General features: G+C 55.9%; 46 protein-coding genes and 4 tRNA genes (2 of these 50 cut by a window edge). 27 read left to right on the top strand and 23 right to left on the bottom strand.

The annotated features are described in order from the left end of the window. The 3 genes from PSES9_RS0103425 to PSES9_RS0103415 all read right to left on the bottom strand — a co-directional run. A protein-coding gene (locus tag PSES9_RS0103425) for a UDP-glucose dehydrogenase family protein (RefSeq protein WP_010678611.1) crosses the window boundary here: on the bottom strand, nucleotides 1-193 show its 5' end (the start). 1,169 nt of this gene lie to the left of the window's left edge; 193 of the gene's 1,362 nt are visible here — the first part of the coding sequence; the start codon lies at nucleotides 191-193; its stop codon lies off the left edge, out of view. A gap of 337 nt (nucleotides 194-530) precedes the next feature. Further along, nucleotides 531-1,268 carry an LrgB family protein gene (locus PSES9_RS0103420; protein ID WP_010678610.1) on the bottom strand — a complete coding sequence of 246 codons (738 nt, stop codon included), beginning with the start codon at nucleotides 1,266-1,268 and terminating at the stop codon, nucleotides 531-533. Beyond that, nucleotides 1,265-1,630 carry a CidA/LrgA family protein gene (locus tag PSES9_RS0103415; protein WP_010678609.1) on the bottom strand — a complete coding sequence of 122 codons (366 nt, stop codon included), beginning with the start codon at nucleotides 1,628-1,630 and terminating at the stop codon, nucleotides 1,265-1,267. Before PSES9_RS0103415 ends, PSES9_RS0103420 begins: the two co-directional genes overlap by 4 nt. A 312-nt stretch (nucleotides 1,631-1,942) precedes the next feature. Here PSES9_RS0103415 and ccoG point away from each other — a divergent pair, with 312 nt between their 5' ends. Both ccoG and mapR read left to right on the top strand, forming a co-directional pair. Then, nucleotides 1,943-3,358, top strand: coding sequence for a cytochrome c oxidase accessory protein CcoG (ccoG, locus tag PSES9_RS0103405; RefSeq protein ID WP_010678608.1), 1,416 nt, complete (start codon nucleotides 1,943-1,945; stop codon nucleotides 3,356-3,358). 65 nt (nucleotides 3,359-3,423) lie between these two features. Continuing rightward, a complete protein-coding gene (gene mapR / locus PSES9_RS0103400) occupies nucleotides 3,424-4,833 on the top strand; it encodes a GntR family transcriptional regulator MpaR (protein WP_010678607.1) in 1,410 nt (469 codons plus the stop codon). A 65-nt stretch (nucleotides 4,834-4,898) separates the two neighbouring features. Here the strand turns inward: mapR and PSES9_RS0103395 are convergent. The 7 genes from PSES9_RS0103395 to PSES9_RS0103365 all read right to left on the bottom strand — a co-directional run bounded on the left by PSES9_RS0103395 (nucleotide 4,899) and on the right by PSES9_RS0103365 (nucleotide 8,656). Next, nucleotides 4,899-4,985: transfer RNA gene (locus PSES9_RS0103395), tRNA-Leu, on the bottom strand. A 112-nt stretch (nucleotides 4,986-5,097) separates the two neighbouring features. Then, a tRNA-Cys gene (locus PSES9_RS0103390) sits at nucleotides 5,098-5,171 on the bottom strand. 41 nt (nucleotides 5,172-5,212) lie between these two features. Beyond that, a tRNA-Gly gene (locus PSES9_RS0103385) sits at nucleotides 5,213-5,288 on the bottom strand. A gap of 67 nt (nucleotides 5,289-5,355) precedes the next feature. Then, nucleotides 5,356-5,916 (bottom strand): CDP-diacylglycerol--glycerol-3-phosphate 3-phosphatidyltransferase, encoded by a 561-nt coding sequence (pgsA, locus tag PSES9_RS0103380; RefSeq protein WP_010678606.1) that lies wholly within the window; start codon nucleotides 5,914-5,916, stop codon nucleotides 5,356-5,358. Between the two features lie 30 nt (nucleotides 5,917-5,946). Beyond that, nucleotides 5,947-7,785, bottom strand: coding sequence for an excinuclease ABC subunit UvrC (gene uvrC, locus PSES9_RS0103375; protein WP_029529346.1), 1,839 nt, complete (start codon nucleotides 7,783-7,785; stop codon nucleotides 5,947-5,949). Next, the gene (gene gacA, locus PSES9_RS0103370) at nucleotides 7,772-8,416 is read right to left on the bottom strand and encodes a response regulator transcription factor GacA (RefSeq protein WP_010678604.1); all 645 of its coding nucleotides are present in this window, start codon (nucleotides 8,414-8,416) and stop codon (nucleotides 7,772-7,774) included. Before gacA ends, uvrC begins: the two co-directional genes overlap by 14 nt. Nucleotides 8,417-8,568: 152 nt before the next feature. Then, nucleotides 8,569-8,656: transfer RNA gene (locus PSES9_RS0103365), tRNA-Ser, on the bottom strand. A 194-nt stretch (nucleotides 8,657-8,850) separates the two neighbouring features. Between PSES9_RS0103365 and PSES9_RS0103360 the strand changes: the two genes are divergently transcribed. The 7 genes from PSES9_RS0103360 (at nucleotide 8,851) to PSES9_RS0103330 (ending at nucleotide 13,115) form a co-directional block, all read left to right on the top strand. Continuing rightward, nucleotides 8,851-9,519, top strand: coding sequence for a Bax inhibitor-1/YccA family protein (locus PSES9_RS0103360; protein WP_010678603.1), 669 nt, complete (start codon nucleotides 8,851-8,853; stop codon nucleotides 9,517-9,519). A gap of 112 nt (nucleotides 9,520-9,631) precedes the next feature. Then, nucleotides 9,632-10,024 (top strand): sulfurtransferase complex subunit TusD, encoded by a 393-nt coding sequence (gene tusD / locus PSES9_RS0103355; protein WP_010678602.1) that lies wholly within the window; start codon nucleotides 9,632-9,634, stop codon nucleotides 10,022-10,024. Nucleotide 10,025: 1 nt separating this feature from the next. Then, nucleotides 10,026-10,382, top strand: a complete 357-nt coding sequence (tusC, locus tag PSES9_RS0103350) for a sulfurtransferase complex subunit TusC (RefSeq protein WP_010678601.1) — start codon at nucleotides 10,026-10,028, stop codon at nucleotides 10,380-10,382. Next, entirely contained in the window at nucleotides 10,382-10,681 is a 300-nt protein-coding gene (gene tusB, locus PSES9_RS0103345; RefSeq protein ID WP_010678600.1) for a sulfurtransferase complex subunit TusB, read from the top strand. Before tusC ends, tusB begins: the two co-directional genes overlap by 1 nt. After that, nucleotides 10,678-11,013: a TusE/DsrC/DsvC family sulfur relay protein gene (locus PSES9_RS0103340; RefSeq protein ID WP_010678599.1), complete on the top strand. Its 336-nt coding sequence runs from the start codon at nucleotides 10,678-10,680 to the stop codon at nucleotides 11,011-11,013. The genes tusB and PSES9_RS0103340 overlap by 4 nt, the downstream gene beginning before the upstream one ends. Further along, on the top strand, nucleotides 11,010-11,993 hold the full coding sequence (locus PSES9_RS0103335; RefSeq protein WP_010678598.1) for a glycosyl transferase family protein: 984 nt from the start codon (nucleotides 11,010-11,012) through the stop codon (nucleotides 11,991-11,993). The genes PSES9_RS0103340 and PSES9_RS0103335 overlap by 4 nt, the downstream gene beginning before the upstream one ends. A 120-nt stretch (nucleotides 11,994-12,113) precedes the next feature. After that, complete coding sequence (locus tag PSES9_RS0103330; protein WP_010678597.1) at nucleotides 12,114-13,115, top strand: glutathione S-transferase family protein; 1,002 nt, start codon at nucleotides 12,114-12,116, stop codon at nucleotides 13,113-13,115. A gap of 22 nt (nucleotides 13,116-13,137) precedes the next feature. Here the strand turns inward: PSES9_RS0103330 and cysG are convergent, their stop codons facing one another. The 6 genes from cysG to ftsK all read right to left on the bottom strand — a co-directional run bounded on the left by cysG (nucleotide 13,138) and on the right by ftsK (nucleotide 20,788). Further along, a complete protein-coding gene (cysG, locus tag PSES9_RS0103325; RefSeq protein ID WP_010678596.1) occupies nucleotides 13,138-14,532 on the bottom strand; it encodes a siroheme synthase CysG in 1,395 nt (464 codons plus the stop codon). 64 nt (nucleotides 14,533-14,596) lie between these two features. Then, a complete protein-coding gene (gene serS, locus PSES9_RS0103320) occupies nucleotides 14,597-15,877 on the bottom strand; it encodes a serine--tRNA ligase (protein ID WP_010678595.1) in 1,281 nt (426 codons plus the stop codon). Nucleotides 15,878-16,043: 166 nt separating this feature from the next. Beyond that, the gene (gene crcB / locus PSES9_RS0103315; RefSeq protein WP_010484279.1) at nucleotides 16,044-16,418 is read right to left on the bottom strand and encodes a fluoride efflux transporter CrcB; all 375 of its coding nucleotides are present in this window, start codon (nucleotides 16,416-16,418) and stop codon (nucleotides 16,044-16,046) included. Beyond that, the gene (locus tag PSES9_RS0103310; protein ID WP_010483961.1) at nucleotides 16,415-17,740 is read right to left on the bottom strand and encodes a replication-associated recombination protein A; all 1,326 of its coding nucleotides are present in this window, start codon (nucleotides 17,738-17,740) and stop codon (nucleotides 16,415-16,417) included. Before PSES9_RS0103310 ends, crcB begins: the two co-directional genes overlap by 4 nt. Nucleotides 17,741-17,759: 19 nt before the next feature. Further along, nucleotides 17,760-18,386 carry an outer membrane lipoprotein chaperone LolA gene (gene lolA / locus PSES9_RS0103305; protein ID WP_010483959.1) on the bottom strand — a complete coding sequence of 209 codons (627 nt, stop codon included), beginning with the start codon at nucleotides 18,384-18,386 and terminating at the stop codon, nucleotides 17,760-17,762. A 29-nt stretch (nucleotides 18,387-18,415) separates the two neighbouring features. Continuing rightward, entirely contained in the window at nucleotides 18,416-20,788 is a 2,373-nt protein-coding gene (gene ftsK / locus PSES9_RS0103300; protein WP_010483957.1) for a DNA translocase FtsK, read from the bottom strand. A 274-nt stretch (nucleotides 20,789-21,062) separates the two neighbouring features. On the opposite strand from ftsK, the gene trxB reads away from it, so the two are divergent. From trxB to infA, 4 genes are all read left to right on the top strand, one after another. Then, on the top strand, nucleotides 21,063-22,013 hold the full coding sequence (trxB, locus tag PSES9_RS0103295) for a thioredoxin-disulfide reductase (protein WP_010483955.1): 951 nt from the start codon (nucleotides 21,063-21,065) through the stop codon (nucleotides 22,011-22,013). A 99-nt stretch (nucleotides 22,014-22,112) separates the two neighbouring features. Further along, nucleotides 22,113-22,802, top strand: coding sequence for a leucyl/phenylalanyl-tRNA--protein transferase (gene aat / locus PSES9_RS0103290; RefSeq protein ID WP_010483953.1), 690 nt, complete (start codon nucleotides 22,113-22,115; stop codon nucleotides 22,800-22,802). A 54-nt stretch (nucleotides 22,803-22,856) separates the two neighbouring features. Beyond that, on the top strand, nucleotides 22,857-23,564 hold the full coding sequence (locus tag PSES9_RS0103285; RefSeq protein ID WP_010483952.1) for an arginyltransferase: 708 nt from the start codon (nucleotides 22,857-22,859) through the stop codon (nucleotides 23,562-23,564). Between the two features lie 216 nt (nucleotides 23,565-23,780). After that, nucleotides 23,781-23,999 (top strand): translation initiation factor IF-1, encoded by a 219-nt coding sequence (gene infA, locus PSES9_RS0103280; protein WP_002553999.1) that lies wholly within the window; start codon nucleotides 23,781-23,783, stop codon nucleotides 23,997-23,999. 196 nt (nucleotides 24,000-24,195) lie between these two features. Here the strand turns inward: infA and clpA are convergent, their stop codons facing one another. Both clpA and clpS read right to left on the bottom strand, forming a co-directional pair. Further along, complete coding sequence (gene clpA, locus PSES9_RS0103275; RefSeq protein ID WP_010483950.1) at nucleotides 24,196-26,466, bottom strand: ATP-dependent Clp protease ATP-binding subunit ClpA; 2,271 nt, start codon at nucleotides 26,464-26,466, stop codon at nucleotides 24,196-24,198. Nucleotides 26,467-26,495: 29 nt separating this feature from the next. Continuing rightward, entirely contained in the window at nucleotides 26,496-26,858 is a 363-nt protein-coding gene (gene clpS / locus PSES9_RS0103270; RefSeq protein ID WP_010483948.1) for an ATP-dependent Clp protease adapter ClpS, read from the bottom strand. A gap of 232 nt (nucleotides 26,859-27,090) precedes the next feature. Between clpS and cspD the strand changes: the two genes are divergently transcribed. Next, complete coding sequence (gene cspD, locus PSES9_RS0103265; protein ID WP_010483946.1) at nucleotides 27,091-27,354, top strand: cold shock domain-containing protein CspD; 264 nt, start codon at nucleotides 27,091-27,093, stop codon at nucleotides 27,352-27,354. Between the two features lie 44 nt (nucleotides 27,355-27,398). On the opposite strand, the gene icd is transcribed toward cspD, so the two are convergent. From icd to PSES9_RS0103240, 5 genes are all read right to left on the bottom strand, one after another. Then, nucleotides 27,399-28,655: an NADP-dependent isocitrate dehydrogenase gene (icd, locus tag PSES9_RS0103260; RefSeq protein ID WP_010483944.1), complete on the bottom strand. Its 1,257-nt coding sequence runs from the start codon at nucleotides 28,653-28,655 to the stop codon at nucleotides 27,399-27,401. 170 nt (nucleotides 28,656-28,825) lie between these two features. After that, entirely contained in the window at nucleotides 28,826-29,977 is a 1,152-nt protein-coding gene (locus tag PSES9_RS0103255; protein WP_010483941.1) for an HlyD family efflux transporter periplasmic adaptor subunit, read from the bottom strand. Between the two features lie 61 nt (nucleotides 29,978-30,038). Next, nucleotides 30,039-32,153, bottom strand: a complete 2,115-nt coding sequence (locus PSES9_RS22930) for a type I secretion system permease/ATPase (RefSeq protein ID WP_051120896.1) — start codon at nucleotides 32,151-32,153, stop codon at nucleotides 30,039-30,041. 117 nt (nucleotides 32,154-32,270) lie between these two features. Next, nucleotides 32,271-41,033, bottom strand: a complete 8,763-nt coding sequence (locus PSES9_RS0103245; RefSeq protein ID WP_010483937.1) for an Ig-like domain-containing protein — start codon at nucleotides 41,031-41,033, stop codon at nucleotides 32,271-32,273. 39 nt (nucleotides 41,034-41,072) lie between these two features. Then, nucleotides 41,073-42,425 carry a TolC family outer membrane protein gene (locus PSES9_RS0103240; RefSeq protein WP_083840234.1) on the bottom strand — a complete coding sequence of 451 codons (1,353 nt, stop codon included), beginning with the start codon at nucleotides 42,423-42,425 and terminating at the stop codon, nucleotides 41,073-41,075. 879 nt (nucleotides 42,426-43,304) lie between these two features. Between PSES9_RS0103240 and PSES9_RS0103235 the strand changes: the two genes are divergently transcribed. From PSES9_RS0103235 to nuoC, 13 genes are all read left to right on the top strand, one after another. Then, on the top strand, nucleotides 43,305-45,530 hold the full coding sequence (locus PSES9_RS0103235) for an NADP-dependent isocitrate dehydrogenase (protein WP_010483933.1): 2,226 nt from the start codon (nucleotides 43,305-43,307) through the stop codon (nucleotides 45,528-45,530). An 81-nt stretch (nucleotides 45,531-45,611) separates the two neighbouring features. Continuing rightward, complete coding sequence (locus PSES9_RS0103230) at nucleotides 45,612-46,052, top strand: NUDIX hydrolase (protein ID WP_010483931.1); 441 nt, start codon at nucleotides 45,612-45,614, stop codon at nucleotides 46,050-46,052. A gap of 77 nt (nucleotides 46,053-46,129) precedes the next feature. After that, nucleotides 46,130-47,263: a tRNA 2-thiouridine(34) synthase MnmA gene (gene mnmA / locus PSES9_RS0103225; RefSeq protein ID WP_010483929.1), complete on the top strand. Its 1,134-nt coding sequence runs from the start codon at nucleotides 46,130-46,132 to the stop codon at nucleotides 47,261-47,263. After that, nucleotides 47,260-47,934 carry a high frequency lysogenization protein HflD gene (hflD, locus tag PSES9_RS0103220; RefSeq protein WP_010483927.1) on the top strand — a complete coding sequence of 225 codons (675 nt, stop codon included), beginning with the start codon at nucleotides 47,260-47,262 and terminating at the stop codon, nucleotides 47,932-47,934. The genes mnmA and hflD overlap by 4 nt, the downstream gene beginning before the upstream one ends. A 184-nt stretch (nucleotides 47,935-48,118) precedes the next feature. Continuing rightward, entirely contained in the window at nucleotides 48,119-49,489 is a 1,371-nt protein-coding gene (gene purB / locus PSES9_RS0103215) for an adenylosuccinate lyase (RefSeq protein ID WP_010483925.1), read from the top strand. Nucleotides 49,490-49,566: 77 nt separating this feature from the next. Then, complete coding sequence (locus PSES9_RS0103210; RefSeq protein ID WP_010483923.1) at nucleotides 49,567-50,733, top strand: ribosomal protein uL16 3-hydroxylase; 1,167 nt, start codon at nucleotides 49,567-49,569, stop codon at nucleotides 50,731-50,733. Beyond that, the gene (locus PSES9_RS0103205) at nucleotides 50,726-51,151 is read left to right on the top strand and encodes a GNAT family N-acetyltransferase (protein ID WP_010483921.1); all 426 of its coding nucleotides are present in this window, start codon (nucleotides 50,726-50,728) and stop codon (nucleotides 51,149-51,151) included. The genes PSES9_RS0103210 and PSES9_RS0103205 overlap by 8 nt, the downstream gene beginning before the upstream one ends. Nucleotides 51,152-51,213: 62 nt before the next feature. Continuing rightward, on the top strand, nucleotides 51,214-51,855 hold the full coding sequence (locus PSES9_RS0103200) for a DUF7931 domain-containing protein (protein WP_010483919.1): 642 nt from the start codon (nucleotides 51,214-51,216) through the stop codon (nucleotides 51,853-51,855). After that, complete coding sequence (locus PSES9_RS0103195; protein WP_010483917.1) at nucleotides 51,852-52,661, top strand: secretin N-terminal domain-containing protein; 810 nt, start codon at nucleotides 51,852-51,854, stop codon at nucleotides 52,659-52,661. Before PSES9_RS0103200 ends, PSES9_RS0103195 begins: the two co-directional genes overlap by 4 nt. A gap of 499 nt (nucleotides 52,662-53,160) precedes the next feature. Then, nucleotides 53,161-54,756: an isocitrate lyase gene (locus tag PSES9_RS0103190; protein WP_010483916.1), complete on the top strand. Its 1,596-nt coding sequence runs from the start codon at nucleotides 53,161-53,163 to the stop codon at nucleotides 54,754-54,756. 292 nt (nucleotides 54,757-55,048) lie between these two features. Continuing rightward, the gene (locus tag PSES9_RS0103185; protein WP_010483914.1) at nucleotides 55,049-55,462 is read left to right on the top strand and encodes an NADH-quinone oxidoreductase subunit A; all 414 of its coding nucleotides are present in this window, start codon (nucleotides 55,049-55,051) and stop codon (nucleotides 55,460-55,462) included. A gap of 10 nt (nucleotides 55,463-55,472) precedes the next feature. Next, nucleotides 55,473-56,150 (top strand): NuoB/complex I 20 kDa subunit family protein, encoded by a 678-nt coding sequence (locus PSES9_RS0103180; protein WP_010483912.1) that lies wholly within the window; start codon nucleotides 55,473-55,475, stop codon nucleotides 56,148-56,150. A 58-nt stretch (nucleotides 56,151-56,208) separates the two neighbouring features. Continuing rightward, nucleotides 56,209-57,671, top strand: the 5' portion of a protein-coding gene (nuoC, locus tag PSES9_RS0103175; protein WP_010483911.1) for an NADH-quinone oxidoreductase subunit C/D. It continues 319 nt past the right edge of the window; 1,463 of the gene's 1,782 nt are visible here — the first part of the coding sequence; it begins with the start codon at nucleotides 56,209-56,211; its stop codon lies off the right edge, out of view.

The raw sequence follows: 57,671 nt of genomic DNA, 5'->3' as shown, positions 1-57,671 counted from the left end.
GCAACTGGCCATTGTTCAAGTGCGCTGCAATCAATGACTCCAGGCCCGGCTCATATATAGGCACCCGCCCCTGACTAAGCAGCTGGAAGCGCTTGCTGTCCCGCTCTATGCAAGTAACTTGATTGCCCATTTCAGCAAAACATGCTGCTGAAACCAGGCCCACATAACCAGCTCCGATCACGCAAATCCGCATCGTCATCTCTCCTTGGCAGTCACGACGATTTGAGCGAACTTCAATGGCAAGTCCGTGACCGGCATATGTCGCTGCGATGACAAGGTGTTTGAATGGTTGTTGCCGAGCGCTCCGATAAAAAATGTCTATAAATTGATCAATTTGGACTCTGATGGCGTATTAATGGCAAAAAGTTCCCTTTAGATTCGTTTTTTTGCCAAGTTTTTCACGAAATTTTCATAAATAAATCGTATGATCGGTATAGCTGAAGGATCAGCCCCATCAGCAAAAAGCCCGCTTCGGCGGGCTTTTTGCTAACTATTTGCTCAGTCACACAGTGGCTGTCGAGTTTTCTGCACTATTGGCTGCTATACAACCAGACCAACAGTGTTGCGGACAACGGCAAAAACACCGCCGTCAATGCGCCGAGCAAACTCATGGACAGGGCGGCAAACGCCCCACACTCCTCACCTTCCTCAAGCGCCCTGGCCGTTCCAATCGCGTGTGCATTCATGCCGTATGTCATGCCCCGTGCAGCTGGATGATCAACCCCCACCCAACGCAGCATAGTGGGGCCAATTGCGGTGCCAACAACGCCCGTGATCATGACAAAAACCGCCGATAACGCAGCAATGCCGCCAATCTGATCTGCCGCCAACATGGCAATAGGCATGGTGACCGACTTGGTAGCCAAGGTCAGCAGTATTTGCAGGTCAGCGCCCAGCAAATGGGCAATGGTCAGGGTCAGCAGCAAGGTAAAGACGCCACCGACAACAATTGTCAGGATTATTGGCCAGAACAGCAGCTGAATGCGCCTGAGGTTACGATACAAGGGCACGGCAAGCGCAACTGTCGCCGGCCCAAGCAACAATGCAATCGGCGCCGCGCCCTCGCGGTAAGTGTTGTAGTCGATACCGAGCAACAACAAGGTTGTCACCACGATGAACATGGACACCAATACCGGTTGCAGTACCAGCCAACCGGTACGCCGATAGAGCGCCAGGGCCAGCTGAAAAGCAATCAATGTCAGGCCGATTGAAAACAGTGGATGCTGCTGAACTACCAACCAAGTGCTATCAATGGATTTATTGATCATGAGCGGCCATCCAGGCGACGCTCAATCCTGCGCGCAAGGGCTTGCATCAACCAGCCACACAGCGGAACGGTTATGAACAACGACAGAACCAATGCCCCGGCAATGGGCAGCAAGTTATCAAGCAACGCCTGACTGCTGGTGATAATGCCGGTGGCAGGCACGACCAACAGCAGTGGCAAATATTGTAGAAGCGTATTGGCGGCTGTATTGAGCGACTCATCGACCTTGCCGCGAACAAGGAGAAATACCAGCAGAAGCAGAAAGCCAATAATCGCGCCTGGCAGCGCTGGCAGTAATGCGTGGTTGATGGCAACCCCCAGGATCTGGAACATCACCAACCAGGTCAGACCTCTCAATAACACAGCGCTCTCCTTATTGTTCATGTGCTTTGCCGGTCGGCATGAAGCAGTGAAACGCCCACTATGGCCTAGCCCCGCCCAGCTAGCCAGACTCAGAAGCAATAAAAACCAGCAGATCAGTTTTCCAGGCGGATATTGATCTGTACCAACTTCTGTTTGCGCTGGAGCAAGTACGACTCAAAGCCCTTGCGCCGCATTCAACGTCAATAACGACCCATCTGATATGTATTTTATTTAAAAAACTGAGTCTGTTATCAGTACAGAAGTATCTTGATCATAGCCCTCGCCTGAAATACAGCCTGTGAGGCGCTAGCCATGACCGACCGCATCCCCGTCACGATAATCGACAGCATCGATTCATCTTCGCCGCTGCGCATTACCCCTGCGCAAGCCGGCGGCCCCATCCATACCCGAAGCTTTACTGGGCTTTACCGAAACTTGCGTCTCTATGGCGCCGGTTTTTTGTGCCTGCTCTACTTCGGCACAGCCTGGTTGAACTGGGGAGATCGTCAAGCGGTGTTGTGGGATCTTGCCGGTCGAAAATTCTATATTTTCGGCGCTACGTTCTGGCCACAGGATTTTATTCTGCTCTGCGCCATCTTGATCATCGCCGCTTTCGGGCTGTTCTTTATTACAGTTTTTGCCGGACGCGTCTGGTGTGGCTACAGCTGCCCGCAGAGTGTATTTACCTGGATATTCATGCGGATTGAGCAATTTGCCGAGGGCGAACGTCATCAGCGCCTGAAGCTTGATGCCGCACCAGTCTCGCTCAACAAGTTACTGCGACGCACGATCAAGCACGTCCTGTGGTTAGCGGTGGGCCTGGCAACAGCTCTGACCTTTGTTGGCTATTTCACCCCTATACGGCAATTGATAATCGACAGCCTGCAATTGAATATCAACGGCTCCACCGCGTTCTGGTTGCTGTTCTTTACCGCAGCGACCTATATCAATGCGGGCTGGTTGCGTGAAAAAGTCTGCCTGGACATGTGCCCCTATTCGCGCTTTCAAAGTGTCATGTTCGATGACAATACACTGGTGGTCTCATATGACAGCGCACGCGGCGAGTCGCGTGGCCCAAGACGCAAGGGCACTGACTCCAAAGCCCAGGGACTTGGCGACTGCATTGATTGCACAATCTGCGTCCAGGTTTGCCCCACCGGCATCGATATTCGTGATGGTCTGCAACTCAATTGCCTGAGTTGCGGTGCCTGTATCGATGCCTGCGACACAGTCATGGACAAGATGGGCTATGCGCGCGGACTGGTACGCTACAGCTCCGAGCGCGCACTAAATGGCGCAAAAACCCGACTGCTACGCCCTCGCCTTGTTGCCTATGCGGTTGTGTTACTGCTGATGATTGTCGGCTTCGCCTGGGCCCTGCAGGCGCGTGCGCTGATCTCGCTGGACGTCAGCAAGGATCGCGCTATGTTCCGTGAAAACAGACAAGGGCAGATCGAAAATATCTACAGCCTGAAAATCATCAACAAAACCCAGCAGCCTCAACGTTACGCCATCGCACTCGGCGACAACCCCTCATTTGCCCTGCAGGGCCCACAACAGATCAAGCTCGCCCCCGGAGAGATTGTTGATATGCCAATCAGTGTTGTCTTGCTCAAGCCCGAGGCAGTGAAAAGCGCCGAACACCTGAGCTTTGTGGTAACCAATATTGAGATGCCCAGGCAGCAAGTCAGCACTGAAAGCACCTTTATATCGCCCGTAGTTCGCTGAGCAATCGCATGCACAGTGCGCTGCCAGTAAAGTATGAGGCCTTAACCACCGGCATTCAGAACACTATGAAACGCTACGAAAAAGTCGCGGACGAAATTGCAGAGCTGATACGTAGCTCGGTGTTGATACCGGGTGAGCGCATACCTTCGGTGCGCCACGCCAGCAGGACATTCGGCGTCAGTCCTTCCACGGTATTTCAAGCCTATTACCTGCTTGAAGACCGAGGCCTGATCCAGGCCCGTGCCCGCTCTGGCTACTTTGTCCGGGAACAGGCCCAGCAGCCGCTTGCTGAACCGGAAGCCATTCATCAAAAGGCCAACCCCACAGATGTTGATGTCAGCGACCTGGTCTTTTCGGTGCTGGGCTCACTCAAGGACCCGGACACTGTTCCCTTTGGCTCGGCATTTCCATCGCCCGATCTTTTCCCACTCGAGCGCCTGGCACGTTCCATGGCTCAAACCCTGCGCACCATGCCTGCCAGCGCAATCATTGCCGACATGACCGAAGGCAATCCCAACTTGCGCAGGCAGATTGCCCTTCGCTATATGCTCAGTGGCGTGATGTTGCCGGTCGAGGAGCTGGTTATTACCAACGGCGCGATGGAGGCACTGAATCTATGCCTGCAATGCGTCACCCAGCCCGGCGACCTGGTTGCCATTGAGGCCCCGGCGTTCTATGCCACATTGCAGGTACTGGAGCGACTCAAGCTCAAGGCGGTTGAAATCCCGGTCCACCCCCGTGACGGCATCGATCTCGACTGCTTGGCGCAAAGCCTGGCGAACCTGCCGGTCAAAGCCTGCTGGTTTATGAGCAGCCTGCAAAACCCGGTGGGTGCAACGATGAGCGATGCTAAAAAACAAGCGCTCTATTCGCTGCTAAAACAGCACCAGGTGCCCATGATTGAAGATGATGTCTACGCCGAACTGAGTTTCAATGCACGACCGCCTCGCCCGGTCAAAAGCTATGATGAAGATGGCCTGGTCATGCATTGTGGGTCCTTTTCCAAGTGCCTGGCACCTGGCTATCGCATTGGTTGGGTTGCGGCTGGACGCTTCGCCCAGCAAGTCAGTCGCCTGCGGCTGATGACCACAATATCGCCCTCGGTGCCCGCCCAGGCGGCGCTTGCAGATTATTTGCAGCACGGAGGCTATGACCGACACTTGCGTAAACTCAGGCACAGCCTGGAAACCCAACAGGACGCAATGCTTGCTGCGGCTGCACGGCACTTTCCCGCTACAACCCGCGTCAGTCGCCCGTCTGGCGGTTATTTTCTGTGGTTTGAATTTCCCAAGCAGGTTGACTCGCTGCGCCTGTTCAAGCTGGCTTTGGCCCAAGGTATCAGCTTGGCCCCCGGGCCTATCTTTTCCGCCAACCGCCAGTTCGGCAACTGCGCACGCTTGAACTGCGGTCATCCCTGGACCTCACGCAGCGAAGACGCAATGGCCACGCTCGGCAGGATAATTGCCTCGTTTTAAAGATTGCGCGGCACAACAAAAGCCCCGCTGAGCAGTTGGCTCAACGGGGCTTTTTGTATCAAAGATGGTGCCCCGAGCCGGAATCGAACCGGCAAGACCTTTCGGTCGGCAGATTTTAAGTCTGCTGTGTTTACCAATTTCACCATCGGGGCGGTGTTGGTATCTTGCGTGGTTGAGGACTATATACAGCAGAGGCAGGCCTCGCAAGCCCCTATTTCACAATAAAAAAGCCTCGTAAATCATTGATCTACGAGGCTTTCTATTTGGAGGCTGAGGTCGGAATCGAACCGGCGTTCACGGATTTGCAATCCGGTGCATAACCACTCTGCTACTCAGCCTTGAAACTAAACGGGCCGCTATAAACGGCCCGTTGAAAAACTGGAGCGGGAAACGAGACTCGAACTCGCGACCCCGACCTTGGCAAGGTCGTGCTCTACCAACTGAGCTATTCCCGCTTGTCTTGTCGACGGGCGCCATTCTATATGTTCCGCGCCCGACGTCAACCCCTTGATTCAAAAAAGTTTATTTCTTTTCCACTGAAGGGCTCAGATGGGGCCAGGCCGCCAATAAGTAGTGCACCATCGACCACAAAGTTAGAACCGCCGCAACGATCAACAACCCGTAGCCGAAAGCAACCCAGGCGGTAATCAACGGTGGATTGGCCAGCAGTATGACTAATGCAACCATTTGCGCAGCTGTTTTCCACTTGCCCAGGTTCGATACCGCCACATGGGCCCTTGCCCCCATCTCGGCCATCCACTCGCGCAGTGCCGAAACAACGATTTCACGGCAGATAATCACTGCCGCCGGCAGGGTAAGCCATAGATTGCTGTGCTCGGCAACCAGCAGCACCAAGGCCACGGCTACAATCAGCTTATCGGCCACAGGGTCCAGAAATGCCCCGAAAGGTGTGCTTTGCTGCCACAGGCGCGCGAGGTAACCGTCCAGCCAGTCGGTGATGGCAGCGATGGAAAAGACAATGCTCGCCGCCCAATAGCTCCATGAAAACGGGAGATAGAACAGCAGCACAAAAATAGGGATCAGCAGTACGCGAAGTACTGTAAGCAGATTGGGGATATTCATCAGCACGACTGTTCAGGGTGAGCCGGCATTCTACTCGCTGTGCAATGCTGCATAAATGAGCTCTGCAAGCTTTTTGCTAATGCCGGGGGATTTAGCAATTTCTTCGATACTCGCACGCGACAACTCTTGCAGGCCACCAAAATGATTGAGCAATTCACGCCGACGCTTTGGCCCAACGCCAGCAACCCCCTCCAACGTTGAGGTACGCCGGGTTTTGCCGCGACGGGCGCGGTGGCCGGTAATTGCAAAGCGGTGAGACTCGTCACGAATTTGTTGAATCAGGTGCAGCGCGGGCGAATTACCGGGCAAGGTAAATTCATGGGCAGCATCATTGAGGTAGAGGGTTTCCAGGCCTGGCTTACGGGTCGTACCTTTTGCCACGCCCAGGAGAATCAACTCCGGCACCGCCAACTCCTCAAGCACCTCACGAGCCATGGCCAACTGGCCCTTGCCGCCATCGACCAGCAGGATATCCGGCAGCTTGCCCTCGCCGTCCTTTACCTTGCTAAAACGCCGCGTAAGCGCTTGGTGCATGGCGGCATAATCATCGCCGCCGGTAATGCCTTCAATGTTGTAGCGCCGATAATCCGACTTAAGCGGGCCTTCAGGGCCGAACACCACACATGACGCGACCGTCGCCTCGCCGCTTGAATGGCTGATATCAAAACACTCGAGGCGCTGGGGGATCTCATCAAGCTTGAGCGCCTCGGCCAATGCCTCGAAGCGCGCCGCGACATGCTGGCGGTTGGCCAATCTCGCACTCAACGCCTGCTCAGCATTGGTTACCGCCAACTGTTGCCAACGCGCGCGCGTTGCTCTCACCCGATAGCTAATGGCAAGTTCACGGCCGCGCGACGCCTCAATGGCAGCTATCAGCGTTGGATAATCTTCATTCTGCACATTGACGATCAGCTCGGTTGGCAAATCGCGTTCGTGACTGCTCAGGTAATACTGCGAGAGAAACGCCAGCATTACGGCGCTGCTGTCTTCTTCGATGGCGACCTGTGGAAAGAAGTTTTTGCTGCCCAGCACCCGCCCGCCCCGCACAGTAATCAGATGCACACAGGCACCGCCCGGGGTCACGATGCTGGCGACCACGTCGACATCGCCTGTACCGCCTTCCATGCTTTGCTGGTCTTGCACACGGCGCAGCAGTGATATCTGGTCGCGAAGCTCGGCTGCCCGTTCGAAATTGAGCTCTTCGGATGCTTTTTGCATGGCCGTGGACAGCTCGCCGGTGAGCGCATTGCTGCGCCCTTCGAGAAACATTACTGAGTGACGAACGTCCTCGGCGTACTCTTCAGGCTCGACCAGACCGACACAGGGCCCCTTGCAGCGCTTGATCTGGTATTGCAGGCATGGCCGGGTACGATTCTTGAAATAACTGTCTTCGCACTGGCGAACCAGAAACGTCTTCTGCAACAAGCCCAGGCTTTCACGAATGGCCCCGGCACTTGGATAGGGGCCGAAGTAGCGACCTTTAAACCTTTTGGCTCCGCGATGAATACTGAGCCGCGGAAACTGGCCATCCGAGAGAAACACATAAGGATAGGACTTATCGTCTCGCAGAAGAATGTTATACGGCGGTCGCCACTCCTTGATGAGTGTCTGCTCAAGCAGCAGCGCTTCGGTTTCATTGGCGGTAATGGTGGTTTCAACTTGCGCAATCCTGGCCACCAACGCCGCTGTCTTAGGCGCCAGGCCGGTTTTGCGAAAGTAGCTGGACAGCCGACTTTTCAGGTTCTTGGCTTTGCCAACGTAAAGCAGCTTGCCCTCGGCATCGGACATCCGGTAAACCCCGGGACGCCCGCTGCAGGTAGCTAGGAAAGCGCTGGAATCAAAAGCGCCATGCTCATTACTGGGATGCATCGACCATGCCGTGGCGAACGGCCAGCAAAGCCAGTTCGACGTCACTGGTAATGGCTAGCTTTTCGAAAATGCGATATCGATAGGTATTGACTGTTTTGGGCGACAAGCAAAGCTTGTCGGAAATGCTCTGCACTTTTTGGCAGCCAGCAATCATCAAGGCGATCTGGATTTCGCGCTCTGAAAGCAAATCGAATGGAGAGTTGCTGCTTTGCGGCTGAAATGACTTCAGCGCCAGCTGCTGGGCAATTTGCGGGCTGATGTAACGCTGCCCTGCGGACACCATGCGGATTGCCTGCACCATCTCGTCCAGCGCTGCGCCCTTGGTCAGGTAGCCTGAAGCGCCAGCTTGCAGTAAGCGCGTGGGGAACGGGTCTTCCTCGCAGGCCGTCACGGCGACAACCTTGACGTCTGGATTACTGCGAATCAGTTTGCGCGTGGCTTCAAGACCACCAATGCCCGGCATCTTGACGTCCATGAGAATGACATCAGGTTTAAGCTCACGGGTCTTGAGTATTGCTTCTTCACCACTTTCAGCTTGACCGACTACGGCAAGACCTTCGATATCAGCCAGCATTCTGGTGATTCCGGTACGAACCAGGTCATGATCATCAACCACTAGCACTCGAATCAATGGGACACCTCGCTATACTTGCCGCATGATACAGCGGTCCATTTCATCTGTCTGGCAGCCCTGCCTATAAAGCGCGTGCGCTATCTCTAGCGTGGTGAATCGCAGCTCAAAGAGCAAGCGCTTGTTTGGCACTTGCTCTTTGAGCCAAAAGATGGCGGAAGCGTAGAGATTCGAACTCTAGGACAGTTTCCCATCGACGGTTTTCAAGACCGTTGCCTTAAACCACTCGGCCACGCTTCCAATATTGCATACGCAGTTCCGTTTAAGATCAACACATTAACTCTGGTTAATGTACTTCTCCCTGACTGCGGGCGGCAATCTTACCCGAACGAAACACGCTGTCAAACTCTCTGAAGCGTTTTTTTTCAACACAGTGCTAATATCGGTGTCAGTATCGCTTACGGAACCAATGGTTTTTTATTAGGAGTGAGGCCATGCAACAACAAAATTACGCAATCGACCACACGCAGGTCGAGCAACAGGAAGTAAGCCGCGTATTACGCAATACCTACGGCTTGCTGGCAATCACCCTGGCTTTCAGTGGCCTGGTCGCTTTCTTGGCACAGCGCGCCAACGTTGCCTACCCCAACTTCATTGTTGTGCTGGTCGGCTTCTATGGCCTGTTTTTCCTCACGGCAAAACTACGTAACTCGCCTTGGGGCCTGGTTTCGACCTTGGCCTTGACCGGCTTCATGGGTTACACCCTTGGGCCAATCCTCAACCGCTACCTGGGCATGGCTAACGGCGCGGAAGTCGTCAGCTCGGCGTTTGCCATGACCGCCCTGGTGTTTTTTGGCTTGTCCGCCTACGTACTGACCACGCGCAAGGACATGAGCTTCCTCAGTGGCTTCATCACTGCAGGTTTCTTTGTCCTGATCGGCGCCATGGTTGCTAGCTTCTTCTTCCAGATTAGCGGCTTGCAACTGGCGATCAGCGCTGGCTTCGTACTGTTCTCGTCGGTCTGCATCCTGTTCCAGACCAGCGCCATCATCCATGGTGGCGAGCGCAACTACATCATGGCCACCATCAGCCTGTATGTCTCGATCTACAACCTGTTCATCAGCTTGCTGCAGATCTTTGGCATCATGGGTAGCGACGACTAACAGTCACTACGCTTGCAAAAAGCCCGCTTTGTGCGGGCTTTTTCGTTGCTATGGCGAGCATCTTGGCGCGCCAGGCTTTATTATTCACAAAGTAATAACTGACTGGCCCACCATGAAATTCGCCATAGCATTGTTTGCAGCACCCCATCAGCCCTCCTCTCGCCGAGCCCTGCGCTTTGCCCAAGCGGCAATTGCACAAGGCCATGAGATAGTTCGGCTGTTTTTCTATCAGGACGGTGTATACAACGCATCTAGCGCAGCGGTCAGTGGCCAGGATGAAATTGATCTGCCCAGCCAGTGGCGTGAGTTCGTTGACCAGCATCAACTCGATGGCGTGGTCTGCATCGCCGCCGCATTGCGGCGCGGTGCGCTGAATGATGAGGAAGCTGCACGCTATTCGCGTACGGCTGCAAGTGTTCAGGCCCCGTGGCAGCTTTCCGGGCTGGGCCAATTGCATGAAGCCAATCAAATCGCAGACCGTCTAATCTGTTTTGGAGGCGCCTGAGGTGAAGTCCTTGTTGATCATCAATCGTCAGGCGCCCTGGTCTGGCCCCAGCGCACGCGAAGCGCTGGATATCGCCCTGGCCGGAGGTGCATTCGATTTACCCATTGCTATGCTGTTTCTTGACGATGGCGCATTGCAGCTGATGCCCGGGCAACACCCACAAAAACTGCAGCAGAAAGATTTGGGCGCAAACCTGCAGGCGCTGCCAATGTTCGGTGTCGACTCACTCTACGTCTCTGCGCGCAGCCTGGCTGAACGCGGCATGCCGCAAACTTCACTCACACTTCCCGCCGAAGTCCTGGATGACACGGCGTTACGCGCACTTATAGAGCGTTACGATCAAGTGGTGACAATCTGATGCCTACCTTGCACGTACTCTCCGACTCCCCGTTCACTGACGCCAGCCTCAGTAGCTGCCTGCGCCTGCTCAGCGAAGATGACGGCTTGCTGCTCTGCGGTGATGCCGTTTATGCGCTGCTTGCCGATACTCCGCAACTGCAGGCCCTTGAGCTGATTCCTGACAGTATTCAGCTCTATGCGCTCGAAGAAGATGTCCAGGCACGCTCTATTGATGCCCCTGCCTGCGCGCAAGTGATCGATTACCCTGAGTTTGTCCGCCTAAGCCTGAAGTTCGCCAAGGTCAACAGCTGGTTATGAGCGAACTGACAGTTGCAGGGCAGATCATTGCCCTGGATAAAGACGGGTATCTATGCAAGCTTGATGACTGGTCTGAAGCCGTTGCCGCCGCGCTGGCCCAACGCGAGGCGCTGATCTTGACCGAAGAACACTGGCAAGTGCTCAAACTACTGCGTGAGTTCTATGCCGAATTTCAACTCTCGCCCGCCAATCGCCCGCTAATCAAGTATGTAGCCCTCAAGCTCGGCCCTGAACAGGGCAACAGCCTGCACCTCAACCGATTATTCAATGGCACCCCCGCCAAACTTGCCGCCAAGCTGGCGGGCCTGCCCAAGCCGACCAATTGTCTATGAAGCTTCAGACACCTGCAGAACACCCTTTCGCCCAGTTCGTTCGTATTTTGGGCAAAGGCAAGCGCGGCGCGCGCAACCTCACCCGCGACGAAGCCTATTCAGCCATGGGCATGCTGCTCGATGACGAGGTTGAAGACACCCAACTCGGCGCCTTCCTGATGCTGCTCAGGCACAAGGAAGAAAGCGCTGAAGAAATGGCTGGCTTTGCCCAGGCGGTGCGCGAGCGCCTGAATGCGCCGGCAATAGAGGTTGATATCGACTGGCCCAGCTATGCCGGTAAAAAACGCCACCTGCCTTGGTTCCTGCTTGCAGCCAAAGCCCTTGCAGCCAACGGCGTGCGGATCCTCATGCACGGTGGCGGCGCCCACACAGCTGGCCGACTCTACAGCGAGCAACTGCTGACCCAGCTCGAGATCCCGCTGTGTCGGTCGTGGACGCAGGTTGATCAAGCGCTCAAGCAGCACTCGCTGGGCTTTATTCCTCTGGGAGACTGGTCGGCGCCACTGCAAAAAATGATCGATCTGCGCAATACCCTTGGCTTGCGTTCGCCTATCCACTCGCTCACCCGGATCATCAACCCCTTGAGTGCACGCTGCTGCCTGCAGAGTATCTTTCATCCCGGCTATCAGGCCGTACACCGCGAAGCCAGCCAGTTGCTTGGCGATTGCGCCATTGTGATCAAGGGCGAAGGCGGTGAAATTGAAATCAATCCTGATGCAACCAGCCATCTCTACGGCACCGCCAATGGCCAGAACTGGGATGAGGACTGGCCTGCCTTGTCTGCGCAACGCCATGTCAAACCAGAAAGTCTTGAGCCTGAGCAACTACTGCGCTTTTGGCGCGGCGAGAGCGATGACAGCTACGCGAAGATGGCGGTAATCAGCACCATGGCGCTGGCCTTGCGCGGGCTTGAAACAAGCCGCGAGCTGGCTTTCGAACGCGCCGAGCGCTACTGGACAGCACGATTAACATCGAAATAATCGATCAAAACCTTGGGTAATTTGAGACTTTAAATCAATTTACCCACGTTAGACTGTGCCCATCAATCACTAGCAGGCCCGGCACTCATGCTGCCCGGCTTGCCTGAAAGGACACAGATCATGGGTTTATTAGTCGATGGCAAGTGGCAAGACCAGTGGTACGACACCAAAGCAGATGGCCGTTTCAAACGCGAAAACGCCCAGCGGCGTAACTGGGTAACTGCAGATGGCCGTGCCGGCCCCAGCGGCGACAACGGATTCAAGGCCGAGGCCGGGCGCTATCATCTCTATGTGTCACTGGCGTGCCCCTGGGCCCATAGAACCCTGATTTTTCGCCAACTCAAAGGCCTTGAGTCGTTGATTGATGTATCCGTCGTCAGCTGGCTGATGCGCGAAAATGGCTGGACCTTTGATAAGACCAAAGGCTCCAGTGGCGACAAGCTCGACGACTTCGAGTTGCTGCATCAGCGCTATACCCGCGATGACCCGCAATACACTGGCCGAGTGACCGTGCCTGTGCTTTGGGACAAGCAACAGCAACGGATTGTCAGCAATGAATCCGCGGAGATCATCCGCATGTTCAATACAGCCTTCAACCACCTGACCGAAAATAACCTCGACCTCTACCCCGAAGCGCTGCGCGGCGAGATCGATCAGCTCAACGAGCGGATCTATCCGGCGGTGAATAACGGTGTGTACCGGGCAGGTTTTGCCACCACACAAGAGGCCTATGAAGAAGCCTTTGATCAACTGTTTGCAGAACTGGATGCGATCGACGCGCTGCTTGAGCATCGACGCTACCTGGCGGGGGAATACCTGACCGAAGCTGACTGGCGCCTGTTCACCACCATAGTTCGCTTTGACGCCGTGTATCACGGCCATTTCAAGTGCAACCTCAAGCGCATTGAGGATTATCCGAACTTGTCGAACTGGCTGCGCGAACTCTACCAATGGCAAAACATTGCGCCTACGGTCAATTTCGAACACATCAAGCATCACTACTACGCCAGCCATGCCACCATCAACCCAACAGGCATAGTGCCAAAGGGGCCGGGGCTGGATCTTTTGCGCGCGCATGACCGCTTGCGCCTGCCAGGCAAAGGCATCTTCAAAGCGGGCTGACACCCGCCGGATGGAGCAGCGCTCAGACCTTGGCCTGAGCGCCTTCAAACCATGCCAACTGCTCACGCAACTGCACCACTTCCCCGACAATCACCAGGGTCGGTGCGCGAACCTCATTCTCTGCAACCAATGCTGGTAAATCCGCCAGGGTTCCGGTGTAGACCCGTTGATTCTGCGTGGTGCCTTGCTCAATCAGGGCTGCCGGTGTGTTCGCGGCGCGGCCATGGGCAATTAATTGCTGGCAGATCACTGGCAAACCAACCAGGCCCATGTAGAACACCAGTGTCTGGCTCGAAGCGGTTAGCTCGCTCCATGGCAGGTCGCTGCTCCCGTCCTTGAGGTGCCCGGTAACGAAGCGCACGGATTGGGCATGATCCCGATGGGTCAAGGGGATTCCAGCGTAGGCCGCGCAACCACTGGCAGCAGTAATACCCGGCACAACCTGGAATGGAATGCCATGGGCAGCCAGTTGTTCGATCTCCTCGCCACCGCGCCCGAAGATAAAGGGATCACCGCCTTTCAGGCGCAGCACACGCTTGCCTTGCTTGGCCAGATCGACAAGACGCTGGTTGATCTGCTCCTGGGGCAATGCGTGATCCGAACGCTGCTTGCCCACATAAACCCGCTCAGCATCGCGCCGGCACAGCTCAATAATGGCGGGGGCAACCAAACGATCATAGAGCACCACATCCGCTTGCTGCATCAAGCGCAAAGCGCGGAACGTCAGTAAGTCAGGATCACCAGGACCCGCACCTACCAGGTACACCTCCCCCAGCATTTGCGGCGCGGCACCCTTGACCTTCTCGCTCAGCAAACGCTCACCTTCGTGCAACTTGCCCGCGAATACACTTTCGGCAACCTGCCCCTGAAAAACATCTTCCCAGAACACCCGACGCTGCTGGACATTTGGAAATAGGGTTTTGACCTGAGCGCGAAATTTTTTAGCCAGACCGGCCAATTGACCGTAAGTCGATGGAATCCAGGTTTCGATCTTGGCGCGGATCAAGCGCGCCAACACAGGGGCATCGCCGCCGCTGGTGATGGCCACGATCAATGGCGAGCGATCGACAATCGCCGGAAATATCACGCTGCACAATGCCGGCGCATCTACCACGTTTACCGGAATACCCAGCGCTTGAGCCTGGGTCGATATTTGCGCGTTGAGCGGCTCATCATCCGTAGCTGCAATGATCAGGGCTACGCCTTCGAGATCTTGTGCCTGATAGCCGCGCAGCAACAACTCACCGCCGCCCGCCTCGACCATATCGCTGAGTTCCGTACGGATATGGGGAGCGACTACACGCAAGCGCGCACCGGCATCCGCCAGCAAACGTGCCTTACGCACGGCGACTTCACCACCCCCAACGACCAACACCAAGCGGTCCTTGAGTTTGTGGAACAAGGGCAGAAAATCCATGGCAGCCTCAACAGACAGCGAATCAAAGAGGCCAGGACGTTGGCACGCCTGGCCAAACCCAGTCTCAGCCTATGACTTCGATACCACCCATGTAGGGCTTGAGCACTTCTGGCACCTTGATGCTACCGTCAGCCTGTTGGTAGTTTTCCAGCACGGCAACCAGTGTGCGACCGACCGCCAAGCCAGAGCCATTAAGCGTATGCACCAGCTCAGGCTTGCCGGTTTCCGGGTTACGGTAGCGGGCCTGCATGCGTCGCGCCTGGAAGTCCCCACAATTGGAGCAAGAAGAAATCTCGCGGTACTTATCCTGGCTTGGCACCCAGACTTCAAGGTCGTAGGTTTTGATTGCGCTGAAGCCCATATCACCCGTGCACAAAGAAAGCACGCGATATGGAAGCTCAAGCAGTTGCAATACTTTTTCAGCATTGGCAGTGAGATCTTCGAGCGCCTGTTCGGAAGTGCCTGGCTCAACCACCTGGACCATTTCAACCTTGTCGAACTGGTGCTGGCGGATCATGCCGCGGGTATCACGCCCCGAAGCCCCTGCTTCACTGCGGAAGCAGGGCGTGTGCGCCACAAACTTGAGCGGCAGTTGTTTGAAATCAAGGATTTCACCGGCAACGATGTTGGTCAGCGACACTTCAGCTGTTGGGATCAGGTAGAAATCGGCTTCACCCTCGCGGCTGATCTTGAACAGGTCTTCTTCAAACTTGGGCAGCTGGCCCGTGCCCTGCAGCGCAGGCGCCTGAACCAGATAAGGTGTGTAGGCCTCTTCGTAGCCGTGTTCGGCAGTGTGCAGGTTGATCATGAACTGCGCGAGCGCGCGGTGCAGGCGAGCAATCGGGCCACGCAGCAAGGCAAAACGGGCGCCGGACAACTTTGCAGCGGTTTCGAAATCCAGCCAACCATGCTGCTCACCCAGGGCAACGTGATCCTGCACCGAGAAATCGAACTCTTTTGGCGTGCCCCAGCGGCGGACTTCAAGGTTGTCGTCCTCGTCGGCGCCCACTGGCACGGACTCATGGGGCAGGTTTGGCAGGTTAAGCAAAATGCTATCGAGCTCGACCTGAATGGCATCCAGATCACGCTTGCCCTGGTCCAGTTCGCTGCCCATGCGATCAACTTCCGCCAGCAAAGGCGCAATATCTTCGCCGCGCTGCTTGGCCTGGCCAATGGACTTGGAGCGTGCGTTACGCTCGGCTTGCAGTTGCTCGGTACGGGTTTGCAGGGTTTTGCGCTGCGCTTCAAGGTCTTCGAAACGCGCTACGTCGAGCTGAAAACCACGAGTGGCAAGGCGCTGAGCGACTGCTTGAAGTTCGGTGCGCACCAGTTTGGCGTCGAGCATGCTGATATCTCAATACAAAGGGTGTGAATTGCATGGCCGGGGCCATGAGACAGAATGGAGACAAGTTTAAGGGTTCGCGGCGCCGAGTGCTAAGCATGAGCCGAAAAAAATGCGAATCGCCGCCATTAGCCAGGCAAAAGACCTAAAACGGATGACACCGACCGAGTCATAAGCGGGTCAAGGACAACCCGCCCCACGCAGCCAGCAGCCCGCCAATCAAACTTGCCGCCAGGTAGCCAAAGGCAATCGCAGCCTGGCCGCCCTCAATCAACCTTATGGTTTCCAGGCTGAATGATGAAAAAGTCGTCAAGCCACCGAGTACGCCCACGGTAATGCCGGTCCGCAATTCGAGCGGAATATCGGTGCGCAACAAAAACAGCCCGCTTAACAGGCCAATCAAAAAACACCCGATAATATTGACGCTGAAGGTGGCCATGTAAAAATGCTGCGGCCAGTGGCGCTGCACCCAATAGCTGGTTAAAAAGCGCAAGGTACTGCCCAACGCCCCACCGGCAGCGACCGCAGCAACCACTTTGATCATGACTCTCTCCTTTTACGCGGGCTAGCGGCATCCTGCGCGGATAAATGCTTGAGCTTATCGCCAATTTTCAACTCAAGGCCGCGGGGCACAGGCTGGTAATACTGGCGCGGCTCAAGCTGCTCGGGAAAGTAGTCTTCGCCAGCCGCATAGGCATCAGGCTCGTCATGGGCGTAACGATACTCATCGCCATAACCCAATTGCTTCATCAATTTTGTCGGTGCATTACGCAAATGCAGCGGCACTTCCATGGAGCCGTTTTCGGCCACGTCACGCATGGCGGCCTTGAACGCGCTGTATACCGCATTGCTTTTAGGTGCACAGGCCAGATAGACAATCGCCTGGGCGACCGCCAGTTCACCCTCGGGGCTGCCAAGGCGCTCCTGAACATCCCAGGCGGACAAACACAGGCTCAGGGCTCGCGGGTCAGCGTTGCCGATGTCTTCGCTGGCCATGCGCACCACTCGACGAGCGATGTACAGCGGATCGCAGCCGCCATCGATCATCCTTGCATACCAGTACAGCGCACCGTCAGGACTGGAGCCGCGCACCGACTTATGCAACGCGGAAATCTGGTCATAAAACGCCTCGCCGCCTTTATCGAAGCGTCGACGACTGTCGCCCAGCAGGTCCCGTAACAACTCAGCGGTGATTTCCCCGCCGTCATCTGCCAGATCTGCTGCATTTTCCAGGAAGTTAAGCAGGCGCCGGCCATCGCCGTCCGCTGCCGCCATCAGGATGGCAAAGCTTTCTTCTGGCAAGCTCAGCTGACGATCACCCAAGCCCTTGGGGTCATGCAGGGCGCGGTCAACCAGCTTGCGCAGCGCTGCTTCATCCAGGCTTTTGAGCACATAGACCCGTGCCCGGGAAAGCAATGCGTTGTTCAGTTCAAAGGACGGGTTTTCTGTGGTTGCGCCGATAAAAATCAGGGTACCGTCTTCAACATAAGGCAAGAACGCATCCTGCTGTGACTTGTTGAAGCGGTGGACCTCATCGACGAACAGTATGGTTTGGCGCCCGTATTGCGCCGCATGCTGCTGCGCGACCTCGACCGCCTGGCGAATCTCCTTGACGCCGGAAAGCACCGCCGAGATGGTTTCAAAGTGCGCATCGGATACCTGGGCCAGCAGTCGTGCCAGGGTGGTTTTACCCACACCAGGCGGCCCCCAGAAGATCATCGAATGCAGCGTGCCCTGCTCAAGTGCTTCGCGCAGCGGCTTGCCACGGGCGAGCAAGTGCTCCTGACCGACATACTCATCCAGCGTAGTGGCCCGCAAACGCGCGGCCAGGGGTTGAGCAACAGGAGCCTTGCGAAACAAATCCATAAAGGCGAGCTACGACCTCTTACTCTTGAATGACATCCGCGCCCTTGGGCACTTCGAAAGTGAATTCACTGTCCTGGATCGGCTGATTCATCTTCACATTGAGAAACAGGATGTTGGTACGCTGACCGATACTGTCAATCAACTGCATGTCATTGACAACGCCACTGCGAAACGACAGGCGCAGGTTATCGAACAAGGTGTCCTTGGACTTGGGCTTCAAGGTGAAATCGACCACGTTACCCGCCTCCTTGTAGCTGATATCAAAGCTTTCGCTGATCTTCGACACATCGCCAGACAACAAAAGTGCCGGGGTGTGGGTCAGGCGCTGATCCATTTTCTGGATGGTCACCTGCTCAAGATCCGGATCGTATAGCCAGACCTGCTTACCATTGGACACCAGCAACTGCTCTTGCGGCGCATCAGTGTGCCAGCGGAACAGGCCCGGGCGCTTGAGAGAAAGCTCACCGGCGGTTTCCTGCAACTGGCTGCCACTGCCATCGAGGGTCAACTGCGAGAAGCGCGCAGTAATGGTTTGCGCCTGGCTGAGCAGTTCAGTCAAGCGCTTGACCGCGGCACTGTCATCAGCCATGGCATTGAGGCAAGTCAGGCTCAGCACACTCAGTAACAACATGCGGAAAAGGCGCATGGGACTCCTTAGGATCAGATTGAAAACAATTAATCGCGAACAGGGCTTGGCGCAATAACTTCACGTGAGCCATTGGTACCCATTGAGGTTACGACACCGGCGTTTTCCATTGATTCGATCATCCGCGCGGCACGGTTGTAACCAATCTTGAGCTTACGTTGCACGGCTGAAATCGATGCGCGACGGCTTTCAGTCACAAAGCGTACCGCCTCGTCGTAAAGCGGGTCATCTTCGCTGTCATCACCGCCTTCGCTGCTGCCCTCAAAGCCGCTGCCCGACTCTTCAACGCCAGCCAGGATTTCTTCGATATAGTCAGGTGTGCCACGCAGTTTCCACGCTTCGACCACGCGGTGTACCTCGTCATCCGAAACAAATGCGCCATGCACGCGAATCGGCAGACCGGTGCCAGGCGGCAAATAGAGCATGTCGCCATGACCCAGCAACTGTTCGGCGCCACCCTGGTCGAGAATGGTCCGCGAGTCGATCTTGCTCGACACCTGGAACGCCATTCGCGTTGGGATGTTGGCCTTGATCAAGCCGGTGATCACGTCAACCGATGGGCGCTGCGTCGCAAGGATCAGGTGAATACCCGCGGCCCGGGCTTTCTGGGCGATACGGGCAATCAACTCCTCGACCTTCTTGCCGACGATCATCATCATGTCGGCAAATTCGTCGACTATCACCACGATTGTTGGCAACGGCTTGAGCAATGGTGCTTCGTCTTCCATGCTTTCACGGCGATACAGCGGGTCAGGAATCGGCGTGCCCGCTTCTATTGCATCTTTGACCTTGCGGTTGAAACCGGCCAGGTTACGTACGCCCATCTTCGACATCAGCTTATAACGGCGCTCCATCTCGGCAACGCTCCAGCGCAGCGAGTTGGCGGCCTCCTTCATGTCGGTTACCACCGGGCACAGCAGGTGCGGAATGCCTTCGTAGATCGACAGTTCAAGCATTTTCGGGTCGATCATGATCAAGCGCGCCTCTTCTGGCGTCGACTTGAACAAAATAGACAGGATCATGGCGTTAACACCAACCGACTTACCGGAGCCCGTGGTACCGGCAACCAGCAAGTGTGGCATCTTCGCCAAATCGGTAATGACCGGCTTGCCGCCAATGTCGTGCCCCAGGGCCAGGGTCACTGGCGACTTGGCCTCATCGTATTCGGGGGAAGACAGGACTTCGGAGAAACGCACCATCTGCCGGTCTTCGTTGGGGATTTCGATACCAACGGTGGTCTTGCCAGGAATGACCTCGACCACGCGCACACTGATCACCGCCATCGAGCGCGCAAGGTCTTTTGCAAGATTGGAAATACGGCTGACCTTGACCCCGGCGGCTGGCTGGATCTCGAAACGCGTGATCACCGGGCCTGGATGGACCGACTCGACAACAACCTCGACACCAAACTCCTTGAGCTTGATTTCAACCAGTCGCGACATGGCCTCAAGCGACTCTGGCGAAAATTGCTTTTGGACTTTCTCGGCCGCATCAAGCAATGAGATGGGCGGCAAGGTGCCTTCGATCGCACTGTCGACAAACAACGGCACCTGCTTCTCTTTCTGCACGCGCTTGCTTTGCTCAGGCACTGCTGGCGCCGAAGGTGGCGTGATAATGGGCGCAGGACGCCCTTCACGGGCACTCATGTGCTTGCTCAGCGAATCCTCACGCTCGATAATGCGCTCCTCGGCCTTGACCTGGTCGCGCCGATCGCGAGCCACCGGAGCCGCCACTTGCGCCACTCGCTCATCAACCTCGCGCAACTGAATACGCAACTGCTTACGCTCGGTCCGGGCGCTCCACCAGCGATTGGCCAGGCTCTGGATCAGCTCAATCAAATCCAGGGTAATCTTGCCAGTCAGGTCCATGACCTTGAACCAGGACAAGTCGGTAAAGATGGTCAAGCCAAACAGGAACAAAGCAATCAGCAACAGTGTGCTGCCTTGAACATTCAAGGCATTTTCAGCCAATTGACCGATACTTTCGCCCAGCGCGCCACCTGATGAGGCGGGCATGCTGTTACCCGCCGGAAAGTGTATGTAGGCCAGCGCTGCTCCCGAGAGCACGAGGAACACCAGGCCAATCAAACGCCAGGAGAATAGCCAGCCACTCCATTGCCAAGGCTCATGCCGGGCACGAAACACCTGCAGGGTCTTGACCCCGAGCAACAGGGGAAACAGATAAGCAAAATAGCCCAGCGCCATGAACAGGATGTCTGCCGACCAGGCCCCGGCGCGACCGGCCGCGTTCTGCACCTGGGCGACATTGCTGGTGTGGGTCCAGCCCGGGTCATTAGGGTCGTAGGTCAGCAAGGCCATCCAGACGTACAGGCACAGTGCACCGAGGGCAATAAGCGCCCCTTCCTTGAGTCGATACGGTAATTGCTGACGCCACATGGGCATTTGAGCTGTAGGGCTAGTTTTCTTCAAAACGCATCTGTTCCTGTGCCATGGCCTGCAACCAAGCCAATGGCGAGTTATGACTTATCCACCTATTGTACGGGTTTAGCGGCGCGACGCCATGCTCCATGCAGGCTTGCGCGTGGTTTTGCCGCAGACAATAGTCCTTGATTCCCGCTCAAGCCTGCTTCGGTGTAGCATAGCCGCCAAGCTATTTCCGCGCAGTTCAATTTGAGCATGCATTCTCTTTGGTGACAAAGGCTTATGAGGTGTTTCTATGAGCGAAGTCAAGCATTCACGTCTGATCATTCTAGGTTCCGGCCCTGCCGGCTACAGCGCAGCGGTCTACGCGGCACGGGCCAATCTCAAGCCTGTGATCATCACCGGCATCCAGCCCGGCGGCCAGCTAACCACCACGACCGAGGTCGACAACTGGCCGGGTGATGTCGAAGGCCTGACCGGGCCGGCGCTGATGGAGCGCATGCAAAAGCACGCCGAGCGCTTTGACACCGAGCTAGTCTACGACCACATCCACACCGCCGAGTTGCAGCAGCGCCCGTTCATCCTCAAGGGCGACAGCGGCACCTACAGCTGTGACGCCCTGATTATTGCCACTGGCGCCAGCGCCCAATACCTCGGCCTGCCATCGGAAGAAGCTTTCTCCGGCCGGGGTGTTTCCGCCTGTGCCACTTGCGACGGTTTCTTCTATCGCAACCAGGTCGTTGCGGTGATCGGCGGCGGTAATACTGCAGTCGAGGAAGCGCTGTACCTGTCCAATATTGCCAAGGAAGTCCACCTGGTACACCGCCGCGACAAGCTGCGCTCCGAGAAAATCCTGCAAGACAAGCTGTTTGACAAGGTTGCCAATGGCAATATGCGCATGCACTGGAACACTACCCTCGAAGAAGTCCTGGGCGATGCCAGTGGCGTCACCGGCGCTCGCCTGAAAAGCACCGAAACCGGTGAGACCCAGGACCTGCCGCTCGCTGGCGTGTTCATCGCCATTGGCCACAAGCCAAACACCGACCTCTTTCAGGGCCAGCTCGACATGCATGACGGCTACCTGAGAATCAAAGGTGGCAGCGAAGGTAACGCCACGGCCACCAGCATCGAGGGTGTGTTTGCCGCCGGCGACGTGGCTGATCACGTTTATCGCCAGGCCATTACCTCTGCAGGCGCCGGCTGCATGGCCGCACTGGATGTCGAAAAGTTTCTCGACGACAACTGATAACAGCCCAGCAGGCACGTCCTGCTGGCTTGTCAGGCACGGCTTACAGATGAACCGGGCGGCTGCGCATGCACCGCCCTACCCTTTCGGGCCAATTCAATGCTGACCTGGTTACAACGCGATTCACTGCACTTCCCAGCACTCGACAAAGCCCTTCAAGAACCCAATGGCCTGCTCGCAGCGGGTGGCGATTTGAGTGCAGAGCGCCTGATCATGGCTTATCGTCATGGATGCTTCCCCTGGTTTAGCGACGGCCAGCCGATTCTCTGGTGGTCGCCTGATCCTCGCACTGTCCTATTCCCGAACGAACTGCATATTTCGCGCAGCCTGGGCAAAGTAATGCGCCAAGGGCGCTACCGTGCCACCTTCGACCAGGATTTCGCCGCGGTCATTACTGCGTGCTCTGAGCCGCGTGCCTACGCTAATGAAACCTGGATCACCAGCAGCATGCGCGAGGCCTATCTGGAGCTGCACAAGCGCGGACTGGCGCATTCGGTCGAGGTTTGGCAAGACCAGCAACTGGTTGGTGGCCTGTATGGCCTTGCGATGGGAAGGCTGTTTTTTGGTGAGTCGATGTTCAGTCGCGCCGACAATGCCTCGAAAGTCGGCTTTGTAACCCTGGTCGAACATCTCAAGGCCGCCGGCTTCGTGATGATCGATTGCCAAATGCCAACCCAGCACCTGCACAGTTTCGGCGCCAGAGCTATCAGCCGCGAACTGTTTGCCAGCACCTTGCGCCAACACCTTGATCAGCCCTGCACAATTGATTGGCAATCCTGTATCGGCTAGTCGAGTTAGCTTGTCTGGCTTACACTGATTAAAGGCATTCCACGAGAGCCAAATATGACCGAGCTGGCCCGTCTGAAGTTTTATGCGACCCAGCCTCACCCTTGCAGCTATCTGCCCGACGAACAGGCCACAACACTGTTCCTCGACCCTAGCCAGCCCATGGATGGCCAGGTGTATGCAGAGCTATCGGAAATGGGTTTTCGGCGCAGCGGCGACCACCTGTACCGCCCACACTGCCAAGGCTGTACGGCGTGCGTGCCTGCGCGTATTCCTGCGGCTGATTTCAGCCCCAATCGCCAGCAGCGACGGATTATCAAGCGCAACGCTGACATCCAGGTCACAAGCGTACGCCCAAGCTTTACCGAAGAGTATTACGCGCTGTACTCGCGCTATATCGAGCAGCGCCATGCAGACGGTGACATGTACCCGCCCAGCCGCGAGCAGTTTTCGACCTTTCTGGTGCGCGACCTGCCTTTTTGTCGATTCTTCGAGTTCCGCCTTGACGGCCAACTCCTTGCACTCGCCGTAACCGATGTCTTGCCCAATGGCCTGTCTGCGGTCTACACCTTCTACGAACCTGGTGAAGAACGCCGCAGCCTCGGTCGCTTCGCAATTCTTTGGCAAATAGCCGAGACAGTCCGACTTGGACTGCACGCGGTGTACCTGGGCTACTGGATAAAAAACTGCAGGAAGATGAATTACAAGACTCAATACCGTCCGATTGAGCTCTTCATCAACCAACGCTGGCTGAGCCTTGTGTAACGCCAGGAATACTTTGCTGGAGTCATCGCACGGCTGATGGCGAATAACTAGCACTTAAATGCTGTTTTACCCGTTTTTGACCTTGATTGCCGACAGCTTGTTACCTTTTTCTGAGGATCACTTGGCGTAAGCACCTGTTTTCGGGCACAATGCACGCCGCTTTTGCCTGGCGCCAGTTGCACCGGGCCATTCATTGGATACCGAGGGCTTTACTGCATGTCGAAAGAAGACAGCTTCGAAATGGAAGGCACTGTCGTCGACACCCTGCCCAACACCATGTTTCGCGTGGAGTTGGAAAATGGGCACGTCGTAACTGCGCACATCTCCGGAAAGATGCGCAAAAACTACATCCGTATCTTGACCGGCGATAAGGTGCGCGTTGAGCTAACGCCTTACGACCTCAGCAAAGGTCGCATCACCTACCGCGCTCGTTAATACCTGCGAACCGCCTTGCGCCAACTGGGCCGGATCTATCAGGACGGCTTTTGCTTCGTCCTTGGCTTTTGCCTAGAACCTGAAGCGCAATGCACCTAGCACGTTTGCTCAAGCAGCAGATACAAAAAATGCCCGGTTATCAGCCGGGCATTTTTGTTGTTGCATCGACCAGGCGAACCTGGCCGAGCAATACCGATCAAGCCATCTCGGCCGTGGTTTCAAACTCGAAGGTCAGCTCACCGCCCTCAAGGTCGACATGCACCACGCCACCATGATCTGACAACTCGCCAAACAGAATCTCTTCTGCCAGCGGACGCTTGATCTTATCCTGGATCAAACGTGCCATCGGACGAGCGCCCATGGTTGCGTCATAACCCGAATCCGCAAGCCATGTCCGTGCCGCCTCACTGACCTCAAGCATGACGCGCTTGTCCTCAAGCTGCGCCTGCAACTCGGTGAGGAACTTATCAACGATGCTCTTGATCACCTCGGTGCTCAAGCGACCGAACTGGATAATGGTATCCAGGCGATTGCGGAACTCGGGGGTGAAGCTCTTCTTGATGACTTCCATGGCATCACTGGAGTGATCCTGGTGGGTGAAGCCAATCGACGCACGGGCTGCTGTTTCTGCGCCAGCGTTGGTCGTCATGATCAGAATCACATTACGGAAATCAGCTTTACGGCCGTTGTTATCGGTCAATGTGCCGTGATCCATCACCTGCAGCAGCAAATTGAACACCTCGGGGTGAGCCTTCTCGATTTCATCGAGCAGCAGCACGCAATGCGGTGTCTTGGTGATGGCTTCTGTCAGCAACCCGCCCTGATCGAAACCGACATAGCCCGGCGGCGCACCAATCAAACGCGAAACGGTATGGCGCTCCATGTACTCGGACATATCGAAACGAATCAGCTCGATACCCAGCGACTTGGACAACTGACGCGCGGCTTCTGTCTTGCCAACCCCGGTCGGGCCCGCAAACAGGAACGAACCGACAGGCTTGTCTGGCGCCTTGAGTCCGGCACGGGAGAGCTTGATGGCAGTGGACAGCGAATCGATTGCCGCCTCCTGGCCAAATACGGTCAGTTTCAAGTCACGCTCAAGGTTGCGTAGCAACTCCTTATCAGAGCTGCTGACGTGCTTGGGCGGAATTCGCGCTATTTTAGCGACGATGTCCTCGACTTCAGCCACATCAATACGCTTGACCCGCGTTTCGATTGGCTGCAGACGCTGGTAGGCGCCTGCCTCGTCGATCACATCAATGGCTTTATCCGGCATATGCCGGTCGTTGATGTAGCGCGAAGCCAGCTCGGCGGCGGCACGCAGGGCCTCGTCGCTGTACTCGATATTGTGATGCTGCTCGAAACGCGCACGCAGGCCACGCAGAATACTGATGGTGTCATCTACCGACGGCTCGACTACATCGACCTTCTGGAAGCGCCTTGCCAGCGCCCGGTCTTTCTCGAAGATCCCCCGGAACTCCTGGAAGGTGGTCGAGCCAATACAGCGGATTTCACCTGACGACAGCATTGGCTTGAGCAGGTTGGAGGCATCCATGACGCCGCCAGAGGCCGCACCGGCGCCAATGATGGTATGGATCTCATCGATAAATAAAATCGCGTGAGGGCGCTTACGCAGCTCGTTGAGCAACGCCTTGAGACGCTTCTCGAAGTCGCCCCGGTATTTGGTGCCGGCCAGCAGCGCCCCGAGATCCAGCGAATAGACGATGCTGTCAGCCAGCAGATCCGGAACCTGGTTGTCGACAATACGCTTGGCCAGGCCTTCGGCGATTGCGGTTTTACCGACACCCGCCTCGCCCACCAACAGCGGGTTGTTCTTGCGCCGCCGCGCAAGGATCTGCGCAACACGCTCAACTTCGGTTTCGCGACCAACCAGCGGATCAATACGCCCCTGGCGGGCTAGCTCGTTGAGGTTGCTGGCAAAGGAGTCCAGGGGATTGCCGGAAATCGAAGATTCACCGCCTTCTTCATCGCCCATATCCTGTTCACCGTCAGGCTGACCACCGTGCCCAGGCACCTTGGAAATGCCATGGGCAATGAAATTGACCACATCGATGCGCGCAACACTTTGCTGCTTGAGCAAAAACACTGCCTGGCTTTCTTGCTCGCTGAAAATGGCCACAAGCACATTGGCGCCAGTGACTTCGCGCTTGCCGGAACTCTGTACATGGAACACCGCGCGCTGCAATACACGCTGAAAACCCAGGGTTGGCTGGGTTTCACGCTCTTCGTCGTGCAACGGGATCAGTGGCGTGGTTGAGTCAATGAACTCCAGCAAATCGTGCCGTAGCTTATCGAGGTTTGCACCACAGGCACGTAGCACGCTGGCTGCCGCCTCATTGTCCAATAGGGCCAGTAGCAAGTGCTCTACTGTCATGAATTCATGACGTTTTGTACGAGCCTCCTTGAATGCCAAGTTGAGGGTAACTTCGAGCTCTCGATTTAACATAGCTTCACCTCATGCCCAAGCGAACGGCACTAGCCGTCCTTCTCGATCTCACAGAGTAGTGGATGCTGGCTTTCTTTAGCGTATTGGTTTACCAGCATTGCCTTGGTTTCGGCAACATCGCGGGTAAACACACCGCATACGGCCCGCCCTTCTGTATGGACGGTCAGCATAATTTTGGTTGCCAGCTCGCGATTAAGGCTGAAAAACATCTCCAGCACCTCCACCACAAAATCCATTGGCGTGTAGTCATCATTAAACAAGACGACTTTGTACATTGGCGGCGCCTGCAGTGCGGGCTTTGACTCCTGCACAACCGTGCCTGTGGAGTCGTCCTCATGTTGTGCAGGTTGATCCTGATTGAATGTTAGTCGAATCTGGCTACTTGCATGCATGGTTGTAAAAGTTCGTTGTAGGGCGAATGGATGACCCAATCCAAAGTATGGTGCAGCTCACTGTTTATGCACTCAATCACCTTGACTATCGGCAAATCGGTGTTACAAACAATAAATACCCGGACTGGGTGTAAGGGGTTCCGCGCTTTACCCCACATATGGACTAAGGGATGGCGCGCAATCAAAGTGGATGATACCCCAGAGACGGGGTCCTTTGCAGAGGGATATCAGCATGCTAAGCGGTAAGGTCAAGTGGTTCAACAACGCTAAAGGTTATGGTTTTATCGTGGCTGATGGCGGCGATGAGGACCTGTTCGCCCATTATTCGGCGATCCAGATGGACGGCTACAAAACGCTGAAAGCCGGACAGCCTGTGAGCTTCGACATTATTCAGGGCCCCAAAGGACTTCATGCTGTCAATATCAGCAATGTCACAACCAGCACCGAGGCGCCAGCTACCGTCACTCAAACCCAAGATACGACAGCAGAAGCCTAGCCATGGATGAAAAAGCCGGTTAATAACCGGCTTTTTCTTGCCTGCTACATGTGCGAAATCATCTGGTCTCCAAACTCAGAGCAAGACATCAGCTTCGAGCCCTCCATCAGTCGCTCGAAATCATAGGTCACGGTCTTGGCCTCGATCGCGCCCTCGGTCCCCTTGATCAACAAATCAGCCGCTTCGACCCAGCCCATATGCCGCAACATCATTTCGGCCGAAAGAATCAGGGAGCCCGGGTTGACCTTGTCCTGGCCTGCATACTTGGGTGCAGTACCGTGCGTCGCCTCGAACATGGCAATGGTGTCGGAAAGGTTCGCACCTGGCGCAATACCAATACCTCCCACCTCGGCAGCCAGAGCATCCGACAGGTAGTCACCATTGAGGTTGAGCGTGGCGATCACATCGTATTCGGCAGGACGCAATAAAATCTGCTGCAGCATCGCATCAGCAATCACGTCCTTGACCACGATGTTCTTGCCGGTTTTCGCGTTCTTGAATTGCATCCATGGGCCGCCATCGAGCAATTGGGCGCCAAACTCATCACGCGCGACTTCGTAGCCCCATTCCTTGAACGCACCTTCGGTAAATTTCATGATATTGCCCTTGTGCACCAAGGTCACCGAGCTGCGATCGTTATCGACCGCATACTGCAGCGCCTTGCGAACCAAGCGCTTGGTACCCTCAAGTGAAACAGGCTTGACACCGATACCGCAGTTTTCAGTGAAGCGAATCTTTTTGACACCCATTTCCTCCGTGAGGAACTTGATGACCTTTTCGGCTTCAGGTGAGCCGGCCTTCCACTCGACCCCGGCGTAGATATCTTCAGAGTTCTCGCGAAAAATCACCATATCGACATCGCCTGGCTTCTTGACCGGGCTGGGTACACCGGTAAACCAGCGCACCGGGCGCTGACAGACATACAGATCAAGCTCCTGGCGCAGCGCAACGTTCAGCGAGCGAATACCGCCGCCTACGGGGGTGGTCAACGGCCCCTTGATCGATACGACATAGTCTCGCACCGCTTCCAGGGTTTCCTTGGGCAGCCAAGTGTCCTGATCGTAGACCTGGGTGGCCTTCTCGCCCGCAAAGACCTCCATCCAGGAAATCTTGCGCTTGCCGTCGTAAGCCTTGGCAACAGCTGCATCGACAACCTTGATCATGACCGGGCTGATATCGGCGCCGATGCCATCCCCTTCGATATAGGGAATAACCGGATTATTCGGGACGTTGAGCGACATATCTGCATTAACGGTAATTTTGTCACCGACTGCCGGTACCTGGATCTTTTGATATCCCATGCTGAACTCCTTTGCTTGAGTGAAACCTCTGGTTGCCTTTGAGCTTAGCCCAGTAAATCCGGGCAACCACTAACACTAGGACCCAGCCTACAGGTTTTGGTGCCTTTTGACGGCCCGCGGAGTGTTACTGAAACCTGCAAGGCCTCAAGCAACACAGCCCTGGCATGAACCTAGCGCTCGCGTAATGCCTCCCTGGCCTTGTTGAAGGGTTTGATCAAGTAGGTCAGGACTGTCTTTTTCCCCGTGGCGATATCGACAGTCGCAATCATCCCCGGGAAAATCGGGAATTTTTGATGCGCCTGGTTTTCCAGTTCAGCGGAATCCGTCTGGATATAGACCCGGTAATAGAACTCATCGCGCCGGACTTCATCCCGGATAGTATCCGGGGAGATGATCGCCACTTCCCCGGTCAAAGCGCCATAGATCGAATAGTCATAGGCCGTGATCTTGACCAATGCTCTTTGCCTGGGATGAATAAAGGCGATGTCTCGTGGCGATATTCGGGCCTCGACCAGAATACTGTCATCCAAGGGCACAATGGTCAGCAACTTGCCATTGGGCGGAATGACGCCTCCCGTTGTAGTGACCTCGACATCCTTGACGATGCCTCGTACAGGGGCCGCCAGAGTCGAACGACTCAGGGAATCCTGACGGCCACGAATAACCGAACGCAGGGATTCGACATCTGCACTTGACCTGGCCAGCTCCTCCCGCGCCTTAACCAGGTATTGACTGCTGGTATCGGTCACCTTGTTTTGCAATTCGCTGATCTGCCGGCGCAAACGCAGTACATCCACAGCACTGGCCGCTCCTCTGGACACATAGGGCGCGGTCATGCGTAATTCTTCCCTGACCAGCTCAAGCTCGCGATTGAGCCCGGCCAGCGTGGTCTCCAGGCTATTACGCCGCGACCTGTAGAGCTGGGTTTCCGACTTGATCAACTGCGGCTGGGCATCAAGCTCCGCAGGAAATGCAAGCGGCGTACCATCGACCTCAGCACGCAATCGCGAGGCGGTTGCCAGGGCAGCGGCATATCGGGAGCGACTCTCCTGCACGGCAGACTCAGACTTGATGATATCAAGCTGGGCCAGGGTCTGGCCCTTCTCCACGATGTCGCCCGTCTTTACATAAAGCTTTTTGAGTATGCCACCCTCAAGCGATTGAATGGTTTGCTCGTGGGCGGAGGGAACAATCTTGCCGATGCCTGTAGTGACCTCTTCAAGCTCAAAGTACCAGGCCCAGGCCAGAAAGCTGCCCAGCAACAGCAAGATGACGAGAATCGTGATGCTCGACCCTGGCAAGTGCTGCTCCCGATGGCGCATGGTTACCGAAGGCCTGGCTGATTGGGATTCGATATTCACAGCGCACCTGCTTGATAGATACTCAATGTCCCGCGACCCTTTTCAGGATTTCGTTCTTTTCACCGTCCATCAGGATTTTCCCGTTATCCAGGATGATGACCCGCTCGACCAACTCAAGAAGCGCGGGCCTGTGCGTTGCAAGAATCATGGTACGCGCCCCTAGCCAGTCCTTGAGTTGAGCAATGACTTCGCGCTCGGTCACGTCATCCATTGCCGCAGTCGGCTCGTCAAGCAGCAGGATATTGGGCTGGGTGAGCAGCATGCGGGCCAGGATCAATGCCTGGCGTTGCCCGCCCGAGAGACCGTAGCCACCTTCAAGAATCATGTAGTCGAGCGCCTTGGTCTGCTTCTGCACGAACCGCAGTGCACCGCTCATCAGCAAGGCCCGATAGATTTCATCATCCGTGGCAAGTGGTCGACCCATGGTCAGGTTTTCGCGAATCGAACCGAAGAACAACCTTGAGTTTTGATGCAAGAAACCCATGTCCCGGCGCAGATCGGCGGTATCCAGCGAGGTGATGGCAATATCATCCAGCAACAGCTGGCCATGGGTAGGGAAACGCATACCGGACAGCAGTTGCAAAACCGTGGACTTACCTGCGCCATTGCGGCCCAGAATGGCAATTTTCTCCCCTGCCCTGATTGTCAGTGCCGAAATACACATGTCCGAGGTTTTGCCATCGGGGTCGTAACGGAACTCCACCTCGCTGAGCTGATAAGTACCGCGCAAGCACGCCTTGTGTACCGCCTTGCCCCGCTCAGGTTGATCAATGGGCCGACTCATCAGCTCGTCCAGCCCCTTGCGTGCCACCTTGGCTTGCTGCCAGCGTGACAACACACCCGTGACCTGCGACAGCGGCGCAATGCTGCGTGACGACAACAAGGTCATGGCAACCAGTGAGCCTGTGGTCAGATCGCCTTGTATGACCCTATAGCAGCCGATCAACAACACGGCACCGTAGACCAGGGTCGACACTTGCTGGGTCCAGGTCATCAGCAAGGAGGTCCAGAATCGTTGGCCCATGCTGATTTTCGCCGCAACCTCGTTGTTATGGTTCCATTGATTCTGGAAGCGCTGTTCCGCGCGCTGCAACTTGATATCCTCGATGCCTTCCACCGTCTCGACCAAGGTGGCATTACGTATGGCGGACTCGCGCATCCCGTCATTGCACAATCTTGCCAAGGGCCGCTGCACCAGCAAGCCAGGAATCACCAGCATTGGCACCGCTGCCAGCACCACAAACACCAGCGGGCCACCAATCATCCAGAGGACAAATATAAACAAGAGGAAAAACGGCAGGTCCGCGACTGCGCCGATCGTTGTCGAGGTAATCAACTCCCGAACCTGCTCCAACTCACGTATCTGCGAAATAAAGGAGCCCGTTGACTTTGACCTCGCGCAGTTCCGGACCCTAAGCGCATGGCCGAGCACTCGATCGGAAATTCTAAGATCCGCCCGTCTGCCAATTGAGTCTGAAATGTGGGTGCGCACCATGCGCAGGATGAACTCGAAGACAACCGCCAACAGCAGGCCACCAAACAAGACCCACAAGGTTGGATATGACTGTGCCGGAATAACCCGGTCATAGACCTGCAGGGAAAATACGATACTGGCGAGTGCCAGGACATTCACGGCCAACGAAGCAGCAATAATCTCGCCGTAGCGTCGCCAGTCACTCAGTGCAATGTCCCAGAACCAGCTTTTCTTGTAGGGCTTGATGTATTCATCAACCCGAATGTCCGTGACAGTCGTCAGGGGCCGCAATATCAACAGGCGTTCAACCTGTTCGGACAGCTCACTGACACTCATGCTCAGCGCCAGGCCAGCTTCATTGCTGAACTGCACTGAAACCTGCCCGGCATTGTCCATGCCATTGAGCACAGCGACATCACCATTGCGTAGCAGCACAATATACGGCAAGCGCCAGGGGTCCAGAAACTGCTCGGAGAATTCGGTGATATACAGGTCGAGCCCAAGCTGGCGCGCCATGTCTTCAAGCAGCAGGTCCAAGGAAGTTCCTTGCTCCCAGCTTAGTGCAACCCGCACATTTTCCTCTGAAAAATCCAGGCGATAATGTTTGGCCACCATCAGCATCGCTGACAGCCATGATTCATGACTTGATGTTAAGCGACTCATTAAAGACATCCTGTCCAGCAATAGCCACGGTCCTGTGCTCGCGATTGCGAACGCCTGCGATTGAAAGCCTGTGCGTGTCAAAAGGGGCATATAGCGCCCCTTTTGACCTGGTCGCTATCAAACCAGCAATTGATGATTGGCCAGCAGCGTTGCCAAATCGACTTGCACGCCGCTTAATGAAACCACCGTGGTCGGCAGGGACGCGCTGCCAAGTCCGTCGTGATCGAACTGAATCTCAGTATTGGCACCGTTTTGCAGCACATTGAGGTAGTCCTCGATGTTTCCTGTCGAAGCATCCAGCGTTGCCACTCCATCGACATAAGTGGCGCTGCCTGTGCCGGTGTAACCTGCGCTGTTGAGCAACTCGCTGATATCGATGCGATCCGTGTCGTCGGTGCCCTCCCAGGTACCGATGGTAAAACCATGGACGCTATCGCTTCCGTTGCCCAGGGTTGGATCGAAGGTATTGAGCAGCTTGTATATCAGCGTGTCGTGCCCGCCGTTGCTGATATTGATGATGTCGTTAACACCACGGCCGTTGAACAGGTTGTCCCCGGTGCTGCCAGTGAAGGTGTCGTCAAAGTCGCTACCGGAAACACCTTCAATATCCACAAGTTGGGACAGATTGAACCCAGTGTCCTGCACTGCGCTGGAGCTCAGGTCGACAGTGACACCACTGTTTGCGAGGCCGTAGTCGACAATATCCATCCCGCCACTGGCCGCAACCCAAGTGCCGTGCCCAGAGCTGTAGTTCCAGCCACCTGCGCCGTTATAGGCGTCGGAGCCGGCTGTTGCCATGAATGTGTCGTTGTATCCGGTACCAATAAAGGCGCCATCATTGTTAGCATCACCCGCCTCGGCCGATAAAACGTAGTTATGCGCGGCATCGCCTGTGGTCAAGCTCCCCCAGCCAGCATTGAGGCTCTCGCCCACATCGGCACGCACACCATCGGCGATGCGGACCAGCTTCACAGAATAGGTTTCGCTCGCGCTAAGGCCATAGAAGTTCAGCAGTGCCGAACTGTCATTCACACCGACTCCGGATTGTGGGTTAAGTATCTGGCTCGAGACTAATGCACCACCGCTGTCAAACAGCTGCACAGTGTTGCCATAAAAAGCGTTGATGCCGTTCTGATCGAGTATCCGCAGGTGTAATGATGTCCCTTCGGCAACAGTGTTGCTGTTCTCCACCACAAACGCGTTGCCATTGCTGGTAAAGCCAATGAGGTCGACAGCACCATCCCAGTCATAATCCAGTGCAGCCGCACCGGTCAGCCGCGAACCGTAGCTGTAGTCAAGGTTGACATCGGTCCAACTCAAGCCATTGCCATTGTTGAGGATTATCTGGATGCTGTCGCCGTTGTTGTAGCCACCCATCTTGGCAATGTCGATGGTGCCGTTATGATCCCAGTCGACAGCCAGGGCAATGCGTGAACGGATATCCGGCCCTGCGCTGATTTCAACGAAGTTGTCCAAGGTCCCGTTGTTGTTGATTATGACCGCGGCCTTATTCGAGCTAGCAAAGTGCTGGTTAAGGTAGAGATCGAGGTTGCCATCGCCGTTGAAGTCGGCCCAGGTCATGCTCGTGCCGACATTGTCGACACCACCGCCATCATTGAACACATTGTTCACCACCTGGCCAATGCTCATGCTGCCATCGCCATTATTGGTGATGACACCAAGCGCGTAACCGTTACTGGCGCCTCCCCCATTGATCTGGGCCGTGATATCAATGGTGCCATCATTATTGATATCTACGCCGGACACGCTGGCACCAAAGGTATAGGACGGGGCTAAGCCACGAGTCGTGATGTCTTGCGTGAAGGTGCCGTCTTGATTGTTGTTGAACCAGCCGGCCGAATAGCTATCCAGGTTGCTGTCACCCAGTACCAGGTCGAGATAGCCGTTACCCGTGCGGTCATATGCGACAGTGCCGCCATAGAAGGTATCCAGACCACCGTATGCGATTGTTTTGCTGGTATAGCTGCCACTGTCGTTCTGCCAGTATTGAAATGGCCGCGTGTAGTTACTTTGAGTCGCAAAGATATCCATATCGCCATCTCGATCCAGGTCGAAATAGCTGTAGTTGACCGTGTTGCCAGTCAAGCTTTCCTTGACCAGAACATCGGTGCTGTAGGCGTTCAAGTCGCTACTGCGGTAAACAGCTGTGTTGGATACGATGTTCCACAGACCATTTTCGCCAATGCTGTAGCCCAGCCCTTCCTGGTTGGTTGTCCTGGTTGGAGGTGCAGCGCCAGCCCATTGCGTATCGATAGCCGGCTCAGCCACTACAACCTGCGCCCCGCTGAAGGTTTGGCTTGTCAGGTTGCCATTACTGCCCTCATTGACCACCTGAGCGATCACGTCATAGGTGTTCAGGCCAAGGGGGTGACTGCCAGGGATTTGCAGATACCAAGTGCGATTTTCCGGATCGATCACAACCCGGCCGTCACCATAGCTGGCACTGGACGAGTAGGTGATGCCATCAACCTCCACATACAGCACTTGCCCGGCACTCAGCTCCTCCATCAAGGTGCCGCGCAGCACAGGCGTTGTGTCCGAGGTCACTTGTGAATCAAGGGTGACCGTCCCCGGGGCGCTGGTATCCACATTCAAGGTGTAACCGGTCGATGTGGTCGTATTGCCTGCCGCGTCAGTAACCACCGCCAGGTAGTCGTATGAATTTGCATTTTGCAAGCCGCTGAGCGCATAGGTCCAGGTGGTCCCGCTCACAGCTGCGGTGCCCAGATAAATACCATTCTGGAAAATCCTGAGTACTTCACCGCCTTGCAACTCAGCCGTAAGCCCACCCCGCAGGACCGGCGCGGTGTCGTCAGTAATGTTCTCGGTGCTCTGAATGCCCTGGCGCCCGCCCTGGTCGTCGTAGTAGCCGGTAATTGTTGCCTGCTCCAGCGGTGCAGTAGTGTCCACTACAACCTCTTGGCTTGTCATGGGGCCCATGTTTCCAGCCTGATCAATAACCCGGAGCTGGTAGCTATGGTTTCCATCGTTTAGTAAGCGCGAGTCGGCGTAGCTCCACTGGATACCATGTACATCAGTCAGGGTGGTCCAAGTAGCTCCCCCGTCAATGCTGATTTGTGCATATTCATCGCTTTCCAGCGCTTTGCCCAAGGTGCCAGACAACGTCAGGCTTGTATCTCGGGTGACAAAATCCGTTGCTGACAGTCCTGTGTCGTCGCTGATGCTGTCGACACCGACCAATGTGGTGGGCGCCGTCTGGTCGACCCTGACGATCTGCTGCTCGACCGGCCCCGAGTTACCGGCAAGATCAACAACTCGAACTTGATAGCTGTAAAAACCATCGGATAGCGAGCGGCCGTCGGTATAGCTCCAGGTCAAGCCACTGGGCACCAGATTGATCCAGGTGACGCCCGCGTCAAGGCTAATCTGTGCAACTTCATCCAGATGCAGGGCCGCACTGAGTGTACCGTTCACCATCAGGCTGTTGTCGCGGGTGATGTAGTCGGTTGCAGAGCCCCCGGTATCATCCGTGACGCTGTCAATGCTAATTGTGGTCAGCGGCGCGGCGGTGTCGACAACCACGGTTTGCGTATAGGTTGAGCCGATGTTGCCGGCCGCATCGATCATGCGCACCGTGTATTGGTATGAGCCATCAACCAAGGCCCGGCTGTCGACATAATTCCAGCTCGTACCCGCAACGCTCAAGTCAGTCCAGCTCACCCCGCTGTCCAGGGTGATTTGCGCCCGTTCGTCGACCGCCAGCGGGCTGGATAAGCTGCCATTGACCCTCAGGCTGGTGTCCTGCGTGATGTAATCGGCGAATAACCCAGTGTCATCAGTGATGCTGGTGATGGCTATGGTTGATGCAGGCGCACTGGTATCAATCGTTACCAACTGGCTGGCGGTTGAGCCCAGGTTTCCCAGGGAGTCGATCACGCGAACTGCATAGTCATGGTTGCCATCAACCAGCACTCGGTTGTCTATATAGGTCCATGCCGTACCGGACACATGGTGGTCTATCCAGCTGGCTCCGCCGTCGAGGCTGACCTGCATCAGCTCGCCTGCCCCCAACGCAGCGCCCAGCGTCCCGTTGATCGCCAAGGCGGTATCATGGGTGATGAAGTCATTGCTGGATGAACCCGTGTCCTGGCTGATGCTGTCGATCGTCAGCGTCATCGATGGGCCACTGAGATCAACACTAAAAGAGCGATCGCTAAAACCGGTATTGCCCACGCTGTCTGTTGCCGCCGCGTGGATAGTGTATACGCCGGAATCGACCAAGGCAGCCAGGTCAGTCGTGCCTATCACCAGGCTCCAGCCATGGTCAGCTTGTACCGTGGCGCTGTAATCCTTGCCGTTTAGTGTCAGGGTGACGGTGCGCCCGACATCAACCGATGACGTACCCGAAATGACCTGGACGGAACCTTGCTCAAGCTTGCTGAGAATGTCGTCAACGGTGAAGCTGTCGATGGTTACACTGGGCGCATCCCCCTGCAGAGATACAGAAGCGTCTCTAGCCCCGCTGTTGCCGGCCTGATCAGTCACTGCTGCGCTGATTGTGTAGTTACCATCTGGCGTATCCAGGAAATCACGCGCATCAACATTCACACGCCAGGCGCCATCATCGGCCACCACCGAGTGATAAGTACGACCGTTGAAAGCGACCTCTACAACCTGGCCCGGCTCGGCGTCAGTCGTGCCACTGATAACCTGCCCGGCTTTCTGTTCGGTACCATCAATGACATTGTCACTGGCGACCGTATCAATGCTGACCGCAGGCGCATTGACATCCAGCGTCACAGTGCTCAGTTCAGTGACTCCACCGACAGTTGCCGTTATCGGCACAGTGCCGCTTGCAATGCTGTTCCAGATGCTACCCGGTAGATCCAGCGACCAGTTCAGGTTGCCGTCAATACTGGTGCTGTAGTGCTGGCCATCAATCTCGATGTTTAGGGTCTGGCCAGCAGCAACGCCCGTGACATTACCGGTCAAGATCTGGGTTGCAGCTGCTTCGGCACTATTGATTGTGTTGTCGGCTGTTAGCGGGTCAATAGTAATCGTGGGCACAGCCCCATCAACGGTGATGGTTCGCATGCTGGTACCAAGGTTACCAATGGCATCGCTGCCCTGCGCGGTAATGGCCAGGTCACCCTTGCCGAACGAGGCGACATCAGTGTCAGGCAGGCTAACACTCCATGCACCATTACCATCTACGCTGGCACTGTAGTTGCGCCCATTGAGGCTCACTTCTATGCCTGTACCTGCAGCCAGACCACTGGAAGTACCGCTGATATCAAGCGACTGCATCTTCTCGGCGGCACTGATCACATCATCGCCAGAGACCACACCGATAGTCACAATGGGGGGCTCCAGGACCACATTGACCCCATGGCTAGCGCTGCCGAGATTACCCGCAGCGTCTGCGACGCTGGCATCAATGCTGACTGTGCCGACCGGCAGTACCGCTACATCGCCCCTGGGAATGGTTAGCCCCCAACTACCGTCAGCATTGACAGTGGTGGCATAGCTCCGGCCATCGAGACTGACCCTGATGACTTCACCACCCGCCAAGCCGCTGGTTCCACCTGTGATTTCAAGCGCCTGGTTGTGCTCGCTTGCATTGATGACATCATCACCGGCAACACTATCGATGGTCACAACCGGCGCCGTGAAATCCACGACAACATCGCGACTGGCGTAGGCATTGTTGCCTTCGACACTGGACACACTGGCGTCGATAGTCAGACTGCCCTCGGCGGCGGCCGACCATGCCGAACTGGGCAGACTTACCGCCCAGGACAGGTCATCATTGACCGTTGCGGTATAGTCCGAGCCGTCCATGGACAAGTTAACGGCCTGCCCTGGCTCAACATTGAGCACGCTGCCGCTGACCATGACACTGGCCCCAGCCTCAGCCGCGTTTATACGATCGTCACCGGCAATGGTATCGATGCTGATAACTGCGTTGAGCGTACCTATCACCACAGTGGTGTAGGTGATTGCCTGATTGCCAATGTCATCCACGGCTGATGCCGACAGCTTATGCTGGCCATCGCGCGCAGCGTCAAAATCACCAGGCTGGATCTCGGTACTCCAACTGCCATCAGCCGCTACAGTCGCCTGATAATCCTTGCCGTTAAGCACTACAGAGACAATTGCACCTGAGTCCAGGCCGGTGGAAGAACCGCTGATTTCGACAGGAGCACTCTTTTCGACGCTATTGATAACGTTGTCACCGGCAACAGTGTCGATCCTGATGGTTGGCAACTGGGTAACGAGTTCAACGTCGTGACGCGTCGAAGCACCATTGCCAGCTGCGTCTGCAACCTGGGCAACGATGCTGTACTGTCCATCGGCCAGAGCTGCAATATCGGCAGCAGCAACGGAAAGCCCCCAGTCACCATCAGCCCCGACAGCTGTGGTGTAATCCTTGCCATTGAGGCTGACTGTCAGGACTTCCCCGCCATTCAGTCCACTTGCATGCCCGCTGACCTGAACTGCATCGGCTTTCTCGTTCGCATTGATGATGTCGTCGCCAGCAAGGCTATTGATGCTGATCACCGGAGCCGCCGTATCGACGGTCAACTCGCGCGACTGCTGCACACGATTTCCCGCTTTATCGGTGGTCGTTGCCGTGATCGATAAAGGGCCATCGGGAGCAGACGAAAAAATCGCGGAGGGAATGCTCAAGCTCCATGCTCCAGCCTCGCCAACCACGGCCTGGTAATCCTGACCATTTAGACTAATCGTCAGGGGCTGTCCTGCCTGTGCAGAAGTCACGCCACTGACCAGAAGATCCTGATTGACCTCCGAGCTATTGAGCAGATCGTCCTGCGCCAAGCTTGATCCATTGCCACTGGTGGTCGGGTCGATAACCAGTATCGGCGAGGTCAGGTCAACCTCAACGATCTGCCCACTGCGCGCAACGCTGCCTTGGATATTGGTGACCTGAACCTCCAGGTTGCGATAGCCATCAGAGATCCCCGCAAGGTCAGCAGCAGGCACGGCAACCGCCCATTCCCCGTCACCCGCTACTGTTGCTTGATATTGATGGCCCGCAAAATTGATGACCACGACCTGGCCAGCTTCGACATTGGCTGTTGCACCCGAAAGCAGCAAGCCAGAACCTTGCTCGTCACTGTTGATGATGCTGTCCTGCGCCACGGCATTGATACTGACCGCAGTGTCAGCCAGATCAACCATGAGCTGATGATTGATCGCCACAGGGTCGCCTGAAGCATCGGCACTGCTGACATGTATGTCCAGCGGGCCTTGCGCATAGGTTGAAACGTCACTGGCCTGCAAACCAATCTGCCAACTGCCGTCGGCATTGATTGCGGTCAGGTAGCTTTCACCCGCGATAGTGACTGTTACTGTCTGACCGGGTGCAAGTCCGCTGCTTGTACCAAAGACAGCCAGGTCCTGGGCGTGTTCTATTGCGTTGATAACATCGTCGCCAGACAGGGTCGAGACGCGTAAGCCAGGCAGCCCCGCAGCAATCGAGATACCACGGCTAGCCTCGCCCGTATTTCCGGCAGCATCGGTAATGCTGGCGGTGATTGTCACTGCGCCATCCCCCATTGCAGTCCACATGGCGCTTGGAATATCCACAGCCCATCTGTGGTCAGCGCCCAACAAGACCTCATGCAGGGTGCCCCCAACATCTACCCTGACAGTCTGGCCTGCCTCAGCTCCCATCACTGAGCCACTGATGGTCTGGGCGGTCGTCACCTCCGAAGCATTCAGTACGTCATCCAGCGCGACGGCATTGATGTTCACAACCGGGGCCGAAGTGTCCACAAAAAAACCTTGTGAAGCCGCGTACGAGTTCCCGGCAGGATCGGTAGCGCTCGCCTGGGCGGTGTAAAACCCATCATGCAGGCCAGCAACCACCTCGACTGGCAATTCGATACGCCACCCGCCGGCCTCGTCAACCTGGGTTGTATAGCGCTCGCCTGCGATTGAAACTATGACTTGCGTACCTGATTCAAGGCCGGTTGCACTGCCGCTCAGGCTAAGGGGGGCACCCGCCTCGCTTTCACCAAGCTGGTTGTCGCCGCTTATGGGATCAATCGCCAGCTCGATGTTATTACCAAGAATTTCGAGGCTGATCCTGCCTGCACTCAGAATGCTGTCACCACTGTGCTGGATTACTTCATAGCTATGCTGACCCAGGGCCTGATCGGCAAGCGTGACGGTCCAGGTACCATCAGCACCTACCTCGGCACTGGCAACAACCACAGCCTGCTGGTTTATGATCTGGATGTTTGCACCGGCCTCACCGCTACCGCTGAATGTCGGACTCAGGTCATCGGTCCTGCTCCCTGAGGTCAACAAGGTCTGCAACTGGCCCTGGTTGTCAGTCGCGATAAATGAAGGCTGGGCAACTTCAGCCGGCAAGCTGTTATCGACGTATTGAATCCGGTCATGTCCGCCACCGTCATCATCCAGCCCCGCCCCCACCAAGGCGCCACCCAAACCGGCACCAATCAGGCCCAACAGCCCATATCCAGCGAAGTCGTCGCTGCCATAGAGCAAGGGATCAATGCTGTTAAGCACTTCGACCTGGGGGGTTAGCGGCATCAACTGCCCCGGGGCAAGCCCGGGCATCTCGGCAAAGCTGACATGAATCAGCGCAGCGTTTTGATCTTGAAATACAAGCTCGCTGTGCTGCTGGGTTTCATCGACTTTGAAATAGTCATCACAACGAATGACGCTGCCATCCTTCATGTGTATCAACAGATCATTCCCGACTCGCTCATAACCACGAACATCGGAAATGGAGGCCTGCACTAATACAACACTGGGTTCATTCAATGTCAGGGTTAGACTGCCGTTGGCTAGCAGGTTGACTTTATTGCTGGCAGCGCGATCAATTACTTCAATAGACCTTTTCATATCAACTCTCCACCTCTGCAGTTAACCATTACACCGGGATTAAATATCTGGAAGCCCCTCCGGTGCTTCAGGCGTGTATATGCCTAGCACATCGATAAGCCGATCAACGGCCGACGCGTAGTCAACCGCGGCATCCCAGCTATCAAACTCAGCGTTGAGCAAGGCCAGGTGTGATTGATATAAATCCTGCTCGACACTAATAAGGTCGTTGACGCTGCGCCGACTAAGCTTGTATTCATCCAAGTAAACACCGCGTGCGCGCTTGGCCATTTCAAACTGGCGGGCACTGACTGCATAGTTGCTACGCGACCCTGTATAATTTGAATGCGCCACCGAGGCATTGCTCATGGCATCAAACTTTGCCTTATTGATGTTCTGTTCAGCCGCAGCTTTGGCACCCTCTGCCTGGGCAATACGCGCGGACACGGCACCGCCGGTATAAAGCGGAACATCAAGATTCAAATAGAGTTGATTATCCCAATAAGGATCGTTTTTATTTTGGTAGCGCGTACGTCCCGCTTCGAGCTTGAGAGTCGGCAAGTACCCTGCTTTGTTTTTTGCAATAACCTTGACAGCCGCTTCGTATTCAGCCATCGCTCTTTTAACAGCAGCAATACCTGAATAATCTATGGCTGCCACCTGCATTATTTGCTCGTTGAGCGCCACTGGCGGAGTGGCATAACTTACAGCTCGAACCCCGGTTAATACTTCGAGTTGTGCAATAGCTGTTTCTCTTTGGGTTGAAAACTGCTCGACCTGGGACTGCATGCTGGCAATTCTGGACTGAGCCTGCAGGTGATCCGAGCTGGAGCTGAGCCCGCTGGAGGAACGGACCCTGGCAATGCGGTCGACAGCCCGCAGCGACTGAACACCTTGTTCAGCAGCACGTTTCAACGCGCCAAAACGCTTGATCAACAAATAGGTTCTGGCCGTTTTTCCTGCCACCTCTCCCATGCTTTGCTGGAGCGCATGGATATAGCCCTGCTTGATACTTCTTTGCTGCAGGATATTGTTATGGGTTTTACCAAAGTCATAAACCAACTGCGTCAACGTAACGCCGTAGGTTTTATCGGTGTAGTTATCATCCTCATTGGGCAGGCGGCCATGGGCACCACCGAATCCGGACTGCAATCCTATTTGTGGCTTCCATGCACTCTCGGCTTCATCGATCAACGCCGGGCCAATGCCAACCTGCGCAACCATACGGGCAATAGTCGGATCATGGGAAAAAGCCTGAATGACACTTTCGCGCAACGTCATGGTTTGCGCATCACCCAGTTCAGGCATGTCATAAGAAAGAGGTTCGGCTGCGACAGCTGTTGATATGAATGATCCACAAGCACCGACTAAAACAGCCCACGCAAAACGATTGAAGTACTGATAATGCCTCATCAACTCGTTACTCCCTGTAGTGAGCTGAGAATTCAACCATCCCTGAAACCAAGCATTTCATTTAAAGTGACGACAATCAGAACCAAACAGCCAGGCCGATATCATCACAAACAGCAACCTCCTATTGCATAAATAAAACCATCATATAAATACGCTACACTCCAAGCACGGAGCCTATATGAACTAAAAGATAGTCAAGCCTTTGCAAGAGTGCACGTAGGAAGCATCCCATGCCTATTATGAAAACTCCGATACATCGCGCATGATATATCGCACCGACTTACAACTTTCTGTCAATGAACACTTGCAATGCATGACTTACCCAACAGAACTTTAGAACTAAAACAGACACTTTATATTTACTGAACTGACCAGCTACCCAGTCAGACGAACTGGAGTTCCAGTGCCGATTATTCAACCTGCCAAGCATGGGCGATTCCCTTGCCCCAAACGCCATTCTCTGCTGGCATGAGGTGGTTCAAGTACCCAGGCGTGGTAACAGTTCGCCTTGACCGCCCTTCGACCATTCGCACCGGCGCCTGGACCGGGACTACAGGCGTCATCATCAAGAGTGCTCGGCAACCGCCCGGGTTCTAGACCTTGGTCTACAGTTTGAAGTTCTTAGTTTGGGTTGCACGGTGCTATAATGCTCAGCCGTGACCTTACAGTCATAGAGAGCGGCGGGTTCGTAACAAGGCCTCCGCCTCTCGAAACGTCAGTCACTATCATCCTAGCGCTGGCGAATAACACTCTACTGGTACAACCAACCTTGCGTGGTAACTACTCGAATTCCGACTAAAGCCAAGCCGTTGAGTGGAAGTGCCTACAGGGCGCACCTCGAGATCATGTCCGCGCCTAGCAAAGAAGAGAGTTTTCTTGATGTCAAACCGCTCGAAGATCATCTATACCTTCACCGACGAAGCTCCAGCTCTCGCTACCTATTCGCTACTTCCTATCGTCAAAGCTTTCGCCGCCTCCGCTGACATTGATGTCGAAACCCGTGATATCTCTCTTGCTGGCCGTATCCTTGCTGCCTTTGCTGATCAGCTCGGCGCCGATCAACAGATCGAAGACGACCTAGCCAAACTGGCAGTGCTGGCCACAGAGCCAGAAGCAAACATCATCAAGCTGCCTAACATCAGCGCTTCGGTACCTCAGCTCAAAGGCGCCATTGCCGAGCTGCAAGCCCAGGGCTTCAATATCCCCAACTACCCGGAAGACGCCCAAACCGAACAAGACAAAGACACCCTGGCCCGTTACAGCAAGGTCCTGGGTAGCGCGGTCAACCCAGTCCTGCGTGAAGGCAACTCCGACCGCCGTGCACCAGCAGCGGTAAAGGCCTATGCCCGCAAGCACCCGCATTCGATGGGTAAATGGAGCATGGCTTCGCAGTCCCACGCCGACTACATGCGCGACGGTGACTTCTTCTCCAGCGAACAATCCTTCACCCAGGACAAGGCTGGCGATGTACGCATTGAGTTCGTCGGCAAAGACGGCAAGGTGCAGTTGAAGAAAGTTGTCAGCCTGCAGGAAGGTGAAATCTTCGACGGCATGCGCATGAGCGCTCGCAAGCTGCGCGACTTCTTCGAGCAAACCCTGCAAGACTGTAAAGAAACCGGCGTTATGTGGTCCCTGCACGTCAAGGCGACCATGATGAAGATCTCCCACCCGATCGTCTTCGGCCACGCCGTTAGCGTTTACTACAAAAAAGCCTTCGAGAAGCACGCCAAGCTGTTCGACGAGCTGGGTGTCAACCCGAACAACGGCCTCAACAGCGTCTACGAGAAAATCAAGTCACTGCCAGCTTCGCTGCAGGAAGAAATTCTCCATGACCTGCACGAGTGCTACAGCGACCGTCCAGAAATGGCCATGGTTGACTCGGTCAAAGGCATTACCAACCTGCATATCCCAAGCGACGTCATCGTCGACGCCTCGATGCCCGCGATGATCCGCAGCTCGGGCCAGATGTGGGGCAAGGACGGCAAGCTCAAAGACACCAAGGCCGTCATGCCTGAAAGCACCTATGCGCGCATCTATCAGGAAATGATCAATTTCTGCAAAACCAACGGCGCATTCGACCCAACCACCATGGGTTCGGTACCAAACGTTGGCCTGATGGCGCAAAAAGCTGAAGAGTACGGTTCCCACGACAAGACCTTCGAAATGGAAGCCGACGGCATCATGCGCGTAGTGCTGGCCGACGGCACTGTCAAGATCGAACACCAGGTTGAAGCCGGCGATATCTGGCGCGCCTGCCAGACCAAAGACGCGCCTATTCGCGACTGGGTCAAGCTGGCGGTTACCCGTGCACGCGCCTCCAACACCCCGGCCATTTTCTGGCTGGACCCAGAGCGTGCGCACGATGAGCAGCTCAAGCTGAAAGTAAATGCCTACCTCAAGGATCATGACACCAGCGGTCTGGAGCTGATGATCCTTGATTACAACCAGGCGATCCGCGTCAGCATGGAACGCATGATCCGCGGCCTCGACACCATCTCGGTCACCGGCAACGTACTGCGCGACTACCTGACCGACCTGTTCCCAATCATGGAGCTGGGTACTTCGGCCAAAATGCTTTCCATCGTTCCCCTGATGGCGGGTGGTGGCATGTACGAAACCGGTGCTGGCGGTTCTGCACCCAAGCACGTGCAACAGTTGGTCGAAGAAAACCACCTGCGCTGGGATTCCCTGGGTGAGTTCCTCGCGCTGGCCGTTTCCCTGGAAGAAACCGGGATCAAGAGCAATAACCAGAAAGCCAAGATTCTTGGCACCACGCTGGATATCGCCACCGGCAAGCTGCTCGACAACGGCAAGTCCCCTTCGCGCCGCACTGGCGAACTGGACAACCGTGGCAGCCACTTCTACCTGGCGCTGTACTGGGCCCAGGCCCTTGCAGCACAGACTGAAGACGCCGAGCTGGCCGCCCATTTTGCACCACTGGCCAAAACCCTGACCGAGCAAGAAGAAACCATCGTTGCCGAACTCAATGAAGTGCAAGGCAAGCCGGTTGATATTGCTGGTTATTACCGCTCGAACCCGGAGCTGACTGCCAAGGTCATGCGTCCGAGTGCAACCCTCAACGCGGCGATCAACCCTTTGATCTAAGCCTGCTGCGGGTTACAAGCAACTCCACAACCCCCGGCCAAGTGCCGGGGGTTGTGTTTTACGACAAACAAGGATCAGAACATGAGCTGGCAACCGCATATCACCGTTGCGACTGTCGTCGAAGACAACGGTCGCTTCCTACTGGTCGAGGAGCACGCCGAAGGCCGCCAGGTATTCAATCAACCTGCAGGTCACCTTGAAGCCAATGAAACCCTTGGCCAGGCGGCGCTGCGCGAAACACTCGAGGAAACTGGCTGGGAAGTCGAACTGACGGCCGTAACCGGCATTTACCTCTATACGGCACCGAGCAATGGCGTGACCTATCAACGCGTATGCTTTGCCGCCAAGCCCATCGCCCATCACACTGAGCTTGCCCTGGATGACGGAATCATTGGCCCACAATGGCTGACTCGCGACGAACTGGCTGCGCAACCCGAACGCTGGCGTAGCGAGTTGGTATTGCGCTGCATTGACGACTACATCGCCGGCGAGCGGTTTCCCCTGAGCCTGCTTCGCGACTGAGTAGAACCTCAACCGTCGCCGCCAGCGGCGCATCCTGCTAGAATCGCGTCCTTTTGAGCTTCATGCCAGATACCGCCATGCAAACGACACCGCTTCACGACCCAGCCACAACCCGCGTAATCGTCGGCATGTCCGGCGGCGTCGACTCGTCTGTGTCCGCCCTGCTCCTGCTTGAACAGGGTTACCAGGTCGAAGGCTTGTTCATGAAGAACTGGGACGAAGACGATGGCACTGAATATTGCACGGCCATGGATGACCTGGCCGACGCCCAAGCTGTTTGCGACAAGATAGGCATCAAGCTGCACACTGCCAACTTTGCCGCCGAATACTGGGACAATGTATTCGAGCACTTTCTGGCTGAATACAAAGCCGGTCGCACCCCCAACCCGGATATCCTGTGTAATCGCGAGATCAAGTTCAAAGCCTTTCTCGATTACGCCCTGATGCTCGGCGCCGACCTTATTGCCACGGGCCACTACGTGCGCCGCCGCGACATTGATGGCCGTACAGAGCTGCTCAAGGGCCTTGACCCGAACAAGGATCAGAGCTACTTCCTGCACGCTGTCGGTGGCGAGCAAATCGCCAAGACCCTGTTCCCGGTGGGCGAACTTGAAAAACCACAGGTTCGTGAAATTGCCGAAAAATACCAGCTTGCCACGGCCAAGAAGAAAGACTCGACCGGCATCTGCTTTATCGGCGAGCGGCGCTTCAGCGACTTCCTCAAGCAGTACCTACCCGCGCAGCCGGGAGATATCGAAACCACCGAAGGCGAAGTCATCGGCCGTCACCACGGCCTTATGTACCACACCATTGGCCAGCGCCAAGGCCTGGGCATTGGCGGCCTGAAGGACGCCAGCGACGAGCCTTGGTATGTGCTGCAAAAAGACCTGGAGCGCAATGTGCTGATGGTTGGCCAGGGCAATGATCATCCATGGTTATTTTCCAGCGCCCTGCTCGCCTCTGACATTTACTGGGTCAACCCGGTCGACCTGAGCCAACCCCTTGAGCTGACCGCCAAGGTTCGCTATCGCCAGGGCGACCAGCACTGCACACTGGAAAAAACCGCCAGCGGCTACCGGGCAACCTTCGCCATGCCGCAACGCGCTGTCACCCCAGGCCAATCCGTGGTGTTTTATGACGGTGAAATCTGCCTCGGTGGTGGCGTCATCGAAGTCGCAGAACCCTGGAGCAGCAAGGATATGCGTCGATGAACCAGACTCAAGAGCAACTTGTCGCCCTTGGCGCTGTATTTGAAGCAGCCGTGCAGGTCGACAAACTCGCCCGTACAGGCCAGTGCAGCGAAGCGGTCACAGCCTGCCTGATCGGCAGCCTGCTGGTGCGCAACCCGGACAGCAAAGCGGCCCCAGCCTGCCTGATCGGCAGCCTGCTGGTGCGCAACCCGGACTCGACCCTTGAAGTCTACGGCGGTGATGATCTCAACCTGCGCGACGGCTATCGTGCATTGATCAGCTCTCTGGAGCGCGACCCTGCCAGCCTGCAGCGCGAGCCACTGCGCTATGCACTGGCCCTGCTTAACCTCGAGCGCCAGTTTGCCAAGCGCGACGACCTGCTGCAGATCATGGGCAGCCGCCTCGACCAGATCCAGCAAAAAGTCGAGCACTTTGGCATCACCCACCAGAACGTCATAGCCAATTGCGGGTCGCTCTATCAAGACACCATCAGCACCTTCCGTCAGCGCATCCAGGTGCAAGGCGATATGCGTCACCTGCAGCAAAGTGACAATGCGGCCAAAATCCGCGCCCTGCTGCTGACCGGTATTCGCTCAGCACGGCTTTGGCGTCAGCTGGGCGGTCACCGCTGGCAATTGGTTTTTGGTCGGAAAAAATTGCTCACCGAGTTATATGCCATGTTGCGCGGGTGAGATATCCGCCGCAGCCTGTTGATTTAAATACGATTCAGTAATTTCGCAGCAATTGCCTGCAACCATGTGCATGGATTACGAAGACAGCTACCGCTGAACGGCCATCACCGAATGCGGAAACTCGCTTGTTTTCATGTATGATATGCGCCCTTTTCAATGCCCGACTGTCCGAGAACGCCTTCTTATGCAGCTTTCCTCGCTCACCGCGGTTTCCCCCGTTGATGGCCGCTATGCCGGCAAAACCAGCGCTCTGCGCCCTATTTTCAGCGAATATGGCCTGATCCGCTTCCGTGTAATGGTTGAAGTACGCTGGCTCCAGCGCCTCGCCGCCCATCCAGGCGTGCCTGAAGTGGCGCCATTTTCAGCCCAGGCCCAGGCTGTGCTCAACGAACTGGCAGAAAACTTTGCCGAAGAGCACGCCCAACGGGTCAAAGAGATCGAACGCACCACCAACCACGACGTCAAAGCCGTCGAGTACCTGCTCAAAGAGCAAGCTGCAAAGCTGCCCGAGCTGGACAAGGTCAGTGAGTTCATCCACTTCGCCTGCACCTCGGAAGACATCAACAACCTTTCGCATGCATTAATGCTGCGTGAAGGTCGCGACACTGTATTGCTGCCGCTGATGCGCCAGATTGCCGGTGCCATCCGCGAGCTGGCGATCCGCTTTGCTGACGTGCCGATGCTCTCGCGCACTCACGGCCAACCGGCATCGCCAACAACCCTGGGTAAAGAACTGGCCAATGTGGTTTACCGCCTCGAGCGCCAGATCACCCAGGTTGCAGCAGTACCGCTGCTGGGCAAGATCAATGGCGCCGTGGGCAACTACAATGCTCACCTGTCGGCCTACGCCGATATTGACTGGGAAGCCAACGCCCGTGAGTTTATCGAAGGCGACCTGGGCCTGCAGTGGAACCCCTACACCACGCAGATCGAGCCGCATGACTACATCGCAGAACTGTTTGACGCGACCGCCCGCTTCAACACCATTCTGATCGACTTCGACCGCGACATCTGGGGCTACATCTCGCTTGGTTACTTCAAGCAGAAGACCATCGCAGGCGAAATCGGCTCCTCGACCATGCCGCACAAGGTCAACCCGATCGACTTTGAAAACTCGGAAGGCAACCTTGGCATCGCTAACGCCCTGCTCCAGCACTTGGCTAGCAAGCTGCCAATCTCGCGCTGGCAGCGCGACCTGACTGACTCCACCGTACTGCGCAACCTCGGTGTTGGCTTTGCTCACAGCGTTATTGCCTATGAAGCCAGCCTCAAGGGCATCAGCAAGCTGGAGCTCAACACCCAGCGCATTGCTGCCGATCTGGACGCATGCTGGGAAGTATTGGCTGAGCCAATCCAGACCGTGATGCGCCGCTACGCCATCGAAAACCCATACGAAAAGCTCAAGGAGCTGACGCGTGGCAAGGGCATCACCCCTGAAGCCCTGATGGACTTCATCGACGGCCTGGACATGCCAACCGAAGCCAAGGCCGAGCTCAAGCAGCTCACCCCGGCCAGCTACATTGGCAACGCGGTCGCCCAGGCCAAGCGCATCTAAGCAACCCAGCCGTTTAAACGCCCGGCAGTGCCGGGCGTTTTTATTTAAGGCTAAACATTAATTTCAAAGGCTTAGCGATGAATCCTGATAATCCACTGCAATTGCTGGGCGGCTTGACTCCTCGCGAATTCCTGCGCGACTACTGGCAAAAGAAACCCTTGCTGGTGCGCCAGGCAATCCCGGACTTTGAAAGCCCGATCTCGCCAGACGAACTTGCTGGCCTGGCCCTCGAAGAAGAAGTCGAGTCGCGCCTGGTCATCGAGCATGGCGAGCGCCCCTGGGAACTGCGCCGTGGCCCATTTGCGGAAGATGGCTTCAGTCAATTGCCGGAAAAGGACTGGACCCTGCTGGTCCAGGCCGTTGACCAGTTCGTCCCGGAAGTCGCTGAACTGATGGAAGGCTTCAAGTTCTTGCCAAAATGGCGCATCGACGACGTCATGGTCAGCTTTGCTGCACCCGGCGGCGGTGTCGGCCCGCACTTTGACAACTACGACGTTTTCTTGCTCCAGGGTTATGGCAAGCGCCGCTGGCAGGTTGGCCAGATGTGCGATTCCAGCAGCCCGTTACTCGAACACTCGGATCTAAAGATCCTTGCTGAATTTGCACACACTGAAGAATGGGTTCTCGAGCCTGGCGACATGCTGTACCTGCCGCCGCTCCTGGCTCACTGTGGTACCGCTGAGGATGATTGTATGACGTATTCCGTAGGCTTCCGCGCGCCTAGCGCCGCCGAAGTACTCACCCATTTCACTGACTTTTTAAGCCAGTTCCTGCCAGAGGAAGAACGCTACAGCGACGCTGATGCGCAACCCACCAGCGACCCCCATCAGATTCAGCACGACTCGCTAGACCGCCTCAAGGCGCTACTCAACCAGCACATGGGCGATGAGCGCCTGCTGATGACCTGGTTTGGACAATTCATGACCGAGCCACGCTATCCGGAGCTGGTCAATGGAATCGAAATCGACGAAGAGCAGTTCCTTGACCATATAGAAGCTGGCGCCATTATCGTACGCAATCCAAGCGCGCGCATGGCCTGGTCCGAAGTGGGCGACGGCCTGGTGCTCTTTGCCAGTGGTCACAGCCGCATGCTACCGGCCAACCTGCGCGAAATGCTCAAGTTGATCTGCTCCGCCGATGCCCTGCACATCGAAAACCTGGGCCAATGGCTGGCGGATGATGAAGGTCGCCTTCTGGTTCTAGAACTGATCAAGCAAGGCAGCCTGGAGTTTGCAGATGAATAAAATCAGCGTCCGGCTGGCCGACTGGAGCAAGGACAATGCCGATATCCGGCGTATTCGTGAAGCCGTGTTTATTGCCGAACAGTCCGTTGCGCCGGAACTTGAGTGGGACTCCGAAGACGCCCAGGCCTCGCACTTTCTGGCCTGCGAAGGTGATTATCCAGTTGGCACCGCTCGCCTGCTGGACGACGGCCATATTGGCCGAGTCTCGGTACTCAAGGATTGGCGCGGCCTGAAAGTCGGCGATGCACTGATGGAAGCAGCAATCGCCGAGGCCGAAAAACGTGGACTGCGCCGCCAAATGCTCAGCGCCCAGGTGCATGCCAGCGCGTTTTATGAAAGGCTAGGCTTTAATATTATCAGCGAGGAATACCTTGAAGCCGGTATTCCTCATGTCGATATGGTGCGCAACAGCGACTAAGAGACCGACCAGCACAGCGGTTAGTCTTCCAGCCGCTGTCCAAACAGGTTTTCGAGGTCAAGATGGTCAATGAATCAGCCCCGAGCGACGCCCTCGACGAACAGCAAGCCGATGAGCTTCCTGTTATCGAGTTTGAATCGCCGGGGCTTTTTTCCGTGCACAATCCAGAGCCTCTAGTTGCCGCCAGCCAAAACCCCGAGCCTGCACCCTTCCGGCTCGGTGAACATGATCAGCTTGAGCGTTTCGGCAACCAGGATCAGGCTCGCGCCCATGCACTTGCCCTGCTGCAGCAAGCCAGACGCAGCCTGTGCATTTATAGCCAGGATCTCGAACCATGGCTTTATCATCACAGCAGCGTGCAGCAAGCCTGCACCGACTTCCTGCTGGCCAACCCCAGAAATCGCCTGCGGATCCTGGTCAAAGACCTGAGCTTTGCCATCAGAGACGGTAACCGGCTTATTAGCCTGTCTCGACGTTTATCAAGTAACTTATTGATTCGTAAACTAAACCCTGATTATCCAATCGAAGATATCGGCTACCTTCTGGCTGACGACCGTGGCTTGCTGTTGCGACCCGAAGCTGATCAGTTTTCCGGTTATGCAAGCTATCAAGATGCGGGCCGGGTTCGACTGCGCCAAGCGCACTTCAACCAAGCCTGGGAGACCAGCATTACCGATCCTGACCTGCGGAGCTTTTTGTTATGACTGCGCGCCCCCTGCTGTTGGCCGCCCTGCTCTGCATTAGCCAAACGCTAATGGCAGAGACCCAAGTGATTGACCTGAACTTCCGCACGGCCGATGAAATACTGCCGGTCATTCAATCGACCTTGGGCAGTGAAGGCAAGGTCACGCCCTACGGCAACAAGCTAATCATCAACAGTTCAACCGAGAAAATTGCCGAAGTCCGCAGCCTGCTTGAGCAGCTCGATACCAAGCCACGCCGCCTGTTGATCAGCGTCGACACCAGCGACTCAAATGTACAAAGCGACCGCGGCTACAGCACCAATGGCACTATTAGCGCGGGTAATGGCGAGGTGGTAGTCGGCCGTGGCGAGATCAATGGTCGCGACCAGGTGCGGATCATCAATCGCAGCACCAATAGTCGTGGCGGCGGCGTGCAACAGGTGCAAACCAATGAAGGCTATCCCGCACTTATACAGGTCGGCCAGAGCGTGCCACTGACCTCAACCGGCACCGGCCCTTACGGCCAGGTGTACAGCAACACCGAATACCGCAATGTCACGCGCGGCTTCTACGTTACCGCCAGCCTGACTGGCGACCAGGTGCATATCTCCCTTAGCAGCAATCGTGATCGAGTCAACCAAAGCCGCCCCGATGTGATTGACCTGCAAAACACTGACACACGGGTCAGCGGACCTGTCGGCCAATGGATTACCGTCGGCGGTGTCAACGAACAAAACCAGAGCCAAGACAGTGATTTCCTGCAACGGCGCTCGACCCAAGGCAGGGAAGATATGACCCTGCGCGTCAAGGTCGATGTAGTCGATTAATGCCTGACCGGTACTGACTTGCCGGTCATCCAGATAATTATGTAGTAGTGATGAAAAACCACTACAAAACGTTTGACGAACGCCTGGCAGCGATGCATTATGGCCTCGCTCCCGCTAATCAGGGGCTCTGGAAAGAGCTTCCGGGTTGACTTCAGGCTTACCGCCCGAACAACCCGTGTTGTAAAAGCCCACAAGGCAGATCGACGAGATTGCGACTGGAACGAAGTTGTCCTGAGGGACGGGGAAGCGCTTTCAACCGGCATGACCGTAACAGACACTGCATCGCCTGAGACATCCACGAGTCGAACGGCGAAAAATGACCCGCTCATGAGCAGATACTGGCGTCATATCACTGGTCGACATCCCCACCTCTGATCCAACTCCGTATTTAGTCACTTTCTCTTTATCTGTTGTGAGCCCCCGCTGCTGGCATCTGTCTACTACAGTTGCCGAGCGGGAAAGCGGTGCTCAACCAAACACATACTTTGAAGGATTGACCATGTCAGCTTATCAAAACGACATCAAAGCCGTTGCGGCCCTTAAAGAAGCCGCCGGCAACAGCTGGAGCGCTATCAACCCTGAGTCCGTTGCTCGCATGCGCGCTCAGAACCGCTTCAAAACCGGTCTTGATATCGCCAAGTACACTGCCGCCATCATGCGCAAAGACATGGCCGAGTACGATGCTGACAGCTCGGTCTACACCCAGTCGCTGGGTTGCTGGCATGGTTTTATCGGTCAGCAGAAGCTGATTTCGATCAAAAAGCACCTCAAAACCACCAACAAGCGCTACCTCTACCTGTCGGGCTGGATGGTTGCTGCACTGCGTTCCGACTTCGGCCCACTGCCCGACCAGTCGATGCACGAAAAAACCGCAGTATCCGGCCTGATCGAAGAGCTGTACACCTTCCTGCGTCAAGCCGACGCCCGTGAGCTTGACCTGCTGTTCACCGACCTGGATAACGCTCGCGAAGCTGGCGACAAGGCCAAGGCCGCTGAAATCCAGGACAAGATCGACAACTACGAAACCCACGTAGTACCAATCATTGCCGACATCGATGCAGGCTTCGGCAACCCTGAAGCCACCTACCTGCTGGCCAAGCGCATGATCGAAGCAGGCGCGTGCTGCATCCAGATCGAAAACCAGGTTTCCGATGAGAAGCAGTGCGGCCACCAAGACGGCAAGGTAACTGTTCCGCACGAAGACTTCCTGGCCAAGATCAACGCTGTTCGCTACGCCTTCCTTGAGCTGGGTATTGACGACGGTGTAATCGTTGCCCGTACCGACTCCCTGGGTGCAGGCCTGACCAAGCAGATCGCAGTGACCAAGACTCCGGGCGACCTGGGCGACCAGTACAACTCGTTCCTGGATTGCGAAGAAGTTTCGGCTGCCGACCTGGGCAATGGCGACGTTGTGATCAACCGCGGCGGCAAACTGCTGCGTCCTAAGCGCCTGCCAAGCAACCTGTTCCAGTTCCGCAAGGGCACAGGCGAAGATCGCTGCGTACTGGACTGCATCACATCACTGCAGAACGGCGCCGACATGCTCTGGATCGAAACCGAGAAGCCACACGTTGGCCAGATCGCAGCCATGGTCAACCGCATCCGCGACGTGATCCCGAACGCCAAGCTGGTTTACAACAACAGCCCATCGTTCAACTGGACACTGAACTTCCGTCAGCAAGTGTTCGATGCATTCGTCGAGCAAGGCAAGGACGTGTCTGCATACGACCGCGCCAAGCTGATGAGCATCGAGTACGACAACACTGAGCTGGCTCAGGTTGCTGACGAGAAGATCCGCACCTTCCAGCGTGATGGTTCAGCTCAGGCCGGTATCTTCCACCACCTGATCACCCTGCCGACTTACCACACGGCTGCACTGTCTACCGACAACCTGGCAAAAGGCTACTTCGCAGACCAGGGCATGCTGGCCTACGTTAAAGGCGTCCAGCGTGAAGAGCTGCGCCAAGGCATCGCCTGCGTCAAGCACCAGAACATGGCTGGCTCCGACATCGGTGACAACCATAAAGAGTACTTCGCTGGCGAAGCAGCTCTGAAGGCTGGCGGTAAAGACAACACCATGAACCAGTTCAGCTAAGTCGAACCAGTTCAATCCACGGCTGTTAATGCGTGATAAAGCCCGGCACAACTGCCGGGCTTTTTTATTGGGCAGGCAAAAAGAGCCATAAAAAGCTGATCAAATGGTCAGCTTATTTGAATCCGTGCAGAGTTCGACTTAATATGGCGCGTATAAATAAACCTGCGCTGTTTGTTTTGGATACAATTTGGCGCAAATAGTCATACTTGCCTAGTATTGAATTGGCCGATGTGGCAAGATTCACCCCGAATAAAAATGTAACTAAAGTCTTCGGTTACGAGGTACGAATAGCATGTCAGACCCAGTCTCCAATTTTTCCCAAAACTGGGCGTTTGCTGTATTCATCCTCGGCGTTTTCGCCCTTATCGCCTTTATGCTCGGTCTATCCAGCTTGCTCGGCAGCAAAGCCTGGGGACGCAGTAAAAACGAACCTTTCGAATCGGGTATGCTGCCAACCGGCACCGCACGCCTGCGCCTCTCGGCAAAGTTTTATTTGGTCGCGATGCTCTTCGTGATCTTCGACGTTGAAGCCCTCTATCTTTTTGCTTGGTCAGTCTCCGTACGCGAAAGCGGTTGGGCGGGACTCATCGAAGCTACAGTCTTTATAGCAATTCTGTTGGCAGGTCTTGTCTACCTATGGCGAATCGGTGCGCTCGATTGGGCACCGCAGAGCCGTCGCGATCGACAGGCGAAGCTAAAACAATGAGGCTTTGGCGATGCAATACAACCTTACACGGATCGATCCGGATGCGCCTAACGAGCAGTATCCGGTCGGCGAGCGGGAGACCGTAGCCGATCCCTTGCTGGACGATCAGGTCCACAAGAACATCTACATGGGCAAGCTCGAAGACGTCTTGAGTGGTGCCGTCAACTGGGGTCGCAAGAACTCCCTTTGGCCCTATAACTTCGGGCTGTCCTGCTGCTATGTAGAAATGACCACGGCTTTTACCGCCCCTCACGACGTTGCGCGATTTGGTGCGGAAGTTATCCGTGCATCTCCCCGCCAGGCCGACTTCATGGTCATCGCCGGTACCTGCTTTATCAAGATGGCACCGGTCATTCAACGCCTGTACGAACAGATGCTTGAGCCCAAATGGGTTATTTCCATGGGTTCATGTGCTAACTCAGGCGGCATGTACGATATCTACTCGGTGGTTCAAGGCGTGGACAAGTTCCTGCCCGTGGATGTCTACATCCCCGGCTGCCCGCCTCGTCCAGAAGCATTCCTTCAAGGTCTGATGCTCCTTCAGGAGTCAATTGGCCAGGAGCGTCGTCCGCTGTCTTGGGTCGTCGGCGATCAGGGCGTTTATCGCGCTGACATGCCTTCGCAAAAAGAACAGCGCCGCGCCGAGCGAATTGCTGTGACCAACCTGCGCAGCCCCGACGACGTATAAGCCAGGCTCACCAAGAAGCCTGCTTACCGATGCCGTACCCTGATTAGTGACTGAGACCATGACTGCTAATAGCGTTCTGTCCATCGCGCCCTATACGCCAGATGACCACAGTGTCATTGGCGAGTTGAGCGCAAAATTTGGCGCTGAGGCCTTCACCGTACAAACCACTCGCACCGGCATGCCAGTGCTGTGGGTTGCCCGTGAACAGCTGACCAATATCCTTACGTTTTTGCGCAACCTGCCGCGCCCGTACGTCATGCTGTATGACCTCCACGGCGTCGATGAGCGCCTGCGCACCCAGCGTCGTGGCTTGCCAGACGCCGACTTCACCGTGTTCTATCACCTGATGTCGATAGAGCGTAACAACGACGTGATGATCAAGGTGGCCCTGTCTGAAGGCGACCTAAACCTGCCCAGCATCACCAGCATCTGGCCGAACGCCAACTGGTATGAGCGCGAAGTCTGGGACCTGTACGGCATCCACTTTACTGGTCACCCTCACCTGACGCGGATCATGATGCCGCCCACCTGGGAAGGCCACCCGCTGCGCAAAGACTATCCCGCGCGGGCCACTGAGTTCGACCCATTCAGCCTGACACTGGCCAAGCAGCAGCACGAAGAAGAAGCTGCACGTTTTCGCCCGGAAGACTGGGGCATGCAGCGCGGCGGCGCCCATGAAGACTTCATGTTCCTCAACCTGGGCCCCAACCACCCCTCCGCACACGGGGCATTCCGCATTATCCTGCAGCTTGACGGCGAGGAGATCGTTGACTGCGTCCCCGAGATTGGCTACCACCACCCTGGCGCCGAGAAGATGGCCGAACGCCAGAGCTGGCACAGCTTCATCCCCTACACCGACCGTATCGATTACCTCGGCGGCGTGATGAACAACCTGCCGTATGTACTCTCGGTGGAAAAACTGGCGGGGATCAAGGTCCCGGATCGGGTTGATTTTATCCGGGTGATGATGGCCGAGTTCTTCCGCATCACCAGCCACCTGCTGTTCCTCGGTACCTATATCCAGGACGTAGGGGCAATGACCCCGGTGTTCTTCACCTTCACTGACCGCCAACGGGCCTACAAGGTCATCGAAGCCATCACTGGTTTCCGCCTGCACCCGGCCTGGTATCGCATTGGCGGTGTTGCCCATGACCTGCCGCGCGGCTGGGACAAGTTGGTCAAGGAGTTTGTCGACTGGCTGCCAAAGCGTCTCGACGAATATGAAAAGGCCGCGCTACAGAACAGCATCCTGCGTGGTCGCACCATTGGAGTCGCCCAGTACAACACCAAGGAGGCCCTGGAATGGGGCGTTACCGGTGCTGGCCTGCGTTCGACCGGCCTGGATTTCGACCTGCGCAAAGCACGGCCCTACTCGGGCTACGAACACTTCGACTTTGAAGTACCGCTGGCCAACAATGGTGATGCCTACGATCGCTGCATGGTTCGCGTGGAAGAAATGCGCCAGAGCATTCGGATCATCGATCAATGCCTGCGCAATATGCCGGAAGGCCCGTACAAGGC

This window comes from Pseudomonas sp. S9, from assembly GCF_000222125.1.
Lineage (GTDB): Bacteria > Pseudomonadota > Gammaproteobacteria > Pseudomonadales > Pseudomonadaceae > Aquipseudomonas > Aquipseudomonas segetis.
This window is presented reverse-complemented; position numbering and strand designations above follow the sequence as displayed.

Excerpts from the sequence above, each read along its gene's own strand:
- PSES9_RS0103340 (WP_010678599.1), top strand. The coding sequence starts at position 10,678 with ATGAGCGAACTGACAGTTGCAGGGCAGATCATTGCCCTGGATAAAGAC.
- clpS (WP_010483948.1), bottom strand. The coding sequence starts at position 26,858 with ATGCATGCAAGTAGCCAGATTCGACTAACATTCAATCAGGATCAACCT.
- purB (WP_010483925.1), top strand. The coding sequence starts at position 48,119 with ATGCAGCTTTCCTCGCTCACCGCGGTTTCCCCCGTTGATGGCCGCTAT.
- infA (WP_002553999.1), top strand. The coding sequence starts at position 23,781 with ATGTCGAAAGAAGACAGCTTCGAAATGGAAGGCACTGTCGTCGACACC.
- PSES9_RS0103360 (WP_010678603.1), top strand. The coding sequence starts at position 8,851 with ATGCAACAACAAAATTACGCAATCGACCACACGCAGGTCGAGCAACAG.
- PSES9_RS0103205 (WP_010483921.1), top strand. The coding sequence starts at position 50,726 with ATGAATAAAATCAGCGTCCGGCTGGCCGACTGGAGCAAGGACAATGCC.
- ccoG (WP_010678608.1), top strand. The coding sequence starts at position 1,943 with ATGACCGACCGCATCCCCGTCACGATAATCGACAGCATCGATTCATCT.
- ftsK (WP_010483957.1), bottom strand. The coding sequence starts at position 20,788 with ATGCCCATGTGGCGTCAGCAATTACCGTATCGACTCAAGGAAGGGGCG.
- cysG (WP_010678596.1), bottom strand. The coding sequence starts at position 14,532 with ATGGATTTTCTGCCCTTGTTCCACAAACTCAAGGACCGCTTGGTGTTG.
- aat (WP_010483953.1), top strand. The coding sequence starts at position 22,113 with ATGCTGACCTGGTTACAACGCGATTCACTGCACTTCCCAGCACTCGAC.
- PSES9_RS0103235 (WP_010483933.1), top strand. The coding sequence starts at position 43,305 with ATGTCAAACCGCTCGAAGATCATCTATACCTTCACCGACGAAGCTCCA.
- pgsA (WP_010678606.1), bottom strand. The coding sequence starts at position 5,916 with ATGAATATCCCCAATCTGCTTACAGTACTTCGCGTACTGCTGATCCCT.
- PSES9_RS0103285 (WP_010483952.1), top strand. The coding sequence starts at position 22,857 with ATGACCGAGCTGGCCCGTCTGAAGTTTTATGCGACCCAGCCTCACCCT.
- PSES9_RS0103230 (WP_010483931.1), top strand. The coding sequence starts at position 45,612 with ATGAGCTGGCAACCGCATATCACCGTTGCGACTGTCGTCGAAGACAAC.
- PSES9_RS0103240 (WP_083840234.1), bottom strand. The coding sequence starts at position 42,425 with ATGAGGCATTATCAGTACTTCAATCGTTTTGCGTGGGCTGTTTTAGTC.
- tusD (WP_010678602.1), top strand. The coding sequence starts at position 9,632 with ATGAAATTCGCCATAGCATTGTTTGCAGCACCCCATCAGCCCTCCTCT.
- lolA (WP_010483959.1), bottom strand. The coding sequence starts at position 18,386 with ATGCGCCTTTTCCGCATGTTGTTACTGAGTGTGCTGAGCCTGACTTGC.
- PSES9_RS0103180 (WP_010483912.1), top strand. The coding sequence starts at position 55,473 with ATGCAATACAACCTTACACGGATCGATCCGGATGCGCCTAACGAGCAG.
- serS (WP_010678595.1), bottom strand. The coding sequence starts at position 15,877 with ATGCTCGACGCCAAACTGGTGCGCACCGAACTTCAAGCAGTCGCTCAG.
- mapR (WP_010678607.1), top strand. The coding sequence starts at position 3,424 with ATGAAACGCTACGAAAAAGTCGCGGACGAAATTGCAGAGCTGATACGT.
- mnmA (WP_010483929.1), top strand. The coding sequence starts at position 46,130 with ATGCAAACGACACCGCTTCACGACCCAGCCACAACCCGCGTAATCGTC.
- PSES9_RS0103210 (WP_010483923.1), top strand. The coding sequence starts at position 49,567 with ATGAATCCTGATAATCCACTGCAATTGCTGGGCGGCTTGACTCCTCGC.
- PSES9_RS0103245 (WP_010483937.1), bottom strand. The coding sequence starts at position 41,033 with ATGAAAAGGTCTATTGAAGTAATTGATCGCGCTGCCAGCAATAAAGTC.
- uvrC (WP_029529346.1), bottom strand. The coding sequence starts at position 7,785 with ATGCATCCCAGTAATGAGCATGGCGCTTTTGATTCCAGCGCTTTCCTA.
- cspD (WP_010483946.1), top strand. The coding sequence starts at position 27,091 with ATGCTAAGCGGTAAGGTCAAGTGGTTCAACAACGCTAAAGGTTATGGT.
- PSES9_RS0103190 (WP_010483916.1), top strand. The coding sequence starts at position 53,161 with ATGTCAGCTTATCAAAACGACATCAAAGCCGTTGCGGCCCTTAAAGAA.
- clpA (WP_010483950.1), bottom strand. The coding sequence starts at position 26,466 with ATGTTAAATCGAGAGCTCGAAGTTACCCTCAACTTGGCATTCAAGGAG.
- PSES9_RS0103420 (WP_010678610.1), bottom strand. The coding sequence starts at position 1,268 with ATGATCAATAAATCCATTGATAGCACTTGGTTGGTAGTTCAGCAGCAT.
- tusB (WP_010678600.1), top strand. The coding sequence starts at position 10,382 with ATGCCTACCTTGCACGTACTCTCCGACTCCCCGTTCACTGACGCCAGC.
- PSES9_RS0103195 (WP_010483917.1), top strand. The coding sequence starts at position 51,852 with ATGACTGCGCGCCCCCTGCTGTTGGCCGCCCTGCTCTGCATTAGCCAA.
- icd (WP_010483944.1), bottom strand. The coding sequence starts at position 28,655 with ATGGGATATCAAAAGATCCAGGTACCGGCAGTCGGTGACAAAATTACC.
- PSES9_RS0103310 (WP_010483961.1), bottom strand. The coding sequence starts at position 17,740 with ATGGATTTGTTTCGCAAGGCTCCTGTTGCTCAACCCCTGGCCGCGCGT.
- crcB (WP_010484279.1), bottom strand. The coding sequence starts at position 16,418 with ATGATCAAAGTGGTTGCTGCGGTCGCTGCCGGTGGGGCGTTGGGCAGT.
- hflD (WP_010483927.1), top strand. The coding sequence starts at position 47,260 with ATGAACCAGACTCAAGAGCAACTTGTCGCCCTTGGCGCTGTATTTGAA.
- PSES9_RS0103255 (WP_010483941.1), bottom strand. The coding sequence starts at position 29,977 with ATGCGCCATCGGGAGCAGCACTTGCCAGGGTCGAGCATCACGATTCTC.
- PSES9_RS0103335 (WP_010678598.1), top strand. The coding sequence starts at position 11,010 with ATGAAGCTTCAGACACCTGCAGAACACCCTTTCGCCCAGTTCGTTCGT.
- PSES9_RS0103185 (WP_010483914.1), top strand. The coding sequence starts at position 55,049 with ATGTCAGACCCAGTCTCCAATTTTTCCCAAAACTGGGCGTTTGCTGTA.
- PSES9_RS22930 (WP_051120896.1), bottom strand. The coding sequence starts at position 32,153 with ATGAGTCGCTTAACATCAAGTCATGAATCATGGCTGTCAGCGATGCTG.
- trxB (WP_010483955.1), top strand. The coding sequence starts at position 21,063 with ATGAGCGAAGTCAAGCATTCACGTCTGATCATTCTAGGTTCCGGCCCT.
- PSES9_RS0103330 (WP_010678597.1), top strand. The coding sequence starts at position 12,114 with ATGGGTTTATTAGTCGATGGCAAGTGGCAAGACCAGTGGTACGACACC.
- PSES9_RS0103200 (WP_010483919.1), top strand. The coding sequence starts at position 51,214 with ATGGTCAATGAATCAGCCCCGAGCGACGCCCTCGACGAACAGCAAGCC.